56 protein-coding genes and 2 tRNA genes are annotated in these 57,671 nt (G+C 30.2%); 20 read left to right on the top strand and 38 right to left on the bottom strand.

Annotated features, from left to right (window positions below):
• Nucleotides 1-6: 6 nt before the first annotated feature.
• Entirely contained in the window at nt 7-1,779 is a 1,773-nt protein-coding gene (sppA, locus tag ACFO3U_RS03925; RefSeq protein WP_379738426.1) for a signal peptide peptidase SppA, read from the bottom strand.
• 118 nt (nt 1,780-1,897) lie between these two features.
• Here sppA and folK point away from each other — a divergent pair, with 118 nt between their 5' ends.
• Complete coding sequence (folK, locus tag ACFO3U_RS03920; protein ID WP_379738425.1) at nt 1,898-3,031, top strand: 2-amino-4-hydroxy-6-hydroxymethyldihydropteridine diphosphokinase; 1,134 nt, start codon at nt 1,898-1,900, stop codon at nt 3,029-3,031.
• A 1-nt stretch (nt 3,032) separates the two neighbouring features.
• On the opposite strand, the gene ACFO3U_RS03915 is transcribed toward folK, so the two are convergent.
• Nucleotides 3,033-3,206, bottom strand: coding sequence for a hypothetical protein (locus ACFO3U_RS03915; RefSeq protein WP_379738424.1), 174 nt, complete (start codon nt 3,204-3,206; stop codon nt 3,033-3,035).
• The gene (locus ACFO3U_RS03910) at nt 3,206-3,733 is read right to left on the bottom strand and encodes an RNA methyltransferase (RefSeq protein ID WP_379738423.1); all 528 of its coding nucleotides are present in this window, start codon (nt 3,731-3,733) and stop codon (nt 3,206-3,208) included. The genes ACFO3U_RS03915 and ACFO3U_RS03910 overlap by 1 nt, the downstream gene beginning before the upstream one ends.
• A 176-nt stretch (nt 3,734-3,909) precedes the next feature.
• Here ACFO3U_RS03910 and mutS point away from each other — a divergent pair, with 176 nt between their 5' ends.
• The 4 genes from mutS to ACFO3U_RS03890 all read left to right on the top strand — a co-directional run bounded on the left by mutS (nt 3,910) and on the right by ACFO3U_RS03890 (nt 7,351).
• A complete protein-coding gene (gene mutS, locus ACFO3U_RS03905) occupies nt 3,910-6,477 on the top strand; it encodes a DNA mismatch repair protein MutS (RefSeq protein ID WP_379738555.1) in 2,568 nt (855 codons plus the stop codon).
• A gap of 210 nt (nt 6,478-6,687) precedes the next feature.
• Nucleotides 6,688-6,760 (top strand) — tRNA-Gly (locus ACFO3U_RS03900).
• A gap of 35 nt (nt 6,761-6,795) precedes the next feature.
• A tRNA-Leu gene (locus ACFO3U_RS03895) sits at nt 6,796-6,881 on the top strand.
• Nucleotides 6,882-7,003: 122 nt separating this feature from the next.
• The gene (locus ACFO3U_RS03890) at nt 7,004-7,351 is read left to right on the top strand and encodes a DUF1508 domain-containing protein (protein ID WP_379738422.1); all 348 of its coding nucleotides are present in this window, start codon (nt 7,004-7,006) and stop codon (nt 7,349-7,351) included.
• Nucleotides 7,352-7,446: 95 nt separating this feature from the next.
• Here ACFO3U_RS03890 and ACFO3U_RS03885 read toward each other — a convergent pair whose 3' ends face one another.
• From ACFO3U_RS03885 to ACFO3U_RS03875, 3 genes are all read right to left on the bottom strand, one after another.
• The gene (locus ACFO3U_RS03885; RefSeq protein WP_379738421.1) at nt 7,447-7,671 is read right to left on the bottom strand and encodes a hypothetical protein; all 225 of its coding nucleotides are present in this window, start codon (nt 7,669-7,671) and stop codon (nt 7,447-7,449) included.
• Nucleotides 7,672-7,831: 160 nt separating this feature from the next.
• Nucleotides 7,832-9,961 (bottom strand): S46 family peptidase, encoded by a 2,130-nt coding sequence (locus tag ACFO3U_RS03880; protein WP_379738420.1) that lies wholly within the window; start codon nt 9,959-9,961, stop codon nt 7,832-7,834.
• A gap of 52 nt (nt 9,962-10,013) precedes the next feature.
• Complete coding sequence (locus tag ACFO3U_RS03875) at nt 10,014-11,279, bottom strand: 3-deoxy-D-manno-octulosonic acid transferase (RefSeq protein ID WP_379738419.1); 1,266 nt, start codon at nt 11,277-11,279, stop codon at nt 10,014-10,016.
• Between the two features lie 97 nt (nt 11,280-11,376).
• Between ACFO3U_RS03875 and ACFO3U_RS03870 the strand changes: the two genes are divergently transcribed.
• Together ACFO3U_RS03870 and galE are read left to right on the top strand one after the other, a co-directional pair.
• The gene (locus tag ACFO3U_RS03870) at nt 11,377-12,504 is read left to right on the top strand and encodes a DegT/DnrJ/EryC1/StrS family aminotransferase (RefSeq protein ID WP_379738418.1); all 1,128 of its coding nucleotides are present in this window, start codon (nt 11,377-11,379) and stop codon (nt 12,502-12,504) included.
• Nucleotides 12,505-12,570: 66 nt separating this feature from the next.
• Nucleotides 12,571-13,584: a UDP-glucose 4-epimerase GalE gene (gene galE, locus ACFO3U_RS03865; RefSeq protein ID WP_379738417.1), complete on the top strand. Its 1,014-nt coding sequence runs from the start codon at nt 12,571-12,573 to the stop codon at nt 13,582-13,584.
• Between the two features lie 72 nt (nt 13,585-13,656).
• Here the strand turns inward: galE and ACFO3U_RS03860 are convergent, their stop codons facing one another.
• The 11 genes from ACFO3U_RS03860 to ACFO3U_RS03810 form a co-directional block, all read right to left on the bottom strand.
• Nucleotides 13,657-13,875: a hypothetical protein gene (locus ACFO3U_RS03860; RefSeq protein ID WP_379738416.1), complete on the bottom strand. Its 219-nt coding sequence runs from the start codon at nt 13,873-13,875 to the stop codon at nt 13,657-13,659.
• Between the two features lie 50 nt (nt 13,876-13,925).
• Complete coding sequence (locus ACFO3U_RS03855; RefSeq protein WP_379738415.1) at nt 13,926-14,606, bottom strand: peptidoglycan DD-metalloendopeptidase family protein; 681 nt, start codon at nt 14,604-14,606, stop codon at nt 13,926-13,928.
• Nucleotides 14,607-14,610: 4 nt separating this feature from the next.
• Nucleotides 14,611-14,994, bottom strand: coding sequence for a DUF3037 domain-containing protein (locus ACFO3U_RS03850; RefSeq protein ID WP_379738414.1), 384 nt, complete (start codon nt 14,992-14,994; stop codon nt 14,611-14,613).
• Nucleotides 14,984-15,760, bottom strand: a complete 777-nt coding sequence (locus ACFO3U_RS03845) for a HipA family kinase (RefSeq protein WP_379738413.1) — start codon at nt 15,758-15,760, stop codon at nt 14,984-14,986. Before ACFO3U_RS03845 ends, ACFO3U_RS03850 begins: the two co-directional genes overlap by 11 nt.
• Before the next feature lie 78 nt (nt 15,761-15,838).
• A complete protein-coding gene (gene fabD / locus ACFO3U_RS03840; RefSeq protein ID WP_379738412.1) occupies nt 15,839-16,714 on the bottom strand; it encodes an ACP S-malonyltransferase in 876 nt (291 codons plus the stop codon).
• 136 nt (nt 16,715-16,850) lie between these two features.
• Nucleotides 16,851-17,381: a YceI family protein gene (locus tag ACFO3U_RS03835; RefSeq protein WP_379738411.1), complete on the bottom strand. Its 531-nt coding sequence runs from the start codon at nt 17,379-17,381 to the stop codon at nt 16,851-16,853.
• Nucleotides 17,382-17,465: 84 nt separating this feature from the next.
• Nucleotides 17,466-17,993, bottom strand: a complete 528-nt coding sequence (locus tag ACFO3U_RS03830) for an NADPH-dependent FMN reductase (RefSeq protein WP_379738410.1) — start codon at nt 17,991-17,993, stop codon at nt 17,466-17,468.
• Complete coding sequence (locus tag ACFO3U_RS03825; protein WP_379738409.1) at nt 17,994-18,218, bottom strand: (4Fe-4S)-binding protein; 225 nt, start codon at nt 18,216-18,218, stop codon at nt 17,994-17,996.
• 2 nt (nt 18,219-18,220) lie between these two features.
• Nucleotides 18,221-18,631, bottom strand: a complete 411-nt coding sequence (locus tag ACFO3U_RS03820) for an OsmC family protein (RefSeq protein ID WP_379738408.1) — start codon at nt 18,629-18,631, stop codon at nt 18,221-18,223.
• Entirely contained in the window at nt 18,631-18,915 is a 285-nt protein-coding gene (locus ACFO3U_RS03815; RefSeq protein ID WP_379738407.1) for a GNAT family N-acetyltransferase, read from the bottom strand. Before ACFO3U_RS03815 ends, ACFO3U_RS03820 begins: the two co-directional genes overlap by 1 nt.
• A 58-nt stretch (nt 18,916-18,973) precedes the next feature.
• The gene (locus ACFO3U_RS03810; RefSeq protein ID WP_379738406.1) at nt 18,974-19,690 is read right to left on the bottom strand and encodes a pirin family protein; all 717 of its coding nucleotides are present in this window, start codon (nt 19,688-19,690) and stop codon (nt 18,974-18,976) included.
• A 151-nt stretch (nt 19,691-19,841) separates the two neighbouring features.
• On the opposite strand from ACFO3U_RS03810, the gene ACFO3U_RS03805 reads away from it, so the two are divergent.
• Nucleotides 19,842-20,858 carry a T9SS type A sorting domain-containing protein gene (locus ACFO3U_RS03805; RefSeq protein ID WP_379738405.1) on the top strand — a complete coding sequence of 339 codons (1,017 nt, stop codon included), beginning with the start codon at nt 19,842-19,844 and terminating at the stop codon, nt 20,856-20,858.
• Nucleotides 20,859-20,907: 49 nt separating this feature from the next.
• Here ACFO3U_RS03805 and ACFO3U_RS03800 read toward each other — a convergent pair whose 3' ends face one another.
• The 4 genes from ACFO3U_RS03800 to ACFO3U_RS03785 are packed head-to-tail and all read right to left on the bottom strand — an operon-like array spanning nt 20,908 to nt 25,032.
• The gene (locus tag ACFO3U_RS03800) at nt 20,908-21,483 is read right to left on the bottom strand and encodes a Crp/Fnr family transcriptional regulator (RefSeq protein ID WP_379738404.1); all 576 of its coding nucleotides are present in this window, start codon (nt 21,481-21,483) and stop codon (nt 20,908-20,910) included.
• On the bottom strand, nt 21,484-22,650 hold the full coding sequence (gene purT, locus ACFO3U_RS03795) for a formate-dependent phosphoribosylglycinamide formyltransferase (RefSeq protein ID WP_379738403.1): 1,167 nt from the start codon (nt 22,648-22,650) through the stop codon (nt 21,484-21,486).
• Between the two features lie 45 nt (nt 22,651-22,695).
• Entirely contained in the window at nt 22,696-23,883 is a 1,188-nt protein-coding gene (locus ACFO3U_RS03790; RefSeq protein ID WP_379738402.1) for a pyridoxal phosphate-dependent aminotransferase, read from the bottom strand.
• A 54-nt stretch (nt 23,884-23,937) separates the two neighbouring features.
• Nucleotides 23,938-25,032, bottom strand: a complete 1,095-nt coding sequence (locus ACFO3U_RS03785; protein WP_379738401.1) for a fatty acid desaturase family protein — start codon at nt 25,030-25,032, stop codon at nt 23,938-23,940.
• A gap of 104 nt (nt 25,033-25,136) precedes the next feature.
• Between ACFO3U_RS03785 and rsmG the strand changes: the two genes are divergently transcribed.
• Complete coding sequence (gene rsmG / locus ACFO3U_RS03780; RefSeq protein ID WP_379738400.1) at nt 25,137-25,766, top strand: 16S rRNA (guanine(527)-N(7))-methyltransferase RsmG; 630 nt, start codon at nt 25,137-25,139, stop codon at nt 25,764-25,766.
• A 123-nt stretch (nt 25,767-25,889) separates the two neighbouring features.
• On the opposite strand, the gene pruA is transcribed toward rsmG, so the two are convergent.
• The 4 genes from pruA to ACFO3U_RS03760 form a co-directional block, all read right to left on the bottom strand.
• On the bottom strand, nt 25,890-27,518 hold the full coding sequence (pruA, locus tag ACFO3U_RS03775) for an L-glutamate gamma-semialdehyde dehydrogenase (protein ID WP_379738399.1): 1,629 nt from the start codon (nt 27,516-27,518) through the stop codon (nt 25,890-25,892).
• Nucleotides 27,519-27,636: 118 nt separating this feature from the next.
• Nucleotides 27,637-28,023, bottom strand: a complete 387-nt coding sequence (apaG, locus tag ACFO3U_RS03770) for a Co2+/Mg2+ efflux protein ApaG (RefSeq protein WP_379738398.1) — start codon at nt 28,021-28,023, stop codon at nt 27,637-27,639.
• A gap of 3 nt (nt 28,024-28,026) precedes the next feature.
• Nucleotides 28,027-29,115, bottom strand: coding sequence for a DUF3667 domain-containing protein (locus ACFO3U_RS03765; RefSeq protein ID WP_379738397.1), 1,089 nt, complete (start codon nt 29,113-29,115; stop codon nt 28,027-28,029).
• Complete coding sequence (locus ACFO3U_RS03760; RefSeq protein WP_379738396.1) at nt 29,115-30,368, bottom strand: type IX secretion system plug protein; 1,254 nt, start codon at nt 30,366-30,368, stop codon at nt 29,115-29,117. The genes ACFO3U_RS03765 and ACFO3U_RS03760 overlap by 1 nt, the downstream gene beginning before the upstream one ends.
• A 196-nt stretch (nt 30,369-30,564) precedes the next feature.
• On the opposite strand from ACFO3U_RS03760, the gene ACFO3U_RS03755 reads away from it, so the two are divergent.
• The 8 genes from ACFO3U_RS03755 (at nt 30,565) to ACFO3U_RS03720 (ending at nt 38,067) form a co-directional block, all read left to right on the top strand.
• Nucleotides 30,565-31,911, top strand: coding sequence for a Na(+)-translocating NADH-quinone reductase subunit A (locus ACFO3U_RS03755; protein ID WP_379738395.1), 1,347 nt, complete (start codon nt 30,565-30,567; stop codon nt 31,909-31,911).
• Nucleotides 31,912-31,934: 23 nt separating this feature from the next.
• Complete coding sequence (locus ACFO3U_RS03750; protein WP_379738394.1) at nt 31,935-33,152, top strand: NADH:ubiquinone reductase (Na(+)-transporting) subunit B; 1,218 nt, start codon at nt 31,935-31,937, stop codon at nt 33,150-33,152.
• 2 nt (nt 33,153-33,154) lie between these two features.
• The gene (nqrC, locus tag ACFO3U_RS03745; protein ID WP_379738393.1) at nt 33,155-33,877 is read left to right on the top strand and encodes an NADH:ubiquinone reductase (Na(+)-transporting) subunit C; all 723 of its coding nucleotides are present in this window, start codon (nt 33,155-33,157) and stop codon (nt 33,875-33,877) included.
• Nucleotides 33,878-33,879: 2 nt separating this feature from the next.
• Nucleotides 33,880-34,551: an NADH:ubiquinone reductase (Na(+)-transporting) subunit D gene (locus ACFO3U_RS03740; protein ID WP_379738392.1), complete on the top strand. Its 672-nt coding sequence runs from the start codon at nt 33,880-33,882 to the stop codon at nt 34,549-34,551.
• Nucleotides 34,552-34,554: 3 nt separating this feature from the next.
• Nucleotides 34,555-35,304, top strand: coding sequence for an NADH:ubiquinone reductase (Na(+)-transporting) subunit E (gene nqrE, locus ACFO3U_RS03735; RefSeq protein ID WP_379738391.1), 750 nt, complete (start codon nt 34,555-34,557; stop codon nt 35,302-35,304).
• Between the two features lie 5 nt (nt 35,305-35,309).
• The gene (gene nqrF / locus ACFO3U_RS03730) at nt 35,310-36,623 is read left to right on the top strand and encodes an NADH:ubiquinone reductase (Na(+)-transporting) subunit F (protein WP_379738390.1); all 1,314 of its coding nucleotides are present in this window, start codon (nt 35,310-35,312) and stop codon (nt 36,621-36,623) included.
• Nucleotides 36,624-36,716: 93 nt separating this feature from the next.
• Entirely contained in the window at nt 36,717-37,079 is a 363-nt protein-coding gene (locus tag ACFO3U_RS03725) for a Na(+)-translocating NADH-quinone reductase subunit F (protein WP_379738389.1), read from the top strand.
• Complete coding sequence (locus ACFO3U_RS03720) at nt 37,057-38,067, top strand: FAD:protein FMN transferase (protein ID WP_379738388.1); 1,011 nt, start codon at nt 37,057-37,059, stop codon at nt 38,065-38,067. The genes ACFO3U_RS03725 and ACFO3U_RS03720 overlap by 23 nt, the downstream gene beginning before the upstream one ends.
• Before the next feature lies 1 nt (nt 38,068).
• Here ACFO3U_RS03720 and ACFO3U_RS03715 read toward each other — a convergent pair whose 3' ends face one another.
• The 3 genes from ACFO3U_RS03715 to map are packed head-to-tail and all read right to left on the bottom strand — an operon-like array spanning nt 38,069 to nt 40,447.
• On the bottom strand, nt 38,069-38,839 hold the full coding sequence (locus ACFO3U_RS03715) for a class I SAM-dependent methyltransferase (protein WP_379738387.1): 771 nt from the start codon (nt 38,837-38,839) through the stop codon (nt 38,069-38,071).
• Nucleotides 38,836-39,624, bottom strand: a complete 789-nt coding sequence (locus tag ACFO3U_RS03710) for a DUF3667 domain-containing protein (RefSeq protein WP_379738386.1) — start codon at nt 39,622-39,624, stop codon at nt 38,836-38,838. Before ACFO3U_RS03710 ends, ACFO3U_RS03715 begins: the two co-directional genes overlap by 4 nt.
• Before the next feature lie 4 nt (nt 39,625-39,628).
• Nucleotides 39,629-40,447: a type I methionyl aminopeptidase gene (gene map, locus ACFO3U_RS03705; RefSeq protein ID WP_379738385.1), complete on the bottom strand. Its 819-nt coding sequence runs from the start codon at nt 40,445-40,447 to the stop codon at nt 39,629-39,631.
• Nucleotides 40,448-40,641: 194 nt separating this feature from the next.
• On the opposite strand from map, the gene ACFO3U_RS03700 reads away from it, so the two are divergent.
• The gene (locus ACFO3U_RS03700) at nt 40,642-41,916 is read left to right on the top strand and encodes an acetyl-CoA hydrolase/transferase family protein (protein WP_379738384.1); all 1,275 of its coding nucleotides are present in this window, start codon (nt 40,642-40,644) and stop codon (nt 41,914-41,916) included.
• Between the two features lie 117 nt (nt 41,917-42,033).
• Nucleotides 42,034-42,378, top strand: a complete 345-nt coding sequence (locus ACFO3U_RS03695) for an RNA recognition motif domain-containing protein (protein WP_379738383.1) — start codon at nt 42,034-42,036, stop codon at nt 42,376-42,378.
• Nucleotides 42,379-42,432: 54 nt separating this feature from the next.
• On the opposite strand, the gene ACFO3U_RS03690 is transcribed toward ACFO3U_RS03695, so the two are convergent.
• The 8 genes from ACFO3U_RS03690 to ACFO3U_RS03655 all read right to left on the bottom strand — a co-directional run bounded on the left by ACFO3U_RS03690 (nt 42,433) and on the right by ACFO3U_RS03655 (nt 54,570).
• A complete protein-coding gene (locus ACFO3U_RS03690) occupies nt 42,433-43,821 on the bottom strand; it encodes a TolC family protein (protein WP_379738382.1) in 1,389 nt (462 codons plus the stop codon).
• 2 nt (nt 43,822-43,823) lie between these two features.
• Nucleotides 43,824-45,170 (bottom strand): HlyD family secretion protein, encoded by a 1,347-nt coding sequence (locus ACFO3U_RS03685; RefSeq protein WP_379738381.1) that lies wholly within the window; start codon nt 45,168-45,170, stop codon nt 43,824-43,826.
• 6 nt (nt 45,171-45,176) lie between these two features.
• Nucleotides 45,177-46,832 carry a peptidase domain-containing ABC transporter gene (locus ACFO3U_RS03680; protein ID WP_379738380.1) on the bottom strand — a complete coding sequence of 552 codons (1,656 nt, stop codon included), beginning with the start codon at nt 46,830-46,832 and terminating at the stop codon, nt 45,177-45,179.
• Nucleotides 46,833-47,501, bottom strand: coding sequence for a TetR/AcrR family transcriptional regulator (locus ACFO3U_RS03675; RefSeq protein WP_379738379.1), 669 nt, complete (start codon nt 47,499-47,501; stop codon nt 46,833-46,835).
• Between the two features lie 125 nt (nt 47,502-47,626).
• Nucleotides 47,627-48,148: a thioredoxin family protein gene (locus ACFO3U_RS03670; RefSeq protein WP_379738378.1), complete on the bottom strand. Its 522-nt coding sequence runs from the start codon at nt 48,146-48,148 to the stop codon at nt 47,627-47,629.
• Nucleotides 48,148-49,665 carry a 2,3-bisphosphoglycerate-independent phosphoglycerate mutase gene (gpmI, locus tag ACFO3U_RS03665; RefSeq protein ID WP_379738377.1) on the bottom strand — a complete coding sequence of 506 codons (1,518 nt, stop codon included), beginning with the start codon at nt 49,663-49,665 and terminating at the stop codon, nt 48,148-48,150. Before gpmI ends, ACFO3U_RS03670 begins: the two co-directional genes overlap by 1 nt.
• A gap of 39 nt (nt 49,666-49,704) precedes the next feature.
• Complete coding sequence (locus ACFO3U_RS03660; RefSeq protein ID WP_379738376.1) at nt 49,705-52,116, bottom strand: DUF5916 domain-containing protein; 2,412 nt, start codon at nt 52,114-52,116, stop codon at nt 49,705-49,707.
• Between the two features lie 54 nt (nt 52,117-52,170).
• On the bottom strand, nt 52,171-54,570 hold the full coding sequence (locus ACFO3U_RS03655) for a DUF5916 domain-containing protein (protein WP_379738375.1): 2,400 nt from the start codon (nt 54,568-54,570) through the stop codon (nt 52,171-52,173).
• A gap of 199 nt (nt 54,571-54,769) precedes the next feature.
• Between ACFO3U_RS03655 and ACFO3U_RS03650 the strand changes: the two genes are divergently transcribed.
• Nucleotides 54,770-55,486, top strand: a complete 717-nt coding sequence (locus ACFO3U_RS03650; RefSeq protein ID WP_379738374.1) for a murein L,D-transpeptidase catalytic domain family protein — start codon at nt 54,770-54,772, stop codon at nt 55,484-55,486.
• Here ACFO3U_RS03650 and ACFO3U_RS03645 read toward each other — a convergent pair.
• Nucleotides 55,457-57,016 (bottom strand): L,D-transpeptidase family protein, encoded by a 1,560-nt coding sequence (locus tag ACFO3U_RS03645; RefSeq protein WP_379738373.1) that lies wholly within the window; start codon nt 57,014-57,016, stop codon nt 55,457-55,459. The two genes, ACFO3U_RS03650 and ACFO3U_RS03645, sit on opposite strands and share 30 nt — an antisense overlap.
• 78 nt (nt 57,017-57,094) lie before the next feature.
• On the bottom strand, nt 57,095-57,538 hold the full coding sequence (locus tag ACFO3U_RS03640) for a GNAT family N-acetyltransferase (protein WP_379738372.1): 444 nt from the start codon (nt 57,536-57,538) through the stop codon (nt 57,095-57,097).
• Nucleotides 57,539-57,671: the final 133 nt, after the last annotated feature.

The following is a 57,671-nucleotide window of genomic DNA, read 5'->3' as shown; positions in this document are numbered from 1 at the left end:
TAAAGACTATTTAATATCTAATTCAAAAGGCATCATGGCTTGAACACCTTTGATGTTTTGAGCTCTTTTGATTTTTTCTAAAAGTAAATAACCCTCAGTTCCTAATTGTTCTTTTAATAAATCTTCTTTAGTTTTAAAAATTGAAATTCCTGTCATTCCAGCTAATAAATCTTCAAAATTAGTTTCATATTCTGGGTAATTTTCAGTTCTAAAATCTTTTACTTTTGCTAAAGTTACAGCATATTTAATAGCATCATTTAAACCTCCAATTTTATCTACTAAACCATTTTTTATGGCATCAGTTCCAGTCCAAATTCTTCCTTGTGCAATTGCATCTACTTGTTCAGTTGTCATTTTTCTGCCATCAGCTACTCTTTTTAAGAAAGTGCCATACACATCTTCAATGCTTTCTAAAACAACAGCTTTATATTCTTCATCTAAAGGTTCAAAAACACTATAACCACTTGCATTTTTATGCGTTTTAACTTGTTCAGCATTTATTCCAATATTTTTACTCAATTCAGTCATATTTGGTAGCATTCCAAAAACACCAATTGAACCTGTAATTGTACTTGGTTCTGCAAAAATATAATCAGAATTACAAGAAATATAATAACCACCTGAAGCAGCTAAATTACCCATTGATACAACTACTGGTTTAACTTTTTTAGTCAATTCAATTTCTCTCCAAATTAATTCAGAGGTTAAAGCACTTCCACCTGGACTATCTACTCTAAGTACAATAGCTTTTACGTCATCGTCTTCACGAGCCTCTTTCAAAGAACGATTTATAGAACCTTCTCCAATTACATTTACGCTTCCCTCACCACCTTGAATTTCTCCTTGTGCATATATAACAGCAATTGTATTATCAGCTGTAAAATTAGTGGAAGGTGAATCAGCTAAATCTGCATAATCAGAAATAGAAATTGTATTGTATTCTTCATCGTCTTTCACTTTTAATTTTTTACGAATCAAATCGTGATACTCATCTTCATAACCAATTTTGTCAATCATTTTGGCAGCTAAAGCCATTTGAGGAGTTCTTGCTCCCAAATTATCTGCAATGTTGTTTAAAGTAGATACATCAATTTTTCTACTTGTAGCAATATCTGTAACTATGGTTTCCCAAATTGACTGTAATAAAACGGTCATTTGTTCTCTATTTTCTGGACTCATTTCTTGAGCTAAGAAAGGTTCTACTGCACTTTTGTATTTTCCATGACGAATAACTTCAAATTTTACACCTGATTTTTCTTGTAAATCTTTCAAGTAAAGTACTTCTGAAGACAAACCTTTAAAATCTAATTCTCCTACAGGATTTAAATAAATTTGGTCAGCGACAGAATTCATGTAGTAATCTTTTTGGCTTAAAACATCAGAATAGGCATAAATGAATTTTCCTGATTTTTTAAATTCTTCAAGTTTGTTTCTAATGGCTTTTGATTGAGCTAATCCTAAAGATGATTCGTTTTTTAAAATTGAAATTCCTTCAATGTCTTTATCTTTCTTAGCAGCTTCAATGGCATCAATAACTTCACTAACACTTGCTTTACTTTTTTGATCCAATAAAGCCTCAAAAGGACTTGGTTCAAATTTTCCATTGTAATCCAAACTGATTTCAGATAAATCTAACTCGATAACTGAGTTTTTCTTTAATTTAGGTTTTCCATCACCACTTCCAGCCAAAGCTCCAATAATCAGGATGAAAAAGAAAAATATAAAACAGAATAAAAATATTCCGACTATAGTTGATAAAACGTTACTTAAGAATCTCATTTTTAATTATGTATTTAATGTGCTTATAAGTATGGTTTTTGGTAATAATGTTACAGCTTTTAAAAAAAATTAATTTCTTCTGAGATAAGCCGAAAATTGTTTGTTATTTTGCCATTGTATGAAATCACAAAATCAAATAATTTTATCATTAGGAAGTAATATTGGCAATAGGTTAGAAGCTATTGAATTATGTATTGCCACGATTCATAATGAAATTGCAACGGTTGTTAAGGTTTCAAAGATTTATGAAACTCCAGCTTGGGGTTTTGAAAGTGATCCTTTTTATAATTGTGCTATTGTAATTCATACGTCAAAATCAGCGCAAAAAATTCTTTCGCAGGTTTTAAAATTAGAAAAACAATTAGGTAGAACTCGTTCCAATGAAAAAGGATATCAAGCTAGAACTATTGATATAGATATTATTTCTTATAATGAAGATATTCTTGAATCTGAAAATTTGGAAATTCCTCACAAACAAATGCAAGATAGAAAGTTTGTTTTGTTGCCAATGAATGATTTGAATTTGGATTGGATACATCCTATATTAAAAAAATCAGTTTCAGAATTATTGCAAATCTGTGAAGATGAAAGTGATTGTAAAGTTGTTGAGAAATTAACATCCCCAATCGAAAAATTAAAGTTACAAGATTTCAATTACATTGCAATTGAAGGAAATATTGGTGCCGGAAAAACTACTTTAGCTACAAAAATTGCAGAAGATTGTAATGCAAAATTAGTTTTAGAACGATTTGCCGATAATCCGTTTTTGCCTAAATTCTATAAAGATCAAAATCGATATGCTTTTCCGTTAGAAATGTCTTTTTTAGCCGATAGATATCAGCAATTAACAGATGATTTAGCACAATTTGATTTGTTTAAAGATTTTATAGTAGCAGATTATCATATTTTTAAATCGTTGATTTTTGCAAAAGTAACGTTGCATGAAGATGAATTTCGTTTGTATAAAACCATGTTTGATATCATTCGAAAAGAAATGCCAAAACCTGATTTATATGTGTATTTGTATCAAAATACTGAACGACTTTTAAAAAACATTAAAAAAAGGGGAAGAAGTTACGAACAGGAAATTCCAGCAGAATATTTAGAAAAAATAAATCGAGGCTATTTAGATTATATCAAAACCCAAACCGATTTGAATGTTTTAGTAATTGATATTTCAGATTTAGATTTTATAAAAAACCAGAATGATTACGTCTATTTGTTGAATGAGATAAATGCTAAAGTAATTTAGTTTAGTCTTTTTTTCTTTTATTTTTTAGAATAATTCTCCCAATAAGCATAAATTGTAAAGCAGCAAGAAGTTTATAATCGCTTAAAGGATTATTGTCAATCCAATCTAAAGTCGTTACCAACATAACCGCAAAAGAAACAAGTAAAATAGTTATTGATAAAGGTCCTATTTTCATTAGTTTAGTTTTTGAAACAAATCCCAAATAACAATTCCAGCACTTACAGAGATATTTAAAGAATGTTTGCTTCCTAGTTGCGGGATTTCAATTACACCATCACTTAAATTGATAGCTTCTTGTTGAACACCTTTAACTTCATTTCCAAAAATTAAAGCATATTTTTTATCATTTTCAGGTTGAAAATCATTCAACATAATCGAATTTTCAACTTGTTCAATTGAATAAATGGCAACATTTTCAGCTTTCAGTTTTTCAATAACTTCTAAAACATCTTTTGCATATTCCCAACTCACTGTTTCAGTTGCACCTAAAGCTGTTTTGTGAATTTCTTTGTTTGGAGGAACAGCAGTTATGCCACACAAATATATTTTTTCAATTAAAAAAGCATCAGAAGTTCTAAAAACAGAACCAATATTGTGTAAACTTCGAATGTCATCTAAAATAATAATGATTGGAGTTTTTTCAGCATCTTTGAATTCTTCTTTGCTGATTCTATTTAATGCTTCGTTGGCTAATTTTTTCATTTGACAAAGATATTTTATTGGTTCCAAGTTTCAAAGTTTATAAAATTGTATTTTGCTATTGAAATTGAAATTGTCATTGATTTTTGTAACTTCGCAAGCATTACCTAAAAAATATTATTGTGGCTAAGAAATCAGCAAAAGAATCTAAACCAAAAGAAGTTAAAGAAACTCCTTTAATGAAGCAATACAACGGAATAAAAGCAAAATATCCTGATGCTTGTTTGTTGTTTAGAGTTGGAGATTTTTACGAAACTTTTGGAGAAGATGCTATTCGTGCTGCAGGAATTTTAGGAATTACTTTAACTAAACGTGGAGCTGGTTCTGAAACCGAAACGGCTTTAGCTGGTTTCCCACATCATTCCATAAATACCTATTTACCAAAATTAGTTAAAGCTGGACTTCGTGTTGCAATTTGCGACCAATTAGAAGATCCAAAAATGACTAAAACAATCGTTAAACGCGGTGTGACCGAATTAATCACACCAGGAGTTTCAATGAATGATGAGGTTTTGCAATCAAAATCAAACAACTTTTTAGCTGCTTTACATTTTGGAAAAATTTCAATTGGTATTTCGTTTTTGGATGTTTCTACTGGTGAATTTTTAACCGCTCAAGGAAATGAAGAATACATTGATAAATTATTGCAAAATTTTCAACCTAGTGAAGTATTAATCCCGAAGCAATTCAAATTAAAGTTTAAAGAAGTTTTTGGAGAAGATTATCACACTTTCTTTTTGGAAGATTGGATTTTTAAACAAGATTATGCATTTGAAAGCTTAACGAATCATTTTCAAACCAATTCACTAAAAGGTTTTGGAATTGAAGAATTGCATGAAGGAATTATTTCTTCTGGAGCAATTTTATATTATTTATCAGAAACCCAACATAATAAAATCCAACATATAACTTCTATTCAAAGAATTGCGGAAGATGCTTACGTTTGGATGGATAGATTTACAATTAGAAATCTAGAATTGTATCATTCTACGAATCAAAATGCAGTTACACTTTTAGATGTGATTGACAAAACGTTGTCACCAATGGGTTCGCGTTTGCTGAAACGTTGGTTGGCTTTACCTTTAAAAGATGCTGTTAAGATTAAAAGCCGTCACGAAGTTGTTGCTTATTTGAAAGACAATCAAGAAGTTTTACAAAAGATTCAAAACCAAATTAAGCAAATTTCTGATTTAGAACGATTAATTTCTAAAGTGGCTACTGGAAAAATTTCACCTAGAGAAGTTATCTATTTGAAAGATTCTTTAGATGCTATAATTCCGATAAAAGAATTAGCCCTTTCTTCTAAAAATGAATCCCTAAAAGTTATTGGAGATAGTTTGCATGCTTGCGAATTACTTCGAGAAAAAATAAAAACTACTTTAAATCAAGAAGCACCTGTAGCTATCAATAAAGGAAATGCAATTGCTTCAGGAGTAAATGAAGAATTAGATGAATTAAGAGCTATTTCTTCCAAAGGAAAAGGTTTTTTAGAAGATTTAGAACTTCGTGAAAGTGAAAAAACCGGAATTACTTCGCTAAAAGTTTCTTTCAATAATGTTTTTGGATATTATATTGAAGTCAGAAATACACACAAAGATAAAGTACCTGGAGATTGGATTAGAAAGCAAACTTTGGTAAGTGCAGAACGCTATATTACTGAAGAATTAAAAGAATATGAAGCTAAAATTTTAGGAGCTGAAGAAAAAATTCAGGTTTTAGAAAATCAATTATTTGAGCAATTAATTCAATGGATGGCAACTTACATAAAACCAGTTCAGTTGAATGCTAATTTGGTGGCTCAATTGGATTGTTTGAATTCGTTTACTCAAATAGCTATTGATCAAAAATTTGTACAACCTCAAATTGATGAAAGTTTTGATTTGGAAATTACTGAAGGTCGTCATCCTGTAATTGAAAGACAATTGCCTGTTAGTGTGCCTTATATTTCAAACAATGTCTTTTTAGATAATGAAAGCCAACAAATCATTATGATTACTGGTCCAAATATGTCTGGTAAATCTGCTATTTTGCGTCAAACAGCTTTGATTGTACTCTTGGCTCAAATGGGAAGTTTTGTTCCGGCTGAAGCTGTTAGAATGGGAATTGTAGATAAAATTTTCACTAGAGTAGGAGCAAGCGATAATATTTCCATGGGAGAATCTACTTTTATGGTAGAAATGAATGAAACAGCTTCTATTTTGAATAACCTTTCAGAAAGAAGTTTGATTTTGTTAGATGAAATTGGTAGAGGAACATCAACTTATGACGGAATTTCGATTGCTTGGGCTATTGCTGAATATTTACATGAACATCCCAATAAACCTAAAACTTTATTTGCAACTCATTATCATGAATTAAATGAAATGGAAGTTACATTTGATAGAATTCAAAACTTTAATGTTTCAGTAAAAGAATTAAAAGATACCGTATTATTTATTCGTAAATTAGTAAAAGGGGGAAGTGCTCATAGTTTTGGTATTCACGTAGCAAAAATGGCAGGAATGCCTCAAATAGTAATTCAGAAGGCTCAAAAGTTATTAAAACAATTAGAGAAAAAACATTCTTCTAATGAATTAATGGACATTAAGGCTGCAAATGATGAGTTACAATTGAGTTTTTTCAATTTAGATGACCCACTTTTAGAAGAAATTAAAGAAGAAATTGTTAATTTAGATATCAACACACTAACTCCTATGGAAGCTTTAATGAAGTTGAATGAAATAAAGAGAATGTTAGTTAAAAAGTAATCTGAAAATAATTATTTAGTTATCAAAAGGTTATGAAAAAGTTTTGTTTTTTTTGTCAAAAGTGCTTGTGAGAATAAAAATATGTTCTATATTTGCACTCGCAATACGGAAGTAGTATAGCAAGTTCTTGAAAATATAAAGTGAAAATAGGCTCATTTAGAGTGTGATTCTGTTCTACTTAATCTAGTCTTTTTTGAGTTTATCATAAACGCGAAAATAGCTCAGCTGGTAGAGCGCGACCTTGCCAAGGTCGAGGTCGCGGGTTCGAACCCCGTTTTTCGCTCAATAATATACCAATGGTTTTTTATTAAACCAAATGCTTGAGTGGTGGAATTGGTAGACACGCTGGACTTAAAATCCAGTGGGTAGTAATGCCCGTGCGGGTTCAAGTCCCGCCTCGAGTACTAAAAGCTTCAAACTAATGTTTGGAGCTTTTTTTGTTTATAACCTCTTCATTATTTTTTTAAAATCTTTATTTTTCTTGTTTTAAAAATTGTAGATTGCTATTTCATTTCTAAAAACAACTATGGGAACATTCGTCATTACAAAGAGAATAAGTGATATGTACAAATATGAATTTGTATCAAGAAAAGGAAAACCTATTTTTATAAGTAAAGATTTTGAACTACGATTTGAATGTGAAAATGAGATTGAAAATTTAAAGACAAAACTAGAAGATTGTTTTTTTATGCAATTTAAATCTACAAAAGGGAAATTTTATTTTAAAATTGTGTTGCAAGAAAAAGAAATTGCCATAAGCCGAAAATTTTCTACACAATTAATGATGCAAAAAAGTATTAATGAAATTATTAAATATGGAAATTTATCTGAAATTTTAGATTTCTCTGTAGAATTAGATGTTTTTAAAGATTAGTCTTTTTTATTTGTAAGTATAGTCTTTCTTAAAAAAGATAAATATAAAAAAAAGCCCCACATTGTGGAGCTTTATTTTTTTTGCTTTAGCGCTAATTATTTAGCAGCTTCTTCAACTTTAGCAGCAGCTTCAGTTCCAGCAGCTTCAACAGCAGCAGTAGCAGAGTCAGCAGCAACTTCAACAGTTTCAACAGCCTCTTCAGCAGTAGCTTCAACAGCTTCTACTGCGTCAGTAGTAGCTTCTTCAGTGTTAGCTTCAGTTTCTTTACAAGATACGAACATCATAGCAACTAATGCTAAGCTTAATACAACTTTTTTCATCTTTTTTATTATAAAAGGTTAATTATTAATTCGGAGCAAAGATATAAAATTTTTGACATGACAAAATATTTTTTCATTTTTTTTTCAAAATATTTTTACCCTTGAATTCCGCATGGTTTATTTACAATTTCCATGCCAAAATAAATTTCAATAAAATTTATTATTTCCTGATAGTTAATTCGTTAATGATGTTTTTGGCTCCAGCATATTTGTCAATAATAAATAATACATATCTAATATCAACCATAATATTTCTACAGATATCAGGACTATAATATATGTCACTCATTGTTCCTTCCCAAACACGGTCAAAGTTTAACCCAATAAGGTTTCCTTTTGCATCAATTGCAGGACTTCCAGAGTTTCCTCCTGTAGTGTGATTAGTAGCAATAAAACAAACTGGTAACTTTCCATTTTGGGCATAAGTACCATAATCTTTTTTGTTGTATAAGTCAATTAACTTTTGAGGTACATCAAATTCATAATCATTAGGAACATATTTTTCCATTACACCTTCTAAATAAGTCACAGGCTCATAATAAACGGCATCTTGTGGAGCGTAACCTTTTACTTGTCCATATGTAACACGAAGAGTACTGTTTGCATCAGGGAAAATTCTATCGTTAGGAAACAATTCTACAATTGCTTTCATGTAAGTTCTTTGCAAAGCCGAATTTTTTAAATCAAGTTCATTATATGTTGGTGCAATTTTTTCAAAATAAGCATCAGCTAATGATTTTACCAATTGAAATCCTTTGTCGTTATTCATTTTTTCAATTACAGATTTTGCATCACCACTTAATAACTCTTGTAATTTTGCATAACTTGTTAAGCTTGAAGTTGAATAAATTTCTTTAGCTAATGAACTAGCATTGATGTTTTCTAATGAACTTGGTAAAAACTGCTTAGGAGATTTTGTTGCATATAATTGAATTAATTGTTCAAAAACTTTTTCATCTACTTGTGCATTAAAATCTTTATAAGAATCTTCAAAACTTGCAATTAAGTTGTTTTTTCTATCATTAAATGATTGCTCTCCTTTTGAGTTATAAACTTGTTCTAACTGATACAATTTAAATCCAAAACTCAATAATTCTGTATTTCTTAAAACAACTTCACTAAAATAATCTCTTGCAACAGCATAATCTTTAATTGCAGCATAATTTTTTTCAAACTCTGAAAGTAAATTTCCATATTCTGCTTGTTTTCCTGCTTTTGCAACTCTTTTCATAAAATCAGCTTCAAATTTTTGTTTGATAGCTACTGCATTTGATTTTTTTAAACCTTTACTTTCACCAATCCATTTTTTCCAATAATTAGCAACACTTGCATATTTGGAAGCATATTGAATTTTAATGGCTTGATCTTTTCGCATAAAACCATCTTGCACTTTCAGAGCAGCATCTCTAATTTCAATTTTTGCTGGATTTAAATCATTTACTATTTGTTCTACTGCAAATGAAGGTAAATATTCTTGTGTTCTTCCAGGATAACCCATAACCATTGTGAAATCATTTTCTTTGATTCCTTTCGTTGAAATAGGTAAGAAGTGTTTTGGTTTGTATGGTACATTGTCTTTAGAATATTCTGCCGGACGATTGTTTTTATCAGCATAAATTCTGAATAATGAAAAATCTCCTGTATGTCTTGGCCAAACCCAGTTATCAGTATCTGAACCAAATTTACCAATTGAACTTGGTGGAGCACCAACTAAACGAACATCTTTATAAGTCTCTGTTACAAATAATAGATACTGATTTCCGTCAAAAAATGTTCTGATTTTATTTTCTTGCCAAGATTCTTTTGGTAATTTTTCGCTATAAAGTTGAATATTTTCTTGAATTTTCTTTTGTTTTTGCGCTTCGTCATTTAAAGCATCAACACCTTCCATGATTTTAGATGTTACATCTTCAATGCGAACTACAAATGTTACAACCATACCTTTATTAGGTAATTCGTCTTCCATTTTATAGGCCCAAAAACCATCTTGAAGATAATCGTGTTCCACAGTTGAGTGATTTTGAATCGCTCCATAACCACAATGGTGATTGGTTAAAATTAGTCCTTGTGGAGAAATAACTTCAGAAGTACATCCACCATTAAAATGAGGAACAGCATCTTTCAAACTAGAATTGTTGGCATCATAAATGTCTTTGGCTGAAATTTTCATGCCAAGCGATTTCATCTCACTTTCATTCATTCCGTTCAATAGAGAAGGAACCCACATTCCACCTTGTTGGGCTTGTGTTGAAATAACGAAAAGTAATAGTAGTAATTTAATATGTTTCATAAGTTTTGTTTTGATAAGTTTTGCAAGTTACGATTTTTGATTTTTTTTGAAATTAATTTAATGTTTCATTAAGAATGTGATTCATTATTATTGAAGTTGCTCCCTTATTCATTTGAACAAAAGTGCTACAAATATGACCTTTTTCGAATCTTTCATCTTCATTTTGAAGTAACAAATTGAAAGTTTCGTCTAATTGAATTTGATTTTGAATAGAAATACATCCATCCATATTAACCAAAGCAGTGGCTTCAGCAAAATGAGAATAATTTGGACCAATCACCATTGGAATTCCAAAAGTTGCTGGTTCTAAAATATTATGAATACCAGGATTGCCAAAGCCACCACCAACATAAGCAATATCAGCGTAAGAATAGATTTTAGTTAAAATTCCGATAGTGTCGATTATGAAAACATTGAAATCAGCTAACTTGTCATGCTGAACTCGTTTCAGCATCTCATCTTTTTCAGAAAACAAAATTGTTTTTTTCTTGATTGAATTTTTTAATTCTAGAATTTGCTCTTGTTTGATATTGTGAGGTGCTATAATGAATTTTACGTTTTCAGAAGAATTATTAATGTATTTAACTAATAATTCTTCATCCTTTGGCCAAGAACTTCCAATGACGATTGTTGTTTTATTATCCTTAAATTCTTCAATAAAATCTAATGAATTATCTCTTTCTAAAATAGAAACCACTCGGTCAAATCTTGTGTCTCCAGAAATTTTTACATTATTGAATCCAATGCTTTGTAATAACTTTTTAGAATTTTCATTTTGAACAAAAAAGTAGTCAAATGTTTTTAAAGCATTTCTATAAAAACCACCATACCATTTAAAAAACGCTTGATTTTCTCGTAAAATTCCAGAAATTAAATAGGTTTTGATGTTACGTTTCTTTAATTCTTTCAAATAATTAGGCCAATATTCATATTTGATAAAAAGCACCAGTTCTGGATGCACTAAATCTAAAAATTGTTTGGTATTTGATTTTGTGTCCAAAGGCAAATAAACGGTTACATCTGCAACTGTATTGTTTTTTCGAACTTCATAACCAGAAGGAGAAAAGAAAGTAACAACGATTTTATGAAAAGGAAATTTTTCTTTAATTTTTTCAATCACAGGTAAGCCTTGTTCATATTCACCTAAAGAAGCAGCATGAAACCAAATGGTTTTATCATTAGCATTAATTTTACTTTGCAATGTAGAAAAAACTGTTTTTCTTCCATCAACAAATAACTTCATTTTTGGACTAAAAAGGGCTAAAATTTTAACTACTTGCGATGCTAAAAACGTAATGAAATTATAAATAAAATACATTCTATCTTTTTTGATGGGCTAAAAATACGTTTCTTTTGTGATACTTTAAATTGTAAGGCAGAATTTCTTACTTTTGTATCACTTAATTTTATTTCCAATGAGAAAACTACAAATGGTTGACCTTAAAAGTCAATACGAAAAAATAAAAGATGAAGTTAACGCTTCAATTCAGGAAGTTTTAGATACAAATACATACATAAATGGACCTTTGGTTCACCAATTTCAAGCTGATTTAGAAAAATATTTAGGAGTTAAACATGTAATTCCTTGTGCTAATGGAACAGACGCTTTGCAAATAGCCATGATGGGATTGGATTTAAAACCAGGTGATGAAGTTATCACAGCTGATTTTACTTTTGCCGCCACAGTTGAAGTGATTGCATTGTTACAACTTACACCAGTTTTAGTAGATGTAGATATGAATAATATGAACATATCTCTTGAAGCAATTAAAAAAGCTATAACACCAAAAACAAAAGCCATTGTTCCGGTTCATTTATTTGGACGTGCAGCCAATATGGATGCCATTATGGAAATTGCAAACGAACATAATTTATATGTAATTGAAGACAATGCTCAAGCAATTGGTGCTGATTACACTTCAAAAGATGGTTCAAAAACTAAAGTTGGAACGATTGGTCATGTAGGTGCAACTTCATTCTTTCCCTCAAAAAACTTAGGATGTTACGGTGATGGTGGTGCGATTTTTACAAATGATGATAAATTAGCGCATACATTAAGAGGAATCGTAAATCATGGAATGTATGAAAGATATCATCATGATGTGGTTGGTGTAAATTCGCGTTTAGATAGTATGCAAGCTGGAGTTTTGAAAGCAAAATTACCACATTTAGATATTTACAATAAAGCTCGTCAAGATGCTGCCAGAAAATATTCAGCTGCATTGAGTGTTAATCCAAACATTTGGGCTCCAACTATCTGCGAAACTTGTGATTGCCATGTGTTTCATCAATATGTTATCCGAATCAAAAATGGAAAACGAGATGGTTTATTAGCACATTTACAAAGTAAAGAAATTCCATGTGCGATTTATTATCCAATTCCATTGCATAGTCAAAAAGCATATGCAGACTCACGTTACAAAGAAGAAGATTTTCCAGTAACCAATCAATTATGTAAAGAAGTTATAGCTTTACCAATGCATACTGAACTAGATGACGAACAAATTAAATTTATCACAGATTCTGTTTTAGAATACGTTTAATAAATAATAGTTTATGATTTTTGTTTTTAACTATAAACAACAAACCATAAACAACAAACATTAAAAATGAAAATAGTAGTAACAGGAGGATTAGGTTTTATTGGATCTCATACCGTAGTTGAATTACAAAATGAAGGTTTTGAAGTTGTAGCCATCGATAATTTATCGAATTCTTCAGAAAGTGTTTTAGAGGGAATTTTCAATATTACTGGTAAAAAACCCATTTTTGAAAAGTTAGATTTGCGAGAAAAATTAGCAGTTCAAGATTTTTTTAAAAAGCACAATGATGTAGTTGGAGTTATTCACTTTGCAGCTTCAAAAGCAGTTGGTGAAAGTGTTGAAAATCCATTGTTGTATTATGAAAACAACATTAATGCTTTGGTGTACGTTTTGCAAGAATTGACAAAATTAAATAAAGCAAATTTTATTTTTAGTTCTTCATGCACGGTTTATGGTCAAGCCGAAAAAATGCCAATTACCGAAAATGCACCCGTTCAATCAGCTATGTCTCCTTATGGAAATACAAAACAAATTGGTGAAGAAATAATTACAGACACTGCAAAAGTGACCAACTTAAATTCAATTTTGTTGCGTTATTTTAATCCAATTGGAGCTCATTCATCTGCTGAAATTGGTGAATTGCCACTTGGTGTTCCACAAAATTTAGTGCCATTTATCACACAAACAGCAATAGGATTACGTGAAAAATTATCGGTTTTTGGAGATGATTATCCAACTTCTGATGGAACAGCTGTTCGTGATTATATTCATGTTGTGGATTTAGCAAAAGCACATGTTGTGGCTTTGAAACGTTTATTGGACAATAAAAATTTAGAAAAAGTAGAAACGTTTAATTTAGGTACAGGAACAGGAAGTTCAGTTTTAGAAGTAATTAATGCTTTTGAAAAAGTTTCGAATCAAAAATTAAATTACCAAATAGTAGGTAGAAGAGAAGGTGATATCACTGAAGCTTATGCTAATACAGATAAAGCAAACAATGTTTTAGGATGGAAAGCACAGTTTTCTCTTGAAGAAGCTCTAGCCAGTGCTTGGAAATGGGAGCAGAAAATTAGAGGTTAAAAACAATAAAAAACCCAAATGAAATCCATTTGGGTTTTGTTTTTTTAAAAATTGGAAATGTTACTTCGTAACTTAGTCCATTTTATCATCCATTTTTTCTACACCAGCTTCAATGTCGTTTCCAACTTCAGTTGCTGTAGAATCTATAGCGTCAACTGTATTTTCTGCAGCTGTTTCAATGTCGTTTCCAACTGCTTCTGTTGCATCTTCTACTTTGTCTTGTGTAGTTTCTTTACAAGATACAAATGCTAGTGTTGATACAAATGCTAATGTCAAAATTGCTTTTTTCATAAATAAAATAATTTGAATTAATAATTTTTTATACTCAAATATATAAAAAACTATTTAATGTTTAAAAGTAAATTAGGATCTGGACAATTTGTTGAATAAAACTCAATTTCTCTTTGACTACAAACTCCCGGATAATCACCTGTTTTATTTTCTAAATTTTTTATAATTTGAAAATGTAAATGAGGAGCATAATCTCCGTTAATTGGTGGAGCTCCAAGTTTTGCAATGACTTCTCCTTTTTTTACAATTTGTCCGACTTCTTTACCAACTAAACTGTTTAAATCTAAATGACCATATAAAGTATAAAAAGTAATTTTGTCAATTGAATGTTCTAAAATTATCGTTGGTCCATAATCACCAAAAGCAGTATTATTCTGAAAACTGTGAATTTTTCCGTCTAATGCTGCCAAAACTGTTGTTCCAGCTTTTATCCATAAATCCAAACCAATATGAATGTTGCGTTCATCAGTAATTTCATTTTTGAAAACTGTACTTCTTCTGTATAAATTTCGTTTTTCTAAATAACCTCCAAAAGCTACTTTTGCCTTGTTATTTGATAAGTGATTTTCAATGAATTCTTCAAAAACAGTTACGTTAGTTAAATCTAAACCTAATTCATCAGTATGATTTGCTGATAAATCTAAAGCAACATAATCTGTATAATCAATTGATGCATCAATGACTTTTACATTTTTTTGTTCTCCAAGTAACTGTTCTAATTTTTTGTACATGTTTTTATTCTACTAATTCGCTGTATAATTTTTCAAAGGTTGCATCTAAATCATTACTAAAACCAGAATGTGGTCTTGAAGTTTGAATGCTTGAGCTTTTTATGGCACTAATCCATCTAAAGCGTTCATCTTTTTCAAATTGAGCAATGGGTCCACCTTCTTTTTTTCCTTCGCAAATATTTACTAAAGCATCAAGATTAATTTTAAGCAAATCCAAATCAAATTCTGAGCAAAAAGCTTTTATTTTTTTAGAGGGAATATGGTATTTAATTCGCAAATATTTTTGACGCTTTGAGTAAAGCATCAAACCAACATTGATAAATTCTTCGCGTTCTACTTTCGGTACGACACGAATTACAGCATATTCATATAAGTGTTTATCGTGCATCTTGAGCTTGTTTTAAAAATAATTCAGCGTTTTGTAATCTGATTGAAAGAAATTGAAAGTACACTTCCTTAATTTCTGAAGGAGAAATGTTCTGTTCTTCCCAAATTAACCAATCTTCCGGAATTTGATTGACTATTTCTTTCAGAATGATATCATTTAATTTGGAAGTAAATTCTTGATGAGCTTCAACTAATTTACTTGCTTTTGGCAATAAAACATGATCTTTAATTAATGCAAATGGTGTTTTTGCAGTTGCTTCCCAATTCGTCCAAGAATGATGAAAATAAAAAGATGCACCATGGTCTATTAGCCAAAGTTCTTTTTTCCAAATCAATAAATTGGTGTTTTTGAAAGTTCGGTCAACATTAGTGATAAAAGCATCTAACCAAACTATTTTTGAAGCCAACAAAGCATCACAATCATTGGCAGCAGCATCATAAGTTAAAGCTCCAGATAAAAAGTGTAAGCCCAAATTTAAACCTTGACTAAACTTCAATAAATCCTGAATCTCTTCATCGGCTTCTGTTCTTCCAAAGGCTTCATCCAAATTAGCGAAAACTAACTCAGGAACTGGTAATTCAAGGTATTTTGCAATTTGTCCACCTAAAAACTCTGCGATTAGTGCTTTTACTCCATGACCAGCTCCTCTAAATTTCAAAACGTATTTAAAATCATCATCTGCTTCCGCTAAGGCTGGTAAAGAACCACCTTCTCGTAATGGAGTTATATATCTTGTGACATTTACAGTTCGTAAATCTAAATTCATAAATAGAGCCTTCTTTTTTACAAAGATAGCCAAAAAAAAACTCCGATGTTTTAATCGGAGTTTTGAAGTTTTTTTAATTTATGCAGAATGAGTTTCTACATCACGGTTAATTTTATTCACTAATCCAACCAATACTTTTCCTGGACCAACTTCTGTAAAACTTTTTGCTCCATCAGCAATCATTTGATTAACCGATTGTGTCCATTTTACAGGTGCAGTCAATTGAATGATTAAGTTTTTCTTAATCTCTTCGGCATCTGAAACAGCATTTGCAGTAACGTTTTGATACACTGGACAAATAGGAGTAGAGAAAGTAGTGGCTTCAATAGCTGCAGCCAACTCTTCTCTCGCTGGTTCCATCATTGGAGAATGAAATGCACCGCCAACTGGTAAAATTAAAGCACGTTTGGCTCCAGCTTCTTTCATTTTTTCACAAGCTTCTTCAACAGCTTTATATTCTCCAGAAATTACCAATTGACCTGGGCAATTATAATTAGCTGCTACAACGATTCCATCAATAGAAGCGCAAATGTCTTCTACAATTTTATCGTCTAAATTTAAAACTGCTGCCATTGTAGAAGGTTTAATTTCACAGGCTTTTTGCATAGCTAAGGCTCTTTGTGAAACTAATTTTAACCCATCTTCAAAAGATAGTGCACCGTTAGCAACTAAAGCAGAAAACTCTCCTAATGAGTGACCAGCAACCATTTCAGGTTTAAAATCTATTCCTAATGTTTTTGCTAAAATTACTGAATGTAAAAAAACCGCTGGCTGGGTTACTTTAGTTTCTTTTAGTTCTTCAGCAGTTCCTTCAAACATAATGTCTGTGATTCTGAATCCTAAAATTTCATTGGCTTTTTCAAATAGTTCTTTGGCTAATGCCGAATTTTCATATAAGTCTTTACCCATTCCTGTGAATTGAGCTCCTTGACCTGGAAATACGTATGCTTTCATATTTTGAATTTAAAAGTTTAAAAGGTTATGAGTTTAAAAGTTGAAATCAAAACCTATGCAAAATTAAACTTTTTCGACATAAAAAAACCTTACAAATCCTAAAATGTGTAAGGTTGTATATTTTTGAATGTTAAGATTATGCTTTAACTAATTGTAAATCAATAACAAGTTTTACATCTTCACCTACTAAAACACCACCAGTTTCTAAAGCTGAATTCCAGTTTAAACCCCAATCTTTACGGTTGATTTTGCTTTCGATATTCATTCCTACTTTGGTATTTCCCCAAGGATCTTGCATCAAACCACTAAATTCTACAGGAAGTTTTACTTCTTTTGAATTTCCTTTCATAGCTAAATCACCAATTAATTCATATTGATTTTCATTTATTTTATTAAATGATTTTCCTTCAAAAGTTAATTTTGGATGGTTTTCAGCATCAAAAAAATCACCACTTTTTAAGTGATTGTCTCTGTCTGTATTTCTTGTATCAATTGAATTTATATCAGCTTCAAAAGAAATTTTAGCTGTTGTAAAATCGTTTTCTTCTGTTTCAACAGTTCCATCGTATTTGTCAAATTTACCTGAAACATTTGTGAACATCATGTGTTTTACTTTAAAACCAATTTCTGAATGTGTAGGGTCAATTGCCCATTTTGTAGTTGCCATAGTATATGTTTTTTAATTAATTTATAATTACATTACAAATTTACAACCAGTTGTTTAGCTTATCACTTAACCTAGATTAAGAAATTATAAATCTATTTCTTTGACGATTTCTAATAACTCATTTTTCAGATCTACATTGATAATTCCGTTTGCATTATCAAAATTTTCATAAAAACTAGGAAGAGAAAAAGTTCCGACTAAGTTAGCATCATGTCTTGGGAATCTATCTTTTGATATGTCTAAAACCGATTTTCCACCACGAGCACCAGGAGAAGTTGCCATCAAAAGCATTCTCTTTCCTTGAAAAACTTTCCCGTTTATTCTTGAAGTCCAATCTAATATGTTTTTAAAAGCAGCTGTATAATTGCCGTTATGTTCTGCCATAGAAACAACTAATAAATCTGCTTCTGCTATTTTATCTAAAAAAGCTTGAGCTTCTTTGGGAAAACCATTTGCTTCTTTATCTACTGAAAAAACAGACATTTCATAATCATTCAAATCTAAAATTTCAACTTTAGCATTTTCAAATAAATTTGCTGTATAAGTTGCTAGTTTTTTGTTGATTGAATTTTTACTAGATGAAGCACCAAAAGCAATAATTTTTTTATCCATTTATTTGTTTTTATAATAAGTTAATGCTCCTGAAGGACATTTTTCAATAGTTGAAATTATTTTTTCTGTGGTAGAATTCTCTGGAGTAATCCATGGTTTTTCTTTAGGTTTAAAAACATCAGGATTATTTCTAACACAATTTCCTGAATGAATGCATTTTCCTGATTGCCAAACAATGGTTACTTCACCATTTGTGTATTCTTTAGTGATGTCTTTTGGATCCATAATTATATAGTTGTATTAATTATTATTTGATTTTTTAATATTTTAGAAACAGGACATTTTTCAGCAATAATTAACAACCTGTTTTTTATATTACCTTCAATGGTTTTTGGGAAACTGATACTTCGAGTAATTGTTGTTATTATTTCTGTATCCGTTTTTTGAGATAAATTTAGTGAAATATTTATTTCTGGAATATCCCAACCTTTTCTGTCGATGTACATACGTAAAGTTGATAAAGTACAACCAGCCAAAGAAGCCAAAAGAGTAGAGTGAGGATCTGGTCCTAAATCTCTACCACCAATACTTTCAGGTTCGTCCATTATCAAATTACCATTTCTCCAAGTAATGGTACAATGATATTTTTGAATACCAATTTGTCCAATAATGTCATTTTCTAAAAGTGTAGTTTCCATTATAAAATATCTTGAAATTCAGGTGTTTTATCAATTACGCTTTTTGTAAAAGGACAAAGAGGAATAATCTTAATTTCTTTTTCTCTAGCAAATTCAACGGCTTTCTCAACCATCATTTTGCCAAAGCCTTTTCCTTCAAATGCATCATTCACTTCAGTGTGATCAACGATAATTTTATCAGTTCCTGCGAAAACGAAAGTCATTTTAGCGACAATTTTACCATCTATTTCAATGTAGAAAAAACCATTTTTATTATTTACTTCTATCTTTACTTCTTGTTTCATAGTATAAAATTAGGGAAACCTTTTCCTAATTCATAAATTAAGAAAAGGTTTTGGTTAATTAGTGCTCCATTGGGATTTCCATTACTAAAAATTTTGAAGCTGTGTTTGCTTTTATTTCTAGTTCAGTTGTTTCCCAAATTCCGATTGCATCTCTTTTTTCTAATTTTTCACCATTTACTTCTATTTCTCCTTCAATGTTCATGATATAAAATCCGTTTCCTTCTTTTTTAAGGGAAAGTTTTTTAGAAAAATCGGCATCAAAATCACTTAAATAAAACCAAGCATCTTGATGAATCCAAACACCTTCATCATCTTCATTTGGAGATAAAATTTGCGCAAAATCATTTTTTTGTAACGATTTATCTAAAGTAATTTGTTGATATCTAGGTGTTACATTTCTAGTTTTAGGAAATAACCAAATTTGGAATAATTTTGTTTGTAAATCTGGATTTGGATTGAATTCACTGTGTTGAATTCCAGTTCCAGCACTCATTACTTGCACATCACCTGTTTTAATCGTAGCTGCATTTCCCATACTGTCTTTATGAGCCAAATCACCTTCTAATGGAATTGTAATGATTTCCATATTGTCATGAGGATGTGTTCCAAAACCCATTCCTGCAGCAATTGTATCATCGTTTAAAACTCTTAATGTTCCAAATTGTACTCTTTCTGGATTATACCAGCTTCCAAAACTGAAACTGTGAAAAGCATTCAACCAACCATGATTGGCATTTCCTCTTGTATTTGCTTTGTGTAAAACTGTATTTTTCATAATGTTATAAATTTAGTAATTTTATAATACAAATTTACAATCGACAACAACCAAAGACACTTAATCTAGATTAATAAATATTTATATAATTTTTTATTAAAATAAATGTTATATTTACTTATCTATAAATCAATAACTTAAAATTAAATATATGAAAACAAAATTACTTAATGAGAATGAAAAAATTGCTGTTTCGAAAATTAATAATTGGTTTGAAACTGTAGATTTTACAGTGACTAATAAATTATGGTTATTAGTAATTGGAATTATTTTTTCCAATTCTTCTTTAATTGCTCAGCAAAATAATGGAATTTCACCTTTTACAATATTTGAACAGGTTGTGCCAAATGCTTACGCAAACACAAGTGCAGGTTCTAGTTTTACGGGACCATTTGCAAATTCTCCACGAACATATCAGATTTTAATTGCTGCAAGTGAACTAACAAGTTTGACAGGAAAGCATTTAGTTTCTATATCCTTTAGAAATTCAGGAACAATAACTACTGATTGGCCAGCTTCTAATACAACTTATAACAATTATGATATCTATTTAAGTGGTTCTGTAAATCCAGCTGATCGAAGTTTTACTTTTGCTCAAAATGTTGTGGGCACTCAAACACTAGTAAGATCTGGTAGTTTAACAGTTCCAGCTGGTGCACTAACTATTGGGTCAAATCCTAATAATTTTAGTTATGATATTGTTTTCACTACACCATGGTTTTATGCTGGTGGAAATTTATTAGTAGAAATTAGGCATGATGGTTCGTCAGGAACTTCAAGAAGTGTAGATGCTGCAGGGACTTCTTCTCCAGGTTATGCTTCTTTATATAGTGCTTGTTGGGAAAGTGGTTACACACCAACCTCTACAACTAAACAAGGAAATTTTGTGTCAGTAAATTTTAAAGCGGATGATGCTTTGAAAGTTGAAGAGTTTAATAAAAATGAATTATCAGTTTTTCCCAATCCAACATCAGAAAAATTGTATATTGAATCTGAAATTCCAGTTTCAAACATAAAATTATTCAATATGCTTGGACAAATTGTTTTAAATCAAGATTTTAATGTGCAGAAAGGAGAAATTTCTTTAAGCCAATTAAGTATAGGAACTTACTTGTTACATGTTGAAAGTGAATTTGGAACTGAAATAAGAAAGATTATAAAAAAATAATAAAAGTATCCATTTAAATAAAACTGCTTGAATTGTATTTCGAGCAGTTTTATTTTTTTAACATCTTAGCTTTCATCTTACTAAAAAATTCAGGTGTAACACCAATATAAGAAGCGATTTGTTTTTGAGGTACTTTTTGAATTAAAGTTGGGTATTTGGAACAAAATTTTTCAAAACGTTCTTCAGCAGATAAACTCAAATTATCCATTAATCGTTCTTGATGAGCTACTAATGAGTTTTCGGTTAAAATTCTAAAAAAACGTTCTAATTTTGGAATCTGATGGTATAATTCTTCTTGATTTTCTTTGGAAAGTAAAGCAACTTCTGCATCTTCATTCACTTCTATGAATAAATTACCTGGTTTTTGAGAAATTAAGCTATACATGTCTCCAATCCACCAGTCTTCACAAGCAAATTGGAGAACATGTTCAACTATATTGTCATTAATATTAAAACTTCTTAAAATACCAGATTTTACAAAATAAGAATGTTTACAAATTTCTCCAGCATGCAGTATTACAGTTTTTGCTTTGTATTTTTTTAATTCAATTTTAGACAGAATTAATTCTTTCTCTTCATCAGTAAGAGAAAGAATTTTTTCTATATTTTGAATTATTAAAGCCATTTATGCATTAACTTTTATTAAAGAAGCCGTTGATTTTGCTCTTTCCACAATTTCTTCGATTGGAGTTTCTAGAGAATCATAAGATAAAACAACTCCCATTCTTCTGTAAGGTCTAGAAGTTGGTTTTCCAAATAATCTAAAATCAGTTTTTGGTAAATTAGCTACATTTTCAACACCAGTAAATGTTGGGTTATTTGAATTTTCTGAAGCTAAAATTACAGCACTTGAGCCATTCTTTTCTAATGTAATTTCGAAAATTGGTAAGCTTAAAATAGCACGAAGATGTAATTCAAACTCATTGAAGTTTTGTGTATTTGCTAAAGTTACCATTCCAGTATCATGAGGTCTAGGAGATAATTCAGAAAAATAAACACCTTCATCAGTCAAGAAAAATTCAACACCAAAAAGGCCAGCACCACCTAAGGCTTCCGTTACTTTTTTTGCCATATCTTGAGCTTCTTCTAAATCCTTATTTGAAACTCTTGCAGGTTGCCAACTTTCTTGATAATCACCACGTTCTTGTCTGTGACCAATTGGAGCACAAAATAGAGTAGGATTGTTGTTCTGAGTTACGGTTAATAAAGTAATTTCTGAATGAAAATTCACAAAAGCTTCAACAATTACTTCCACAACATCACCACGAGAACCTTCCACAGCATAATTCCATGCTTTTGCGATATCTTCATTGGTTTTAATGGTAGATTGTCCTTTTCCAGAAGAACTCATTAATGGTTTTACAACACAAGGCATTCCAACTTCTTGAACCGCTTTTTGTAATTCTTCAGCAGTTGTTGCATATCTATAATTTGCTGTTCTTAAACCTAAATCTTTAGCCGCTAAATCACGAATAGCTTTTCGATTCATGGTGAAATTTGCTGCTTTGGCAGAAGGAACAACAGTAATTCCTTGTTTTTCATACTCATAAAAACGTTCTGTACGAATAGCTTCAATTTCTGGAACAATAAAATCAGGTTGGTGTTTCGCTACAATTTTGTCTAATGTATCTCCATCTAACATGTTTATAACTTCAAAGCCATGAGCTACTTGCATTGCTGGTGCGTTTTTATAACTATCAACTGCAATAACTGTTTGACCAATTCGTTGTGCAGCAATGACGAATTCTTTTCCTAGTTCACCTGAACCTAATAGTAGTATTTTATTATTCATTTTTGTTGTAATAAAAAGCCCCAAGTTTCCTTGAGGCAAATATGTTTATGCTAATGCTTTTTTAATTCTTCGTAATGCTTCTGTTAGTTGTTCCTCGCTTGTAGCATAAGAAAAACGGATGCAGTTTGGGTTCCCAAAAGCTTCACCTGTAACTGTTGCAACGTTTGCTTCAGAAAGTAAATACATAGCAAAATCGTTAGCATCTTTAATTTCAGTTCCTTTTAATGTTTTTCCAAAATATTCAGATACATCTGGGAAAACATAAAAAGCTCCTTCAGGTGAATTGATTTTTAACCCTGGAATTTCTTGAATTAATCCAACCACTAAATCTCTTCTGCTTTTGAAAGCGGCAACCATTTCGTTTAATACTTTTGGATCAGCATCAACAGCTGCAATGGTAGCTCTTTGTGCAATTGAATTAGCTCCAGAAGTCACTTGGCCTTGCATTTTTGTACAAGCTTTTGCAATAAATTCTGGTGCTCCTATATATCCAATTCTCCAGCCAGTCATGGCAAATGCTTTGGCAACACCATTAACTGTAATGGTTCTTTCAAACATGCCTGGAATGGATGCTATACTACAAAATGTTCCTGAAAAGTTGATGTGTTCATAGATTTCATCAGAAACTACAAATATATTTGGATATTTTTCTAATACTTTTGCTAAAGCAGTTAATTCTTCACGGTTGTAAACAGAACCACTTGGGTTACATGGACAACTATACCAAACCATTTTTGTTTTTGGAGTAATTGCTTTTTCTAATTGTTCAGGTGTGATTTTAAAATCACTTTCAATTGTTGTTGGCACTTCTACAGGAATTCCTCCAGCCATTTTTACAATTTCGAAATAAGAAACCCAATAAGGTGCTGGTAAAATTACTTCGTCACCATCATTAATCATACATTGAGCAATATTGTATAATGATTGTTTTGCACCAGTTGATACAACAACATTTGCAGGTTTGTAATCTAAGTCATTATCTCTTTTGAATTTTCTACAGATAGCTTCTTTTAAATCTGCGTAACCATCAACTGGAGAATAAGTTGAATAATTTTCATCAATAGCTTTTTTTGCAGCTTCTTTGATAAAATCAGGTGTATTGAAATCAGGTTCACCTAAACTTAAACTGATAATGTCTTTTCCTTGAGATTTTAATTCTCTTGCTAAAGCTGCCATAGCTAAAGTTTGAGAAGTTGATAATTGGTTAATTCTGTCTGATAATAAATGATTCATTGTAGAGATAAATGAGATTAAATAAAGAGACGCGAAGTTAATCGCGTCTTAATTTTATACTAATTGTGGTTTCTGTCCAAGTTCTTTTAAGTGCTTAAAATGCGAATATAAAGCACTTCTAAAAGTTCTGAATTCGTAATAAGGTAACTCAAATTCTTGAGCTGTTTCTTTTACAATTTTAGCTATTTTATCATAATGAATATGACTGATATTTGGGAAAATGTGGTGTTCAATTTGGTGATTTAATCCACCTGTGTAATAATTTACTAACCAGTTTTTAGGTGCAAAATTGGCTGTTGTAAATAATTGGTGAATGGCCCAAGTGTTTTCCATTGACATATCTTCACTAGGAGAAGGAGTAACAGTATCTTCTACAATATGTGCTAATTGGAAAACAACACTTAAGATAACTCCAGCAGTATAATGCATTACTACAAAGCCTAATAAAACTTTCCACCAAGTAATTCCAATAACCATAGGAATCACTAACCAAATTGAGAAATAAATTACTTTTGTAATCACTAAAGTTGTCCATCTTACAGAAGGTTTTTTCCATTCTCCATACGATAATTTTCTTTTTAAATAACGTTTCATTTGAAGAAAATCTGTAGTGATTGCCCAATTGAATGTTAATAATCCATATAAAAATACAGAATAAATATGTTGGAATTTATGAAAGTATTTCCAATCGGCTTGTTTGGTAAAACGCATTACTCTTCCTGCATCTAAGTCTTCATCATGACCGTGAATGTTGGTGTAAGTGTGATGTAAAACATTATGTTGCACTTGCCAGTTGTACACATTTCCAGCTAAAATATAGATGCTTCCACCCATAATTTTGTTTAACCAGCTTTTAGAAGAATATGAACCGTGATTTCCGTCGTGCATTACGTTCATTCCAACACCAGCCATTCCTATTCCTATTACAACATTAAGAAGTAAATAAGTCCAAAAAGGCATGTCCATTGCTAATAGGAAAAAATAAGGTGTCAAAAAAATAGCAAACATAATTACAGTTTTTAAATGTAACTTCCAGTTTCCTGTTTTTTGTATTTTATTTTCTTTGAAATATTCGTTAACTCTCTTATTTAGAGTTCGAAAGAATTTCATAGAATCATTATTTGAAAATGTAGGTGAATTTGAATTCATAATAATATAATTAAGCGTCAAAGATAAATATTATAATTTTTTCAAATATGATATTAGTCATTTTTTATTGGTTAAAAACACTATTTTTGTAAAAAATTAACTTTATGGAAGAAATTTTAAGACAATTTCCCAATTTAACTCCAATACAAATTGAACAGTTTGAAAAATTACAAGCTTTATATGAAGATTGGAATTCGAAAATAAATGTCATTTCTAGAAAAGATATTGATGAATTATATACAAGACACGTTTTACATTCTCTTGGAATTGCAAAAGTGCAACCTTTTGAAAAAGGAACTTATATTTTAGATGTTGGAACTGGTGGAGGTTTTCCTGGAATTCCATTAGCAATTTTGTTTCCAGAAACGCGTTTTTATTTGATTGATGTGATTGCCAAAAAGATTAGAGTTGTTAATGAATTGGCAAACGCTTTAGATTTAAAAAATGTCAAAGCCGAACAAATGCGTGCTGAAAACGTTAAAGGAGATTTTGACTTTATAGTAAGTAGAGCCGTAACCAATATGCCAGATTTTGTGAGTTGGATTAAAGATAAAATTAAAAAACAAAATAAACACGAACTTAAAAACGGAATTTTATATTTAAAAGGTGGTGATTTAACCGAAGAATTAAAAGATTTTCCAAAAGCAACAGAATACAATTTATCCGAGTATTTTAAGGAAGATTTTTTTGAAACTAAAAAAGTAGTGCATTTGCCTTTGAAGTTTAAAGCTTAGAAAGTACGAAATACGAAGTTTGAAGTACAAAATAGTCAAGTTAAATATAAAAAAAGGGTTAAGAAAAACATTCTCAACCCTTTTTTATTACGTATTTTATACTTCAAACCTCGTACCTCAAAATTATTCTCCTAAAAACGGATATCTATAATCTTCTGGTGTAACGAAAGTTTCTTTGATTGTTCTTGGAGAAACCCAACGCAATAAATTTTGCATAGAACCAGCTTTGTCATTTGTTCCTGAAGCTCTCGCTCCTCCAAATGGTTGCATTCCTACAACTGCTCCTGTTGGTTTGTCGTTGATATAGAAGTTTCCAGCTGCATTTTGTAATGCTTTTGTTGCTTCAACAATTGCATATCTATCTTGACTAAAAATAGCTCCAGTTAAAGCATATTCTGAAGTTTCATCAACTAATTTTAAAGTCTCTACCCATTTTGCATCTTCATATACATAAACCGTAATTACAGGTCCAAAAAGTTCTGTTTCCATTGTAGTGTATTTTGGATTTGTAGTCACGATAACCGTTGGTTCAATAAAATATCCTTTCGATTTATCGTAATTTCCACCTACTAAAATTTCAGCATCACTATCTTTTTTCGCTTGATCAATGTAACTAGCTAATTTGTCAAAAGAACCTTCATGAATTACTGCTGTGATGAAATTTGAAAAATCTTCTGGAGAACCCATTTTCATAGATTTTACGTCAGTAACCAATTGCTCTTTAACAGCTGACCACATACTTTGTGGAATGTAAGCTCTAGAAGCTGCACTACATTTTTGTCCTTGAAATTCAAAAGCACCACGAACAATTCCTGTAACTACTTGTTTTACATTTGCTGATGGATGAGCTACGATGAAATCTTTTCCACCTGTTTCACCAACAATTCTTGGGTATGTTTTGTAAGTATGAATGTTGTTTCCAATTTTTTTGAAAATTTCTTTAAAAACATAAGTCGAACCTGTATAATGAACACCAGCAAAATCAGGATGATCAAAAATAGTATCAGAAATCATTACAGGATCACCAAATACTACGTTGATAACTCCATCAGGAACACCAGCTTCTTTGAAAACATCAATAATGATTTTTGCAGAAAAAACTTGACTATCACTTGGTTTCCAAACCACTGTATTTCCCATTAAAGCAGCACTTGCTGGTAAATTAGCAGCAATTGCTGTAAAGTTAAAAGGAGTAATTGCATAAATAAATCCTTCTAATGGACGATATTCAACTTTATTCCAAACATCAGAATTTGAAGTTGGTTGGTCATTATAAATTTGAGTCATGAATTCTACATTGTAACGTAAAAAGTCAATCAACTCACAAGAAGCATCTATTTCTGCTTGAAAAATATTTTTGGATTGTGCAATCATGGTTGCAGCATTAATTCTAGCTCTATATGGACCAGCAATTAATTCGGCAGCTTTTAAAAAGATGGATGCTCTGTGTTCCCAAGGCATTTGTGACCATTCTTTTCTAGCTTCTAAAGCAGCAGCAATGGCATTGTCAACATGAGATTTTTCAGCTAAATGATATTTTCCTACGATGTGTTGGTGATCGTGAGGAGCTGACATTGTTTTTGTATTGTTAGTTCGCACTTCTTCAGAACCAATATACATAGGAACGTCTATAGTTTCATTCCACATTTTCTTATAAGCTGCTAAAACGGCTGCTTTTTCTGGAGAATTTGGAGCGTAAGATTTTACGGGTTCGTTAACCGCTTTTGGGACATGAAAGAATCCTTTTGGCATAATGTGAATTATTAGATTATTAAACTTTTATGAAATTTGGCTACTTTTTTTGTAGAAAATTTAATTGAATGCAAAAATACAAATGATTTTCCAAAAAGTATGTTAGAAAAGATACAAATTAATTTAAAGCAAAAGTTGCACTTAATTTGAAAGTCGGAATTTCAACTTTGAAACTCTTGGTTGAGGTAAAGTTGATCATGTTAAAATGTCCTTTCATAGCTCCAATTGGAGAAGCTAATAAGCATCCTGAAGAATAAACGTGAGATTCACCAGGTTTTAAAACAGGTTTTTTGCCAACAACACCTTCACCATCCACAATTTCTTTGGAATTTAAAGAGTCGTAAATTTCCCAATGACGTGAATTTAATTGAACAGAATCTTTGCTTTGATTCTCAATAGTAATCTGATACGTAAAGGCAAAATGAATCTTGTAGTTCTTGAAGTAAGTGCCTTCAAAACTAGTCAAAACAGAAATTTTAATACCTCTTGTTATTTGAGTTACCATTTTTTAGAATAAAATAATTCCTATAAACATCATTATTATTGCAGAAATAAATAAAAATAATCCGAATAATGGATTCAAAATTACGAATTTTAAAATGGTTTTCCAACGACCTTGTTGGTAAAAATTTCTTAAAGATTTGTATAAATAGATTGGAAATAAAATTAAGAAACTAAAACCTGAAACAATGTTTGATAATTCTTGATTTATAAAATCTAGCAAATTAAACAAAATCATACAAATAAACATAAAAGTAAAATAGGTGTAAGCGAAGACGAGATGTTCTGTATAATTTATTTTTTTAGAATAGAAAACTAACCAAAAGATTATGGTTAAAATAGGTAATGATAGAAAAATAAAAAAAGGGAGTTTTTCATAAAAGAAATCAAAAACTTCTCTTTCAATGTCATTGGTTTTAAAAAATTTTGATTTGTTGTAGAGTGTTTTGTAAAAAAAGTTAGTTTCAAAGCCTAATTCTTTGAGAGCTTCTATTTCGGTTTTTTGAGGATGTTTTTTGTGGAAATTTTTAAATGATAAAGCGATATAAACAAGTGGTTTTGTACCAGATGAGATGTTTTTTTCTATAAATTCTTTAGTGTAAATAGAATCTCTGCTGTACTCGACTTTATTTTTTTTAATATTGTCTGTAAGTTTGCTTTTAATTTCGCTTTCGGGCAGTGAACTTATAATACTATCCTGTTTTTTTTCATTTTCTAGTTCTTCGTTAATTGTTATGTTTGTTTGTTCTTCTTGGTTTGTACTACCATCACCTTCTGTTAGATTAAAAGTTATAAAAAGAACTATTGAAACACTCAAAAACAAACGAAAAGGATTTGCGTATTTTTGACGTTTTCCTTCATTGAATTCTCTTGCCAAAACTCCAGGTTTTGTGAAAATTGAGACAACTGAATTTCTTAAACGCGAATCATAAGCATAGAAATTAGAAAGAAATTCTTCAAAAAAATCGGCAATAGTTAGTTTTTTGGTTGAATTAAGTTGCCCACATTGATGACAATATTTTTCGCTAATGTCTAATGCAGTTTCGCAGTTTAAACACCTCGTTCCTCTAAATTGTCTAGATTTTCTTTTGGACATTAATTTTTTATGATTTTAGAAGATGTTGTTCCGTAACCAATTACTCGGTCATATCTATCGTTATTCCCTCTGTAATAAACTATAATGTTATATGTGTTTTCTGTCTGAAAAAAGTTTCCGTCAATAGCGTTTTTGCTATCAACATTTCCTTTTTTGTCAGTTAAAGTATATTCAAAATTAACAAAACCTTGTTTCATTAAAATGGCTTTTTCATAAAAACCACTTTCTTTGTTGTATTCCATTTTGTATTCATCGGTTTTGGCATAATTATTAAACATTCCACCAACATAAATATTGTTGTTTGTAAAAGTTGTAGCTGCATCTAAAGTAAAATAAACCCAAGTATAGTCAGCTTGAATTGCTGAATTTTCGGCTCCTCTATTATAGACTAAAAATCTTCCATTGATATCTGGAAAAAAGGTGTAAATTTTATTTTTTCTTTCGTGATTTACATATAAATGGGTGTTGTAGATATCACCAGCAGTGTATTTTAAAACAGTGTTACTTGTAGCTCTAATTGTGCTATTCTCAAAATTCCAAAATTCATTGCCTGCCCAAAACTGGGTTTCATCATTGTATCTGTAGACCAATTCGTTACCAATGGTGTATTGCGGAGCAATATTATGTTTTGCAGTGTCAAAACGAGCATTTTGAAAAATACTAACTTTTACATTTTGTTTTGGGTTTTGATAAGTAGTTTCACCTAAATTAATAGTGAAATCTAAATTCTGTTTTTCTTGAATTGTTTCTATGTTTCTAGATTTTCTTACAACAGCTGGAACATTAACAATATCTTCATAAATGATAAATTTTCTTGAAAAAACAATTTCGCGTTCGTCATTAAAAACTTTGATGATATAATTTCCGCTTTTTGTTATTTGATTAAAACGATTTGGAAATTTCTGAACATAATGAGAATATAATTGTAATGTGTTGAATGAATTTTCGTAAGTTATTATTCTTTGATTGTCCATTCCTTGTAAGTATTCAACTTTTGCTAAACCTGTTGGTTTCCAATCGTAAGTATACTGAGTAATGGTATAATAATAATCAGCTTCATTGCCAAAAAGATCATCAAACTGAAGTTCAAAACCATCACCTAATCTAAAAAAAGGAATAGCAACTGAGTCTCTTTGATGAAAAGAAACTGTCTTTATATTGTATGGAGGATTGATTTCTTGTTCAATTGTTGATTGTCCAAAAATGTTAGCAAAGCCAACAATAGTAAGTATAAAAGCGTATAATTTTGTCATAAAATCATGTATAGTAGAGTGTAAATTTAGTAAATCTAAAAATAACTTTACAATAATTATGCTTGAAACCTAAAAAACAATTATTTAGAATTATTTTAAATAGCAAAATCACATGGTTAAATATTTGGTAAGCACATTGGTAAATGATTAAATTTGCACGTTTTATAAAATAGTACTAACCATATCTTCAATAAACATGTCAAAAGACATTCGAATTAAAAAAGGTTTAGACCTTAAATTGAAGGGTGAAGCAGAAAAAAATCTTTCTGTTGTTTCCCGCTCGAAAGTCTATGCTATTAGCCCTTCTGATTTTCACGGAATGACTCCAAAAATGGTGGTTAAAGAAGGAGCAAAAGTTAAAGCAGGTGAAGTGATTTTCTACTCTAAAAATGATGAGTCAGTAAAATTTGTTTCTCCAGTTAGTGGAACAATCCAAGAGATTATTCGCGGTGATAAAAGAGTTATTTTACAAATTCTTATTGCTGCTGATTCTCAAGATGTACACGTAGAGCATAGCAAAAAAAATCCAAAAGATTTATCGTCTCAAGAAGTAAAAGAACATTTGTTAGCTTCAGGTTGTTGGCCATTTATCAATCAACGTCCTTATGATGTGATTGCTAATTCTGCTGATTCACCAAAAGCAATTTTTGTTTCTGGAATTAATTCTGCTCCATTGGCTTCAGATTTGAATTTCACTTTAGAAGGTAAAAAAGAGTTTTTAAAAGCTGGTTTTGAAGCTTTAGCTAAATTGACTTCTGGTAAAGTTCATGTAACAACTAGATCAAATGCTACTTTTATGCCAGAAACTGATGCTATTGTTCTTCATAAAGGAGAAGGAGTTCATCCTATTGGATTAGTTTCAACTCAAATAGCCAAAATTGATCCTATTAATAAAGGTGAAAAAGTTTGGACTGTTCAAATGGAAGATGTTGCTATTATTGGTGAATTATTCTTAACAGGAAAAATAAATCTTCAAAGAACAGTTGCTTTAACAGGAACAGGTTTTGATAAGCCTTCTTACGTAAATGTGATTGCTGGTGCTCAAATGGCTGACGTTGTTGCTTCTAATTTGAAAGAAGGAAATTATAGAATCATCAGTGGAAACGTATTAACAGGTGATAAAAAATCTAAAGAAAATGGTTTAGGTTATTATCACAATCAAGTTACTGTAATTCCAGAAGGTGATGATTATGATTTCTTTGGTTGGAATTTACCAAGACCTAATAAGTTTAGTATTTATAGAGCAGGAATGTTTTCATTCTTAACTCCAAATAAAAAATACGATTTAAATACAAATACAAACGGAGAACATAGAGGATTTGTTTTAACAGGTAAATATGAAAAAGTATTTCCTTTAGATATTTATCCTATGGAATTATTAAAATCTATTTTAGTGAAAGACATTGATCAAATGGAGGCTTTAGGAATCTATGAAGTAGCTCCAGAAGATTTTGCTTTAACAGAATATGTTGACGTTTCTAAACAAGATCATCAAAAAATTATCCGTGCTGGTTTAGATTTGATGATTAAAGAAGTGGGTTAATTTCAAAATAAAGAAAAAAGAAAATGGGATTAAAACAAAATTTACATAATTTAAAAGAAAAGTACAAGGGTACAAAGATGGAACAAACGTTCAACGCTTTGCATACTTTTCTATATTTACCAAATATTACTACACATTCAGGAGCACATGTAAGAGATGCTGCTGATTTAAAACGTGTAATGAACACAGTAATCATGTCATTGATTCCTGCATTGATTTTTGGTATGTTCAATGCTGGTTATCAGTATTATGGTCAGATAAACGGTTTTCCTCAAGACGGAATGGCTTTTTTATCTACAAACTTTTGGAACTTAGATAATTTATTGGTTGGAGCTTCAAAGATCCTTCCAATGCTTATTGTTTCTTATGGAGTAGGTTTAGGAGTTGAGTTTATTTTCGCTACAGTTAAAAAACATGAAGTTGAAGAAGGATACTTAGTAACAGGAATGCTTGTTCCTTTAATTATGCCAATTGATTTGCCTCTTTGGATGTTAGCAGTAGCTGTTGTCTTTGGAGTTGTGATTGGGAAAGAATTATTTGGTGGAACAGGAATGAACGTGTTGAATCCAGCTTTAACAATTCGTGCTTTCTTATTCTTTAACTGGGCAGCTTGGATGTCTGGAGATAAAGTTTGGGTTCATGGAGCAAAAGAAGGTATGATGAATGCTGCTGGTACTGATGCAATTTCTGGTGAAACTATTTTAGGAACACTTGCTGCAAATAAACCTTTATTACATTCAGCTCAAGATATGTTCTTTGGATTTATTCCAGGTTCTGTTGGTGAAACTTCTACATTAATGATATTATTAGGAGCAGCTTTCTTAATTTTTACTGGGATTGGAAGTGCAAGAATCATGATTTCTTCAGTAGTAGGAGCAATTGTAATGGGACTTATATTTAATGGTCTAGTTGATTCAGGTGTAATAGTAGAAGGAAGCAAGTTTTATAGTTTAATGAACTTCCCATTCTGGCAACATTTATTAGTTGGTGGTATTGCTTTTGGTATTGTCTTTATGGCAACTGATCCAGTATCAGCATCTCAAACCGCTACAGGAAAAATTATTTATGGTTTCTTTATTGGATTCTTTAGTATATTAATACGTGTTTTCAATCCAGCATATCCAGAAGGTGTAATGATGGCAATTCTATTAATGAATGTTTTTGCACCAACAATTGACCATTATGTAGTTCAGGCAAACATAAAGAGAAGAATGAAACGTTTAAAAGTTAAAACTGCATAATTATGTCAAAACGTACAGATTCAAACGGATATACTATTATTTTTTCAATTGTGATGGTAATAGTAGTAGGAGCTTTATTAGCTTTCTTCGCTAATTTCACAAAAGCAGATAGAGTTAAAAATGATCAAGTAAAAGCACAAATAGATATTTTAAATGCTATCGGTGTTGAAGCAACTAGATCAAATGCAACTGAAATGTTTAACCAATATATTAAAGAGCAAAAAGTTATAGAAGCTGAAAAAGTTTCAGATGATGATAAAGCTTATTTAATAGATGTTAAAAAAGAATTAGATAACGCAAAAAATGGTAAAGTTCAAAAATTACCGTTATTTATTGCTGAAAAAGACGGAAAGAAAATATACATTTTACCAGTAAGAGGTAATGGTTTATGGGATGCAATTTGGGGTTATATTGCCTTAAATGAAGATTTAAAAACTGTTAATGGTGTTTATTTTGATCATAAAGGTGAAACACCAGGTTTAGGAGCTAATATTACTGAAAAATTCTTTACAGATGATTTTAAAGGAGAAAGCCTTTATAACAGTGCTGGAGATTTTAAAGGTATTGAGATTTCTAAATCAAACGGTGATCCAAACAATACTGATAAAACAGACAATCAAGTGGATGCAATATCAGGTGCAACAATTACAGGTAATGGAGTAGGTGCTATGATTAACTCTGGAATCCGTTCCTATTTACCTTATTTTTCAACATTAAAAAAATAAAAATGGCAGAAAATAAAACACAAAGCGAACCATTGTTTTCAAAGAAAAACATGGCTCTATTAAAAGATCCTTTAACAGATAGTAACCCAGTTACAGTTCAGGTATTAGGAATTTGTTCTGCATTAGCAATTACAGCTGAATTAAAAGCTTCTTTGATTATGGGACTTTCTGTAATATTCGTATTAGGAGCTGGTAATGTTGTTATCTCTTTAATGAGAAATATTATTCCTTCAGCAATTCGTATTATTGCACAACTTGTTGTAGTTGCGGCTTTAGTAATTATTGTTGACTTAACACTAAAAGCCTATGTTCCAGATTTAGCGAAGAAATTATCAGTATTCGTTGGATTGATTATTACAAACTGTATTATTATGGGACGTTTTGAAGCTTTTGCTCTAGGAAATGGTCCTTGGAAATCGTTTTTAGATGGTGTTGGTAATGCATCTGGATATGCTTTAATTCTTTTAATAGTAGGTTTCTTTAGAGAATTACTAGGTTCAGGAAAATTATTTGGTTTCCCAATACTTGGAGATGCTGTTGAAAAAACAGGTCTTTATGCTACAGGTTACGAAAATAACGGATTTATGTTGTTGGCTCCAATGGCCTTAATTACTTTAGGGTTAATTATTGGCTTTCAACGTTCAAGAAATAAAAGTCTAATAGAAACAAACTAAGAAATGGAATTATTACAATTATTTTTAAAGTCAATTTTTATTGATAATATGGTATTCGCAACATTCCTTGGAATGTGTTCGTACTTAGCAGTTTCTAAAAAAGTTTCAACGGCAGTTGGACTTGGTGCAGCAGTAATTTTCGTAATGTTTGTTACAGTACCATTAAACTACTTATTAGATCAATATATCCTTAGACCAGGTGCTTTAGTTTGGTTAGGAGAAGAATATGCTGATTATGATTTAAGTTTCTTAACTTTTATTTTATTTATTGCAACCATTGCTACAATGGTACAATTAGTAGAAATGATTGTTGAAAAATTTGCTCCAGCTTTGTATACCTCATTAGGTATATTTTTACCTCTTATCGCTGTAAACTGTGCTATTTTAGGAGGTTCATTATTTATGCAACAAAAAGAATTTAATAATTTAACGGAAGCAACTGTTTATGGTGTGGGTTCTGGAATTGGATGGTTCTTAGCAATTGTTGCTATTGGTGCAATTAGAGAAAAAATTAGATATTCAAATGTGCCTGATGCCTTTAGAGGTTTAGGAATGACATTTATATTAACAGGATTAATGGCAATTGGTTTCATGTCTTTTGGAGGTATGTTAACTGGTGGTGATGAACCTGCAAAGAAAGAGGTTGTAGAGAATGTTGATTCAACTGAAGTTATAATGGAAGTGGAAGAAACTGTAAAAGATTCAACAGCTTTAGAAATAGTAACTGATTCATTAACTAAAATAGCTCAATAAAAAGTATGATAGTTCTAGAAGTAACAACTGGTGGTTTAATCAGTACGACAGTAATAGCATTTTTAGTATTGTTATTGGTTTTAGTGGGAGTAATTTTGTTTGCAAAATCTAAATTAGTTTCATCTGGTCCAGTATCAATTAAGATTAATGGAGAAAGTGAAATTGAAGTAAATTCAGGAAACACATTATTATCTACTTTAGGTAATTCAAAAATTTTCTTACCATCTGCTTGTGGTGGTGGTGGAACATGTGTTCAGTGTAAATGTATCGTTAAAGAAGGTGGTGGAGAAGCATTACCAACTGAAACACCTCATTTCTCAAGAAGAGAGTTAGCAGAAGGATGGAGATTGGGTTGTCAAGTTAAAGTTAAAAATGATATGGTTATCGAAGTTCCAGAAGAAGTATTTGGAATTAAAAAATTCGAAGCTAAAGTATATTCAAACTATAACGTAGCCTCTTTTATTAAAGAATTCATCGTTGAATTGCCAGAAGATATGCATTATGAAGCTGGTGGTTATATCCAAATTGAAATCCCAGAATGTGAAATCAAATATGCTGATATAGATATTACGGCTCACCCAGAAGAACATCCAGGTGAACCAGAAAAATTCAAAGCTGAATGGGATAAATTTAATTTATGGCCATTAGTAATGAAAAATGATTCTTTAGTTGAAAGAGCTTATTCAATGGCTTCTTACCCTGCTGAAGGAAGAAAAATTATGTTAAACGTTCGTGTTGCTACTCCACCATGGGATAGAAACATTAACGGTTGGGCAAAAGTAAATCCAGGAATTGCATCATCTTATATTTTCTCAAGAAAAGCTGGAGATCCAGTTGTAGTTTCAGGACCTTATGGAGAATTCTTCATCAATGAGTCTGAAGCAGAAATGTTATATGTTGGTGGTGGTGCTGGTATGGCTCCAATGCGTTCTCACTTATATCACCTTTTCCGTACTATCAAAACAGGAAGAAAAGTAACTTATTGGTATGGTGGACGTTCAAAAAGAGAGTTGTTCTATACAGAGCATTTTAGAGCATTAGAGAAAGATTTCCCTAACTTTAAATTCTATTTAGCACTTTCTGAACCACAACCAGAAGATAACTGGAAAATTAAAGAAGATATCAATGCAGAAGGAGATGGATTTGTAGGATTCATTCATAATGTTGTAATTGATAATTATTTATCTAAACATGAAGAACCAGAAGATATTGAATTGTATTTCTGTGGACCACCAATGATGAACAACGCTGTTCAAAAAATGGGTGAAGACTTTGGTTTAGATCCAGAAAATATTAGATTTGATGACTTTGGAGGATAATCTAAATACACATAACCGATTCAGAAATGAGTCGGTTTTTTATTTTATTTAATGTTCTAAATTTTTCATTTTCTATTTTAGTATCTTTGCTTTATGGAAGAACTTTCAGAACAAGAATTGCATCAAATTGCTATGAATCATGTGGGAAAAGACCTTGAGAAAAAAGGTTTTGAATTCATAGCTATCAATAGTCAGCTTAAGAAACATCCTCAGTTTGTTTGTGTGGATACTCAAAATACCTTACATTTTGTAATGGTTCAAGCTGTTCCTTATCCCATAAACCCTGATGAGCCAAATGTACTTTTTTTAGAAACATTTCTCAATCATGCTAGGAAAAAAAATGCCAAAGTTCTATTTGCAGGAGTTGGAATAGCCAATGCAGAAGACTTTGAAAAACCAGTTTATACATCATCAGATTACATCATCAATTATAATGGATATAAAGAAATTATTTAGTTTTTTAGGTTTAGCTTTAATGTTTATTTCTTGCCAAAAAGAGGAAGGATTTCAAATTATTCAAGGAGAAGCACAAGGGAGCACTTATAGTATTAAATATATTGCAAATGAAGAAATAGTTTCTAAAAGACAAATTGATTCTTTATTACTCGCTTTTGACATGTCTTTGTCTACTTATCGTGAAGATTCTAAAATTTCAAAAATCAATGCTGGAGATTCAACTATTGTAGTTGATGATTTTTTTGAGGAAACTTTCAAAGCTTCTAACCAAATTTTTAAGGAAACAAATGGCCTTTTTGATCCAACAATAGGTGTTTTAGTAAATGCTTATGGTTTTGGTCCAAAACATGAAAGAGTAGTATTAAATCAAAAACAAATTGATAGTTTATTAAATTTTGTAGGTTTTGATAAAGTCAAATTGAATGCAAACATAACTATTTCCAAAGTTCACAAAGAAACTTATTTCGATTTCAATGCCATTGCTCAAGGATATTCAGTAGATGTTGTGGTAGATTTCATGAAGTCAAAAGGAATTGAAAATGGTATTGTTGAAATTGGTGGAGAATTAATAGGCTTTGGAAAAAATACTATCGATGATAAAAATTGGATAATCGGAATTGATGATCCACTTCAAAAACCTGAAGAACGCACTTTAATTGCAAAAATTAAAGTAGAAAATCTAGGAATGGCAACTTCAGGAAATTATAGAAAAATAGTAACGGATTCAATTACAGGAGAAAAATTCGTACACACCATAAACCCAAAAATTGGTAAACCTCAAAAAGGAAATGTTTTAAGTGCAACTGTTTTAGCTCCAACTTGTATAATGGCTGATGGATATGCTACAGCTTTTATGGTTATGGATATTAAAAACGGAATTGAATTTGCGAATAACCATCCTGATTTATTCGTGCTCTTAATTTATAGAGATGAAAATAATAAAGTGCAACAGTTTAAAACAGGTAATTTCAAAGATTTAATTCAATAAATTACTTGTAACAAACCGGAATAATTTCTCCTTTTGCTAAACAATATTTTTCGACTAATTCAGGGCTGATTTTAGACGTATAATCTTCTTCAATAACTTTGAAGCCAATGCTTCTTAATTTGTCAAAATAATCTCGTCCATATACTCTTACATGATCATATTGTCCAAATATTTTAGCACGCTCTTTTTCATCAGTAATAGAATCATCAGAAAAAGTGACTTCACGAAATAAATCTTGAGGAATTTGAAATATGCCCATTCCACCTGGTTTTAAAACACGATATAATTCTTGCATAGCTTTAGTGTCATCAGGAATGTGTTCCAAAACATGGTTGCATAAAATAATATCATATTGGCTGTCTTCAAAAGGTAAATTGCAAATATCTGCTTTTACATCAGCTAAAGGTGAAAATAAATCAGTTGTAGTATAATCTAAGTTTTTTTGATTTCTAAATCGTTTGTAAAACGCTTGTTCAGGAGCAAAATGCAAAACCTTTAGTTTACTTTCAGAAGTGAAAAAATTAGTTTCATTTTGCAGATATAACCACAACAAACGGTGCCTCTCTAACGAAAGTGTACTTGGTGATAAAACATTATTTCTTTGCGTTCCATAACCATAAGGTAAAAACATTTTAAAGCTTTTTCCATCTATTGGATCAGTAAATTTAGTTCCTTTAAGTAGTAAAGCTAAAACAGGTCGAGCCACATAACTCAATCGAATTAATATAGGTCTTGGAATTGTGTTGAGGATTAGTTTAAATAATTTTTTCATAATAGCATAGAAAGTAACATTATTATTCCGAAAATTATTGAAAAAATAACAATTACTCCCATATATAAAAGTAAGAATAATAAGAGATATTTTATGGCAGAAAAAATGCTTTGTTTTAAATTTTGACTGTAAAGTTTTTTAAATACATATATAGTAAAAATAACCATAATTGACATAAAAAGAACAGAATAAGACATAAATGATATTCCGATGATGTTTACTAAAAGCAATTGCAAAATCAAAGTAACAAAACCAAGATTAGTTTGTATATAGCTATTGAAAACTAAGTGTTCGAAAAAATTATGTCCTCTTTTTCTATAAATAATATAACTAGTAAGGGCATAAATAGGTAAAAGCATTAAAACAATGAAGTTATAATAGTTCATGAAAGAGTTCATGTATTCTTTCATGTCAAATTTTGGCACTTCAACTGATGAGTTACTTGTTTTAAAACCCTTATTGAAACCTTCAGAATAATCATTTAGACTATCCATTGGAAAAAATTTATAAAAAAATACAGCTATAGTAGCAAATAGAATTATATAAGAAAAAGGTTGAAAATATTTTTTTCTTGCACCACTGATATAAGCTTCTAATACATCTTTAGGATTGGTAAATAACCCTAAAAATGTTCTCCAAAAATTATTGTCCCAACTAAAAAACGGACCAACAAATTCTTCCCAAGTTCCTTTCAAAGAAAGTCTATCATGAACAATTTTTGAACCGCAATTGGAGCAATATTTGTTGTTTTCATTGATTTCGAATGTACAAGACTTGCAAATCATAAATTTATAACACTAGTGCTTTTTGACGTAATCCGTCTTCTTCATTACTTACAATTCCTAAAGCTTCATAAATATAAGCAAAAGTGGAAAGCAATTCTGGTTTTCCATCAACTATCGCAACATCATGTTCAAAATGAGCACTTGGTTTGTTGTCAGCCGTTGTAATCGTCCAACCATCTTTGTGTTGTTTGATGTTTTTAGTTCCTAGATTTATCATAGGCTCAATCGCAACTACCATTCCATCAAGTAATTTCTTCCCACGACCACGTTTTCCGTAATTAGCTACTTCAGGGTCTTCGTGCATTTTTCTTCCAATTCCATGTCCACATAATTCACGAACAACACCATATCCATGAGCTTCGCAGTAAGTTTGAATAGCATTTCCTATATCTTCCACACGATTACCTACTTTTGTGGCTCTAATTCCTTCATACAAAGATTCTTTAGTAACTTTTAAAAGTTTCTTAGTAGCTTCTTCTACTTCCCCAACTTCAAAAGTATAAGCATGATCACCATAAAAACCATTTTTCAAAGCACCACAATCAACTGAGATAATATCACCATCAACTAATGGAATATCATTTGGAATACCATGAACCACTTGTGTGTTTGGACTCATACATAAAGAATTTGGAAAACCATACATGCCTAAAAAAGCAGGTTCAGCTCCATGATCACGAATGAATTCTTCGGCTAACTTATCCAAATATAAAGTCGTAACACCTGGTTTAATTTCTTTAGCAATCATACCAAGAGTTTTCGAAACGATTAATGCACTTTCACGCATCAATTCAATTTCTTCTAGGGTTTTAATAATAATCATATCCAAATTTTCTGAACAGCAAAAGTACAATTTTTATACAATAAGAATAACAATTTCAAAATCAAGTTCAATTTCTTAGTAATTATGATTTTCTCACTTCATACTTTGCACTTCTAATTTTGTACTTTGAAAGATGAGATAAATCATGTTTTAAGTAAATTTTCAATTTTAACTTTGCATAAAAATTCATAGGTATGAGTAAATATGTTTCCGCAGCAGAAGCTGTACAAGTTGTTAAATCAGGAGATAGGGTGTATTTACAAGCTGCAGCAGCTGCACCAACTATTTTAGCAAATGCATTAACAGAAAGAGCATCAGAATTAAGAAATGTTGAAATTTGTCACTTACATATTGAAGGAGAAGCTCGTTATGCCAATCCAGAATTGGTGGATAGTTTTCATGTCAATTCATTTTTCCTAGGTGCCAATGTTCGTCACACATTAAAAGCAGGAAATGGTTCATATACTCCTGTTTTTCTTAGTGAATTGCCTCGATTATTTAGAAAAAATGTTTTGCCTTTAGATGTAGCTTTCATTCATGTGTCTCCTCCAGATAGTCATGGGTATTGTTCGTTAGGGGTCTCTGTTGAAGCTACAATAGCAGCCATCGAAAACGCAAAAATTGTTATTGCACAAGTTAATCCCCAAATGCCAAGAACTTTTGGAGATGGAATTTTGCACGAATCTGAGATTGATTACTTGGTTGATGTTAACGTGCCTATTTATAGTCATGATGTTGTGCCTTTCTCACCAGAAGAAGAAAAAATTGGTTCTTATATTGCTTCATTAATTGAGGATAGAAGTACGCTTCAAATGGGAATTGGTTCCATTCCAAATGCTGCTTTGAGTAAATTGATTAATCATAAAGATTTAGGATTACACACCGAAATGTTTTCTGATGGAGTTATTGATTTAATTGAGAAAGATGTTATCAATTGCAATTATAAAGGCACTTTAAGAGGAAGAGCTTTAGCGACATTTTTAATGGGTTCCAAAAGATTATATGATTTTGTGAATGATAATCCTTTTTTAGAAATGAAAGAATCCTCTTTTGTAAACGACACAGCTAAAATTAGAAAAAATCCTAAAATGGTTGCTATTAATTCTGCTATTGAAGTTGATTTAACTGGACAAGTTTGTGCCGATTCAATAGGTAGTAGAATGTATTCAGGTGTGGGTGGTCAAATGGATTTTATTCGTGGTGCTTCTTTGAGTGAAGGTGGAAAGGCTATCATTGCTTTACCTTCAATTACAAAAAATGGTGAAAGTAGAATTGTTCCGTTTCTAAAACAAGGAGCAGGTGTGGTTACTACTCGTTCTCATGTGCAATATATTATTACCGAAAATGGTATTGCCGATTTGTATGGTAAAACATTAAAACAAAGAATTAAAGAGTTAGTTCAAATAGCACATCCTAGCCATCAAGAGCGAATTGAAAAAGAATATTTTGAAATGCTAACTTGTATGTAATTCAATTTGTTGAGATGATTTTAAGTTTATGTTTCTGTAAATATTTGAAAATAAACGAAATAAAAAGTTTTTGTATTGTTTAAAAGATTACCTTTGGCTCAATAAAAAAAATTTTAGATGAACATTTTCGTAGGAAGTCTTCCATTCAGTATTGAGGAAGCAGATTTAAGAGGTTATTTTGAAGAGTATGGTACTGTTGATTCAGTAAAAATCATTTCTGATAAATTCACAGGTAGAAGTAAAGGATTTGGTTTCGTAGAGATGCCAAGTGATGAAGAGGCTCAAAAAGCTATTGATGAGTTAAATGGAGGTTCAATTGATGGAAGAACTATTGTAGTTAATAAATCTGAGCCAAAACCAGAAGGAGAAAGAAGAAGCTTTAACAATAACCGCGGTGGAAACGGTGGTGGAAGAGGTGGTTATAACGACAGAGACAACAACAGAGGTGGAGGTCGTTTTTAATATTTCTTTTAAAAACAAAAAAAAATCCCGATGTATTTCGGGATTTTTTTTGCTTTATAAATTAGGGTTAGCTATTGTTTTGTATAAACCAATTATTGAATTATAAAATTCATTTTCTAATTTTAGCACATTAATTTTAGAACTAACCAAACTGTTCTCTCTAGAATTGATTAGAAAAATTGAACTTTCTCCCAATGTAAATAAGCGTTCTTCTCCAGAAAGCATTACATTATAACTCTCAACTAATTCTTCATTTATAGTAATTTGTTTTTCTAAAGAAGCAATTTCGACTTGTTGAGACTCAATTTTATTTTTTAAACTTACTCTTTCGGATGCAAGCGAAAATTCGGTATCCTGAACTTTTAGTTTAGATAATTTTAGTTTGGCTCTTTCTTTTCTCAAAAAAATAGGAAAGGAAAAATTCACTCCAACTTTATAATCTTCAAAACGATAATCATCAAAAGTACTTGGTTCGGAAATATAATTGTAACTCAAATCTATTTTTGGTAGCAACATATTAGCACTAAGACCTTGTTCAATCTTTAACATGTCAACTTTTGTGTTTAATGCATTAATTTTAGGATGATTGTTGATATCAAAATCCATTAAATTATTTAATTCCAAAGTGTTTTTAATGGTCTGAGACAAATTTTCTTCTGGAAAAAGATTTTCATCTAATTCAACAGGAATATTGTTTTCTAGCCACAAATAATTGGATAATTCTAATCTGGATTTTTGAAGTTTCAATTTTGCATTCTCTAAATTTAACCTTCTTGATTTTATAGTGATTCCTGATTCGGTACTATCAATTGCGGGTTTATCTCCTTGTTCAATGAGTTTTAAAACTCCATTATATCTTTTTTTAGCATTTTCTAGATAATCTTCATAAAGAACAACTTCACTAAAATTTTTTTTCCATTCGAAATAAGCAACAGATGCTTGGTGCAATATTTCAACAGCTTCTAAGTTTCTTTCAAATTCACTAAGTTGTTGTTGTAATTTAGCATTTCTAATATCAGCCATTCGTTGATTAATGAATAAACCTTGTCCAATAGGAACAGTAATTCCCAAAGAAGTTAATCCAGCATTTGGTAAAGTGTTCTGTGGATTGATGTAGATTCCTTCGTTGTTATCAAAAGCAGCTTTTATTTCAATTCCATACCATGTTGGGATTTTGAAACTTCCATTAAAAATAGAATAATAATTCTTGTCAGCAAATTGTTTTTCATTGTATTCAGCTTCTAATTTTGGATCAAAAGCACCTCGAGCTTGCATTAGTAAAGCTTGAGCTTCATTCAATTTTAAATTAGCTTGCTTAACCAAAGGATGAAATTTTTTTACATATCCTAAGTATTCATTATATGTAAACTCTTTTAAGTTCTTTTCTTGAGCTATAATAATTGAACAGAAGAACAAGAAAAGGAAAATAATATTTTTCTTCATTTTTATTTTTTTTCAGTATCTGATTTTTCTGTAGTATAATAATTAGGAGGAAAACCATTTAATGTTCTCCAAATTTCAAACCAAATAGGAACAGTATCTAACAATGCAATAGTTTGAGTTCCTGCTCCAATGCTAAGTTTTTTTGGCCATTCTTTTTCAGTATTATCTGGAGCAATAAGTACTCTATATTTTCCATTTTCGCTGATAAAATTCTCTTTAGCAACAATTACACCTCCAAAAGTTCCATAGGAAGCTCCTGGCCAACCACTAAAAACAATTGAAGGCCAACCATCAAACCAAACTCTAACTTTTTCTCCTTTGTTTATCAATGGAAAATCAACTGGTGAAATATATGTTTCTACAGCAATATCAAAATTAGAAGGCATGATACTTACAATTGGAGTTCCTTCTTTAAGAGTTTCTCCTAAACCAGATTGCAAAGCTCTATTGATGTATCCGTTTTGTGGTGCTAAAATGTAATACATTCCATTTCTAATTTGGTAGTTTGTGTATTGATTTTTTAGCTTGTTAACTTGTGCTTCGGTATCAAATTGCGAACTTAAAGCGGTTTGCTTATCACTTTGAGCTTTAGCTGTTTTTTCAGAATATTCAGCTAAAATTCTATTTAATTCCATTCTAGCATTAAGAACTTCGTTTTGAGAAGCTATATACTTGTTTTCTTGAGTAATAATTTTTGCTTCTGTATCTTGAAGTTTAACACGCTTTTCTTCAACATCTGTTAGAGGTTTTAAACCTTCTTTATTTAGATTAACAGCACGATTGAATTGAGTTTTGGCAATTGTCAATTGGGTTTTTACAGCTTCTAAATCAATACTGTCACTTTGCACTTTTAAATGAGCTTGTTTTAATTTGTTTTGAGCTTGTTTGTATTTTAAAGCTCTTTCATTGCTAATAGCTCCAATTTGACTTTCAAGTGCTTTTACTTTTGAAGCATATGAATTTGCAGCACCTTCTTTTGCTATAACTTGATTTCCTGTGTTTTCAACTAAATTTGGATCTAAATACCCTTCTTTAATTTCAGAAATAAATAAAATTGTATCCCCTTTTTTTACAAAATCCCCTTCATTAACATACCATTTTTCAATTCTACCTGCTATGCTTGTATGAATAGTTTGCGGTCTTTGATTGGGTTTTAAGGTTGTTACTTTTCCTGTTCCTGATACATTTTGTGTCCAAGGAAGAAAAAGAAAAATAACTAAACAAATAACACAAGCCCAAAGGGTTCTTTTGATCATTAAATATCCTTTGTTGTCTTCAAGTACTTTGGTTGACTTATATTTTTTTATTTCAACCCATTGGTCTATTCTGTTCTTCGTAATATTTAACATAATAAATTATTTAATGGATTTTATTTGACCTTTTTCTAATGTTATAATTTGGTTGCATTTTTCTTTCCAATATTTGCTTTTTGAAACTACAACTAATGTCCATGGATTTGATTTGTCTGTTAGCATATCAATAACTCTTCCAGCTGTATATTTGTCAAGTTTGTCAACGGGTTCTTCTAAAAATAAAATCTTAGGTTTAGTAATAAGAACTCTTGCTAACAATATTTTTTGAACAGCAGAAGAGTTGACTTGCTTGCCTTCAGAAAGTAAAGGAGTTTCTAAACCTAATGGTAATGATTTTATCAATGTGGTTAGTTCTAATTTTTCTAAAACTTCATTTACATCAGTCATTGAAACAGTTGGGCAACTACATGTTATGTTTTCATAGATTGTGCCTTCAAATGTGGAATCGCTTAATGTAATAACACCTATTTTAGATCGGTATTCTTCAAATGAAAATTTCTTATAATTGGTGTTGTTAATGAAAATTGTACCTGCTGAAGGTTCGATTAATCTAGATAATAACCTAATTAAAGTTGTTTTTCCAGAACCATTTTCACCTTGTATTAAGATTCTATCACCTGAATTGATGGATAAATTTACATCTTTAATCACTGGTAAATCTGCATCAGGAAATTGAAAAGTTAATTGCTCAGTAGTTAAGTTGATTTCTTCATTTTCCAATGAGTAATTAGTAATTGTTTTTTCTTTTTCTAAATCTAAATCAACAACAGTACCTAGTTTTTCTAAAGATGTAATAACATCATAAAAAAGTTCTAATCCATAGAAAAGTTTTTCAACAGCAGCGATGATTGTGATAATAACAATTTCAGCAGCAACAAATTGACCTATATTCATTTGCTGACCTAAAACCAGCATTCCTCCAATGATTAGTAATCCTGCAGAAATTAACACTTTAAAACCTGTTAACTGTATAAATTGTCTTCTTAATACTTTAAAATGGCTTTCTCTATATTGAAGATATTCATTTACTAAATAATCATTTTTGTTTAGAGAGAAATTAAATAATTTATCATTCTTAAAACTCAAATTATTTCTAGCAATTTCTTGCAACCAGTGAGCAACTTTGTACTTGTATTTTGATTCTTTTAAACTCGTTTTTAAACCTGAATCGAAATTTATTTTAAATATCAAATAAAGTAGTATTAATAAAATAATTCCAAAAAAGATAAAAAAAGAATGGTATAAAGACAGTAATAAAATACCAAATACAATTTGTAAAGCAGCTGTTGAAACCTCTAAAATTAATTTAGAAAATCCTTTTTGAACAGTTAATGTATCAAAAAAACGGTTTGCTAATTCTGGTGGTGAAAAATTATATAGTTGCTCAAATTTTATTTTTGGAAAACGATAAGCAAATTCAAAAGAGGAACGCACAAATATTTTTTGTTGAAGATTTTCTGTAATTCTAAACTGCATTATTTTTAATATTCCAACAAAAGCTACACCAGTAACAACTATTATTACTAATACAATCCAAGAAGTGCTTATTTTGCCAGCTTGGATAAAATTAATAATTGCTTGTATTCCTAAAGGAATGGATAAACTTATTAATCCACCAATAATTGAGTATATAAATAGCTGATAGATATCTCTTTTGTCAGCTTTTATTAAGTTTTTAAATCTTTCAATGGGTTTCATTTATAGTACTTTTTTTATGATGTCTAAATAGAATTCGGTAATGGAATTATCGTCAGATAAATTAGTGATGTTTTTAAAATGATCTTTCAAATAATTTTGATGTAAAGTTCCTTCTACAATTGAAGAAGCTAAACTTTTTGCATAAGGATAATTAGGATTTGCTTCTTCAATCATTTCTATAATTCTACAAATTACCCTTTTGTAAACTGAGAAAAAGCCTTCTTTGTTTTCTTCATCCACTTCTTTTGTTAAAAGCGTTTTAGTAAACTCTGAAATAATAATTCTATTTAAAATTGATTCATCAATATGTGGAGTTTTTTGATCGTCTTCAATTTTTTGAGTAACAATTTTTATTCCTTTGACTAATTTCTCAACAGGATTTGAAATGTTATTTGTTTCAAAAACTAAATTGTATTCTATCCATGACCAATACCAAGAAGATAAATAAACTAATAATTTATGTTTATTTGTAAAATACCTGTAAATCGAACTTTCATTAGACTGAATTTTTACTCCTAATTTTTTAAAAGTGAAAGATTCAAATCCAATTTCATCAATTAAAATGATACTGTTTTGAATAATTTTTTTGCCTAATTCTGAAGTTTCAGGGTCTTTGACATACAATTTGTCATTGATTGTTATTTTGAAACTTGTAAATAAGTTTTGCATAATCATAAGTTTTACTTTGCAAATATAATAGTATTACTATCAATTTGTAACAGTTTAACTTTTGATTAAGATTTGTTCAAAAAAAATCCCGAAGTAAATCGGGAAGTTTTTGTTTTATATGGTTGTTAATTTGAATAGTTAGGTTTGTAATCTTTGCCAGAAAGAATGTCTAACATGTCTTGTTCTAAACTAATTATAGGAGATTCTACAATTCGATTAATCTCAACTCCTTTTTCATAAAAAATGAATGTAGGAACATTTGTAACATTTAATCCAGCTTCTAAATTTGAAGGTGTTGTTTTGTTCTTATCCATAGCTATTAAAGTAATTCCTCTATCTTTAAATTGGCATTCTTGTAATACTTTATAAAAATCAGGCACTTGATTATGGCTGTCTTCGCACCAAGTTCCCATGAAAATGGTTACGGTAATATTAGTTACCTTATCTTTTAATTGATTTGTAATTTCTTGATTAGGTTGATACTCATTAAAACCCGAAATAAACCAAGAGTCAAAAGGAGCTTTTTCTAAATCAGATTTTGAGGCTTTTCCTATCATAATTTTTTCGTTGTTTGAAGTAATTATTTTTCCTGTTGGACTACAATTTAAAAACATAAAAGGTAGTAATATTAATAATATTTTTTTCATTATAATAAAGATTTACATGTCATGGCTTCAGGTTTTTGAACACCCATTAATTCTAAAATAGTTGGAGCTAAATCTCCCAAAACACCATTATTAATATTTTTTAATTCTTTATCTACTAAAATTATTGGTACTGGATTAGTAGTATGAGCTGTATTTGGACTTCCATCAGGATTAATCATAGTTTCACAATTTCCGTGATCTGCGATTATAATAGTTGTATAATGGTTTTCTAAAGCTGTTTCAACAACTTCTTTGACACAAATATCAACGGCTTCACATGCTTTTATGGCTGCTTCCATTACTCCAGTGTGACCAACCATGTCTCCATTGGCAAAATTTAAACACACAAAATCTACTTCTCCTTTTTGAAGTTCTGGAATTAAAGCATCTTTTAATTCAAAAGCACTCATTTCAGGTTGTAAATCGTAAGTAGCTACTTTTGGTGAGTTTTTTAAAATTCTGCTTTCACCAATAAAAGGCTCTTCACGACCACCAGAAAAGAAGAAAGTAACGTGTGGGTATTTTTCTGTTTCAGCAATTCGAATTTGTTTTTTGTTTGCTTTTTCTAAAACCTCTCCAAGTGTTTCGGTAATATTGTCTTTGTCATAAATTACGTGAACATTTGAATACGTGTCGTCATAATTGGTCATAGTCACATAATACAAATTCAACTTATGCATGTTTTGTTCATGAAAATCCGTTTGTGATAAGGTTTCGGTTAATTCTCTACCTCTGTCTGTTCTGAAATTAAAGAAAATAACAACATCATCGTCTTTAATTGTTGATAATGGATTTTGATTTTCATCAGTAACAACTAATGGTTTGATGAATTCATCGGTTACATCATTGGCATAACTTTCATGAATATTTTTTACTGGATTTGTTGTTTTTGTTCCTATTCCATTTACTACTAAATCGTATGCTAACTTAACTCTTTCCCAACGTTTATCTCGGTCCATTGCATAATAACGACCAATGACTGAGGCTAATTTTGCGTTGGTGTTTTGTAAGTAGTTTTCTAAGTCTAAAATATAATTAGCTCCAGATTTTGGATCAACATCACGTCCATCAGTAAAAGCATGAACAAACATGTTTTTAACACCTTCAGCTTGTGCAACGTCAATTAAACCTCTCAAATGAGAAGTGTGACTATGAACTCCACCATCAGAAACTAAACCTAAAAAATGAACAGTCTTATTGTTTTTCTTAGCATAATCAAAAGCATCCATCAACGGTTTTTCTTGATTCATGGTTTTATTAGCTACAGCCAAATTTATTTTAGCTAAATCTTGATATACAATTCGTCCAGCTCCAAGATTCATGTGTCCTACTTCAGAATTTCCCATTTGACCTTCTGGTAAGCCAACATTTAGACCATCAGTTCTTAAAAGTGCATTTGGATATTTGGTATATAAACTATCTATAAAAGGTGTATTTGCATTATCAATTGCAGAAACTTTTGGGTCAGGAGATTTTCCCCAACCATCTAAAATCATTAAGATTACTTTCTTGTGCATTGGATTTGTTTTTCAATTAACAAATCCAAAGGTATTAAATTACAACCAATTTTTAGCTTGATTGTAGTCAATAAAATAACGAATACTAACAGAAAAAGTGTGATTTAAATTATCCGCAAATACATTATTTAGATTACTACCATAACTTTTATTAATTACTCTGTTAAAATCAGAAGCATTATTGCGATAAAGAACAGTTGCTTGACTTCCTGGAGCAAACCACCAAGAATAAGATAAATCTAAGTTCCAAGTATTAAAATTGGAATTTTTATTAGCATTGTAAGCTAAATTTTCTAGCAACCTACCATTTTCTTGTAAAGTGAAGAATTTATTGTTCTCAGCATAAGATAAATAATGACGAACAGACAGGCTAAAATTCATTTGACTACTAATAGAATATTTACCGGTTAATGTGTTGTTAATAGTGTTTCTATCTCTTCGTGCCATTATAATTTCGTCTGAAGATGATAAATAATCAACCCAACCAATATTATTTTTTTGGATGTTAGGACTGATTGAATAGATTAACGAAAGTTTGTCACTAAATCGGTATCTTGGACTAACAAATAAACTATAGTCTTCTCTACCTGGTTCATTTAATTTTGTGTAATCAATGTTGACATCCAAGGCAAATTTATAGTTGTAGTTTGTTGAAACGCTAAACCAACTTCCGTAGTATTCAGGTAATATTAAATAGCGATCATTTATACGTGCTTCATAGTAATCATAACTTTCAAAAGGTCTTGCATTAAAACCTAATCCAAAATAATGATTCTTTTTTGTGTTTGAATTGATATTAATATTGAAATTATTATCTTGAATGTAATTTGAAGTGTTGTTGAACTCCATATAACTATTCAAGTTTACTCTAAAGGTGTTAAAATATTTTGTTGGATTTAAAATACGATAACTTGCACTTGAAAAAATGTCATAATAATTGGTTAAAAAATTAATACCTAAATCATTATTATCAAAATCTTTTGAAACATAATCAGCTCCTAAACTATATCTGATTTTTCCTGAAGTTTCTGCTAAATAAATGGATGAGTTAATTCCGCTTTTATTTTCGATATCGTATACACTACTTGCAGTAATTTTCCCTGATAAATTATAAGTATTCGCTTTGGTGTTCAAATCAAAAAGCAACCCTGAAACATTTGCATCTCTAAAACTTCCATCTCTAGTAACATTTGTGTTAATAAAAGTAACAGAAGAATTTTGATTAAAACGTTGGTCAAAAACAGTAACATTATAATTTGTCAATGGAGATACAACTGCTTCACGCGAAGTTCCATCATCAGTATTTCTAATATTCACTGTTGTTTTTTTGGTAATTGCATTTAAAAAACCAATTCCAAGACCTTCATTATTTCTCCCAGATATTTTTATGGCATTTAGTAAATTAACAGTACTAGGAAATTTATCTATTATTTCATTGTCTGCCAAGTTAGGATAAAACTCTGGACCAGCTCCAATTCTACGAGAATACAATAAATTTCCCTTATTGAATAAATCTGTTCCTTCTGTGAAAAAAGGTCTGTTTTCATTAAATTGTTGTTCAAAAGGACCAAGGTTTAAAACCACATTGTCAAATTTTGTTTGTCCAAAATCAGGAACCAAAATTGCATCTAACGTAAACGCATCATTTATTCCATATTTAATATCTAAACCTCCTTTTTGAGTAAAAGTAGTTTCTTCTTTATTTGAATTTAAATAGGAAGATGCATATGGAATTAAAAACAATCGAGTAGGAGGTGTTATTTTTTTAATACCAGTTAAAATTCCAGCTTGTTGCGAAAAAGCACCAATTTTATTGTCGATGTAGTTCCAAGTATATTTTTGTCTGTTCCTTCGTACTTCTCTAAAAAAATTAATTCCCCATGTTTGAATGTCTGTACTTGGAAATCTCAAAGCAGCATAAGGAATTTTCATTTCTACAACCCAACCATAATCGGTAATTTTGACTTTACTATTCCAAATAGCATTCCAAGAGTAATCTTCACCATCTTGGGAAGTAAAGTTACAATCAGCTTGACCATTTGCAGCTGTTACATAAAACATAAAATCTTGTTGACCATCATTGTAACCATTTATAAAAACACCAAACAAATCGCTTGTTCCAAAGTTGTCTCTTTCTGTAATTTCTTTTAAAATTTTTGAAGGTTCATTGTCATAAAGGATAGCTCCAATATAAACAGCATCGTTATCATAAGCTACTTTGATTTCGGATCTTAATTCTTCTGGAATTGGTGTTCCGTTTTTGGGTTCAAAAGAAGTAAAATCTTTTGCAACTTGAGCTGTTTCCCAGATAGATTCATTTAATTCTCCATCAATAGTTATAGTTTCTGAAGCAAATTTAGCATCCAGTATTTTTTTTGAAATAGTGATTTCTTGACTGTAGATTGAAACAGAAAAAAGTAGAACAAAAAAAGCTTTAAAATTAAAAGACATTTAGTTTTTTTAATTTTGTCTTAGATATATAGAAAACAATTGAGATAAAATTACTTAAAAAATATTTTTAGCCTGATTGTAATCAATATAATATCTAAAACTGATTGAAATAGTATTGTTTGGGTTATTAGACAAAACATTTTTCAAATTGTTACTAAAGTTGGTGTTAAAATTTCTTTCTGCTAAACTAGCATTATTTCTATATAACACAGAAACTAAACTTCCGGGAGCGAACCACCAAGTATATGATAAATCAAAATTCCAGATATTTTGATTTATATTTTTGTTTAAATTATAAGTTGTGTTGTCATCAAAATAACCGTCTTCTCTTAAAGTTAGAAATTTGTTATTAATTGCATTGGCCCAATAATATCTGACTTTTAAATTAAAATTCATGACATTATTAATGGAGTATTTGCTTGTTATTTGATGTTCCAATGTGTTAATATCTCTTCTAGCATAGATGATGTTGTTATTGTTGTAATCTACTAAACCAATGTCGTTTCTATCTTTGATTCCTCTTACTCCATAGCGTACAAAAAACTTATCACTGAATCGATATTCTTGACCTAAACTAATGGTGTAGCTTTTGCGACCAGGTTGATCATGTTTAACAAAATTACCTGTTAAATCAAAAGAGTATCTCCTGTTTCTGTTAGATGAAATTACAGAAGTTAAATCAAAATATTTTGGATTGTAATTGTATCTTCCATCAATTCCTGGAAAATAAAAATCAAATGTTTCAAAAGGACTTAATGTTGCGTTTAATTTTAAAGCATCATTCTTCAAACTAAAAAAATCTCCAGTGAAAGAAATAGTTCCTAATTGTAATTTGTTAGTACTGTTTTCAAATTCAGTATTAATATCAGATTGTAATTTGATGTTGTTAAAATGTGATGTCTTTTTTAAAGTTCTATAACTTCCGTTTGTGTTGAATGAATAATAATTGTTTCTAAATATAATTCCTAAATCATTGTGATCATAGTTTTTTGAAATGTACCCAGAACCAAAACCATATTGGTATTTTCCTTTTGTGTCACCAAAAAATAAAGATGAATTTGTTCCTCTTTTGATGGTTCCAAAATCATTTATGTAGCTAAATTTAGAGTCACCTGATAATTTATAAGTGTTGGCTCTAGTATTTAAATCAAAGATTAATCCTGAAACATTTGCGTCTCTTGGAGAGCCATTTCTTATTACACTAGTATTTATAAATGAAACAGAAGAATTTTTTCTGAAACGCTGATCTAAAACAAAAATATTAAAGTTAGTAAAAGGTTCAATTAATTCTTTTCGGGTTTGATTAGTGGTTGTATTTGAAATTTCAGCATAAGTGTCTTCCGTAATAGCATTTAAGAATCCAATTCCCAATCCTTTTGAGGTTCTTCCAGAAATTTTTACTGCATTTAATAAGTTTGTTGTGTTTGGGTTTTCTGTAATTTCTTCATCAGCACTTAAAATGGGTTCCAATATAGGTGCTCCACCAATTCGTCTCGAATAAAATAAATTTCCTTTGTTAAATAAATCGGTTCCTTCCGTAAAGAAAGGTCTGTTTTCGTTAAATTGTTGCTCAAAAGGGCCTAAAACCAAATTAACATTATCAAAAGTAGTTTGTCCAAAATCAGGAACTAAAATTGCATCTAAAGTAAATGAATCGTTAATTCCATACTTAATGTCCATTCCAATTTTGAATTTATTGTCAGAACCATTGTCATTATTATTGTGGTAATAAGAAGTGTATGGAATAAAAAATAAACGCGTTGGAGGTTTTATGTTTTCAATTCCTTCTAGTATTCCAGCTTGAACTACTTCGTTGTTTAGATTACTGTCGATAAAATTCCAACAATAACTAGTATTATCTTTTTTGATTTCTCTATACATATTTAAACCCCAAATTTGCTTTTCATTTTCAGAAAAACGCAATGCAGCATAAGGAATTTTAAATTCGGCAACCCAACTATTCTCAGTAATTTTTACTTTACAATCCCAAATGGCATCCCAAGTGTAATCTTCACCAGCAGAAGTTGCAATAGCATCTAATTGAACACCAGCAGCACTAATGAAAAAACGATATTCTAATTGGTTGTCATTAAATCCGTTGAAGAAAACACCAAAATGGTCGGAAGTTCCAAATTGATCTCTGAGTTTAATTTCTTTTAAAATGTTTTCGGGATTATCATACATTGTAGCTCCAACATATATTGCATCATCATCATATAGAATTTTAACTTCTGTTTTTTTATCTGGATTTTCTTCTTTCCCGTTATCTGGATAAAACATTATGAAGTCTTTTAATGGCAAAGCATTGTTCCATTCTTCTTCATTTAATTTTCCATCAACAGCAATATGATTACTAACCCGATGTGCTTGGGCAACTTTTTTATTAGAGGTTTGAGAATTTACTGCATATGTACTTAATGTAAGAACATACAAATAAAGAAGTCTTTTGAGCATTAGTTAATAAATGTTGGGTATGCAAGTATAAATAAAACATTATTTAATTATACTAAAGTAAAAAAATATTCGTTATAATAACTCGTTTTACCGATTAAGTGAAAATAATTTTTCAATAATTTAATCCGTAAAATTTGGATTATTTAAAATAATTTCTACATTTGCCATCCCCGAGACAAATATTAATAACTAGTTATCAATGATTTATAAAATTTATTTTATTGTTTTTTTAAGTTTTTTTACAACAAAACCTACAAAAGAAAATACAGTAAACAAAACAAAACAAGAGGTTTCTCTTCATTTAGCAGCTAATAATACAGTTTCAAAAACAGAACAAAAATTTTCTTTAATTGAAGAAAATTCTACAACCGTTCCTTCTTTAGAGAGTTTTGAAGAAGCTTTTAAAGGATACGAAAATTTAAAATCTCAAAATAAATTAGAAAATAATATTTTAACTATCGTTGATTTTAGTTTGTCTTCCAATCAAAAAAGATTGTGGGTTATTGACATGGAATCTAATGAAGTTTTATATCATACTCTTGTTGCTCATGGAAGAAATTCAGGAGAAGAATTTGCTACAAGTTTTTCAAATAAACCAGAGTCTTATAAAAGTAGCTTAGGTTTTTATTTAACAGCTGAAATTTATACAGGCAAACACGGTTCTTCATTAAAATTAGATGGAATTGAAAAAGGTGTTAATGATAATGCTCGTGAAAGAGCAATTGTGATTCATGGTGCAGATTATGTAAATGAATCATTTGCAAAAAATAACGGAAGATTAGGAAGAAGTCTAGGATGTCCGGCTTTACCAGTAAATGTTTCAAATAAAATTATTACTAAAATAAAAAATAAATCCCTTTTATTTATTTATCATCCTTCAAGAAAATCAACTCTTATCAAAGGATTTGTTTCTTAGTTTTTCGTACAATTCATCATCTAATTTGTAGATATCAGGACAAAACATAATTTGAGATTTTTCAACCCAACTGGTGTAGTATAACTGAAATACTTTTACATTAATTTTAATTGGAACAACTTTTGTTTTTGCTTTTTTAATTATGGTATCTATTTCAGATTCTTTCCAAAACTCTTCATCATCTTTCATCAATATTGTTTTTGCGAAAGGCAAGGGTTCTTCAATTCGAACACAACCAGAACTCAAAGCTCTGTAAGAACGTGTAAAATAATCTCTATGATTGGTATCATGAAGATAAACCATGTATTTATTAGGAAAATTGAATTTCACTAAACCTAGTGAATTATTGTAGCCAGGACTTTGAACATATCTATAACTTTTATAATTTTTTGAATCCCAATCTTTAGGTTTAATGGTGTCTTTTTTACTATTTAAAATCGTAATTCGATTTCGTGTAAAATAACTAATGTTTTTTGAAGCCGAAGGTACCAAATCTTCTTTTAAAATAGTTGGAGGTACTGTCCAAGTAGGATTAAAAACTAAATTATTTATTTTTGAAGTCAAAATAGGTGTTTTCCTAGAAGGTTTTCCTACTACAATTCTTTTGCTTTCTACAGTGTCATTTTCAAAAACAAAATGTAATTTATATTCTGGAATGTTTATAAAAATATAATTTTCTCCAAAATCTTCAGGAAACCATTTCCAGCGTTCTAAATTGACTTTTAATTGTTCAATACGTTTTTCTTTAGAATAATTCAAAGCGTCAACCGTTCCTTTTCCAATAACACCATCAGGTGACAATCCATTTCGTTTTTGAAATTTTTTTATCGCTTTTATGGTTTCTTTATCGTAAACTAATGTTCCGTCATTCTCATTTAAATCATTCCAATACACTAATTTTTGTTTAATGACTTGTATTGTTTTTGAAGAATCATTGGCTACAATTTTAGTGTCAACTACTGTTTTTGGGAAATTATAATCAGATTTTTTTAAAATGGATTTTAAACCTTCTTTTAAGTCTGTATATAATTTATTTTTTACAGAAACATCAATAAGTAAGTCGTTAATTTCATTGTTTTGAATGGCTTCGATTATTTTTTCAATTTTAATGGGACTTTTATAAGGTAAATCCCAGTCATTATATAAATCTCTTGGATTTAATTTCCCTTTATGAAGGTCATCGGCCAAATTTTTAAAACCATTTGAAAGTAATAAATCAAAAGTTTGAAAATCACTGTAATTAATTTTTGTTCTGTTTCTTTCAAAAGAGTCAATTTCTTTTAAATGATAATCTTCTGGAAATAAACCATCTTCTTCGCTTTTTTTTATGAAATCAATTAATGTTTTTCGGTTTTTGTCATTGTTCCAAATAATTTTATTGTCAAATGAAGCATACAATTCTTTAATGCCGTCATTTTCTTTTTCTAAAAATTCAGGTTTTATAATTTGATCAATAGAATCTTGGTCTACAAAGAAATTTGAAACTTTTGTAGGAGCAACTTTTTCTTTACAGCTATGTAAAAAAAACATTGTAATAAACAATAAAAGAAAGTAGTTTTTTCTATTCATATGTATCAAATATAGCTAATTTTTAAAGATTAAAAAACACTATTTCAATTTCTTAAACATAATGTAATGTAATCCTACGTTTTCTATATCAAAAGGTTTGCCATTAATTTTATAATTTAAATTTTCATAAAATTTTTTAGCACTTTCTCTAGCATTAAACCAAATTAAATCTGCTTTTTGTTTTGAACAATCAGCTTCAGCTTTTTCAATTAATAGTTTTCCAAATCCTTTTTTTTGAAATTCTTCCAAAATAGCCATTCCTCTTATCTGAAATTGTTCTTTCTCTTCAAATGAATCACAATTTTTTTTGTAAACAGAAACAACACCAACTACTTTATTTTCTAAGATTAGTCCAAAATGTTTGGTTTTTTCATCATGATCTCCCTCGAAAAATGTTGTTTCAAATGGTTTTCCTTTTCTTAAAACCTCATGTCGAATAGGGTAGATTGCTTCTGGCTTTAGTTCTTTTATTGTTGTTTTCATTTATAATGAATTGTAATATAATTGATTATGATTCTAAAAATTTGTCAAGTAAATTTACAATAAAACCGCGAAAAAAATTTTTCAAAAAAAGTTGCAATTAAAAAAACTTTTGAAGTATATTTGCACCTCATTA

The organism is Flavobacterium ponti, assembly GCF_042652765.1.
GTDB lineage: Bacteria > Bacteroidota > Bacteroidia > Flavobacteriales > Flavobacteriaceae > Flavobacterium > Flavobacterium ponti.
Note: the sequence above shows the minus strand (reverse complement) of the source record. Positions and strands in the feature narration are given on the sequence as shown.

Coding starts and splice junctions, on each gene's coding strand:
- ACFO3U_RS03800 (WP_379738404.1), bottom strand. CDS start 21,483: ATGGCTTTAATAATTCAAAATATAGAAAAAATTCTTTCTCTTACTGAT.
- ACFO3U_RS03710 (WP_379738386.1), bottom strand. CDS start 39,624: ATGATTTGCAAGTCTTGTACATTCGAAATCAATGAAAACAACAAATAT.
- ACFO3U_RS03825 (WP_379738409.1), bottom strand. CDS start 18,218: ATGGATCCAAAAGACATCACTAAAGAATACACAAATGGTGAAGTAACC.
- ACFO3U_RS03885 (WP_379738421.1), bottom strand. CDS start 7,671: ATGAAAAAAGTTGTATTAAGCTTAGCATTAGTTGCTATGATGTTCGTA.
- mutS (WP_379738555.1), top strand. CDS start 3,910: ATGAAGCAATACAACGGAATAAAAGCAAAATATCCTGATGCTTGTTTG.
- ACFO3U_RS03715 (WP_379738387.1), bottom strand. CDS start 38,839: ATGAAAAAATTATTTAAACTAATCCTCAACACAATTCCAAGACCTATA.
- fabD (WP_379738412.1), bottom strand. CDS start 16,714: ATGAAAGCATACGTATTTCCAGGTCAAGGAGCTCAATTCACAGGAATG.
- ACFO3U_RS03695 (WP_379738383.1), top strand. CDS start 42,034: ATGAACATTTTCGTAGGAAGTCTTCCATTCAGTATTGAGGAAGCAGAT.
- ACFO3U_RS03740 (WP_379738392.1), top strand. CDS start 33,880: ATGGCAGAAAATAAAACACAAAGCGAACCATTGTTTTCAAAGAAAAAC.
- ACFO3U_RS03890 (WP_379738422.1), top strand. CDS start 7,004: ATGGGAACATTCGTCATTACAAAGAGAATAAGTGATATGTACAAATAT.
- ACFO3U_RS03835 (WP_379738411.1), bottom strand. CDS start 17,381: ATGGCAACTACAAAATGGGCAATTGACCCTACACATTCAGAAATTGGT.
- ACFO3U_RS03855 (WP_379738415.1), bottom strand. CDS start 14,606: ATGTACAAAAAATTAGAACAGTTACTTGGAGAACAAAAAAATGTAAAA.
- ACFO3U_RS03880 (WP_379738420.1), bottom strand. CDS start 9,961: ATGAAACATATTAAATTACTACTATTACTTTTCGTTATTTCAACACAA.
- ACFO3U_RS03760 (WP_379738396.1), bottom strand. CDS start 30,368: ATGACAAAATTATACGCTTTTATACTTACTATTGTTGGCTTTGCTAAC.
- ACFO3U_RS03860 (WP_379738416.1), bottom strand. CDS start 13,875: ATGAAAAAAGCAATTTTGACATTAGCATTTGTATCAACACTAGCATTT.
- ACFO3U_RS03645 (WP_379738373.1), bottom strand. CDS start 57,016: ATGTTTTTTTTACATAGCTGTAAAGAAAAAGTTGCTCCTACAAAAGTT.
- ACFO3U_RS03785 (WP_379738401.1), bottom strand. CDS start 25,032: ATGAATTCAAATTCACCTACATTTTCAAATAATGATTCTATGAAATTC.
- ACFO3U_RS03750 (WP_379738394.1), top strand. CDS start 31,935: ATGGGATTAAAACAAAATTTACATAATTTAAAAGAAAAGTACAAGGGT.
- ACFO3U_RS03700 (WP_379738384.1), top strand. CDS start 40,642: ATGAGTAAATATGTTTCCGCAGCAGAAGCTGTACAAGTTGTTAAATCA.
- ACFO3U_RS03650 (WP_379738374.1), top strand. CDS start 54,770: ATGATTTATAAAATTTATTTTATTGTTTTTTTAAGTTTTTTTACAACA.
- pruA (WP_379738399.1), bottom strand. CDS start 27,518: ATGCCAAAAGGATTCTTTCATGTCCCAAAAGCGGTTAACGAACCCGTA.
- ACFO3U_RS03790 (WP_379738402.1), bottom strand. CDS start 23,883: ATGAATCATTTATTATCAGACAGAATTAACCAATTATCAACTTCTCAA.
- ACFO3U_RS03850 (WP_379738414.1), bottom strand. CDS start 14,994: ATGCACGATAAACACTTATATGAATATGCTGTAATTCGTGTCGTACCG.
- nqrE (WP_379738391.1), top strand. CDS start 34,555: ATGGAATTATTACAATTATTTTTAAAGTCAATTTTTATTGATAATATG.
- rsmG (WP_379738400.1), top strand. CDS start 25,137: ATGGAAGAAATTTTAAGACAATTTCCCAATTTAACTCCAATACAAATT.
- ACFO3U_RS03670 (WP_379738378.1), bottom strand. CDS start 48,148: ATGAAAAAAATATTATTAATATTACTACCTTTTATGTTTTTAAATTGT.
- ACFO3U_RS03845 (WP_379738413.1), bottom strand. CDS start 15,760: ATGAATTTAGATTTACGAACTGTAAATGTCACAAGATATATAACTCCA.
- ACFO3U_RS03675 (WP_379738379.1), bottom strand. CDS start 47,501: ATGCAAAACTTATTTACAAGTTTCAAAATAACAATCAATGACAAATTG.
- ACFO3U_RS03815 (WP_379738407.1), bottom strand. CDS start 18,915: ATGAAACAAGAAGTAAAGATAGAAGTAAATAATAAAAATGGTTTTTTC.
- ACFO3U_RS03640 (WP_379738372.1), bottom strand. CDS start 57,538: ATGAAAACAACAATAAAAGAACTAAAGCCAGAAGCAATCTACCCTATT.
- ACFO3U_RS03915 (WP_379738424.1), bottom strand. CDS start 3,206: ATGAAAATAGGACCTTTATCAATAACTATTTTACTTGTTTCTTTTGCG.
- ACFO3U_RS03830 (WP_379738410.1), bottom strand. CDS start 17,993: ATGGATAAAAAAATTATTGCTTTTGGTGCTTCATCTAGTAAAAATTCA.
- ACFO3U_RS03870 (WP_379738418.1), top strand. CDS start 11,377: ATGAGAAAACTACAAATGGTTGACCTTAAAAGTCAATACGAAAAAATA.
- purT (WP_379738403.1), bottom strand. CDS start 22,650: ATGAATAATAAAATACTACTATTAGGTTCAGGTGAACTAGGAAAAGAA.
- ACFO3U_RS03725 (WP_379738389.1), top strand. CDS start 36,717: ATGGAAGAACTTTCAGAACAAGAATTGCATCAAATTGCTATGAATCAT.
- nqrC (WP_379738393.1), top strand. CDS start 33,155: ATGTCAAAACGTACAGATTCAAACGGATATACTATTATTTTTTCAATT.
- ACFO3U_RS03720 (WP_379738388.1), top strand. CDS start 37,057: ATGGATATAAAGAAATTATTTAGTTTTTTAGGTTTAGCTTTAATGTTT.
- ACFO3U_RS03755 (WP_379738395.1), top strand. CDS start 30,565: ATGTCAAAAGACATTCGAATTAAAAAAGGTTTAGACCTTAAATTGAAG.
- apaG (WP_379738398.1), bottom strand. CDS start 28,023: ATGGTAACTCAAATAACAAGAGGTATTAAAATTTCTGTTTTGACTAGT.
- ACFO3U_RS03810 (WP_379738406.1), bottom strand. CDS start 19,690: ATGAAAAATACAGTTTTACACAAAGCAAATACAAGAGGAAATGCCAAT.
- ACFO3U_RS03660 (WP_379738376.1), bottom strand. CDS start 52,116: ATGTCTTTTAATTTTAAAGCTTTTTTTGTTCTACTTTTTTCTGTTTCA.
- ACFO3U_RS03910 (WP_379738423.1), bottom strand. CDS start 3,733: ATGAAAAAATTAGCCAACGAAGCATTAAATAGAATCAGCAAAGAAGAA.
- ACFO3U_RS03875 (WP_379738419.1), bottom strand. CDS start 11,279: ATGTATTTTATTTATAATTTCATTACGTTTTTAGCATCGCAAGTAGTT.
- ACFO3U_RS03685 (WP_379738381.1), bottom strand. CDS start 45,170: ATGTTAAATATTACGAAGAACAGAATAGACCAATGGGTTGAAATAAAA.
- ACFO3U_RS03690 (WP_379738382.1), bottom strand. CDS start 43,821: ATGAAGAAAAATATTATTTTCCTTTTCTTGTTCTTCTGTTCAATTATT.
- ACFO3U_RS03805 (WP_379738405.1), top strand. CDS start 19,842: ATGAAAACAAAATTACTTAATGAGAATGAAAAAATTGCTGTTTCGAAA.
- ACFO3U_RS03655 (WP_379738375.1), bottom strand. CDS start 54,570: ATGCTCAAAAGACTTCTTTATTTGTATGTTCTTACATTAAGTACATAT.
- ACFO3U_RS03765 (WP_379738397.1), bottom strand. CDS start 29,115: ATGTCCAAAAGAAAATCTAGACAATTTAGAGGAACGAGGTGTTTAAAC.
- folK (WP_379738425.1), top strand. CDS start 1,898: ATGAAATCACAAAATCAAATAATTTTATCATTAGGAAGTAATATTGGC.
- map (WP_379738385.1), bottom strand. CDS start 40,447: ATGATTATTATTAAAACCCTAGAAGAAATTGAATTGATGCGTGAAAGT.
- nqrF (WP_379738390.1), top strand. CDS start 35,310: ATGATAGTTCTAGAAGTAACAACTGGTGGTTTAATCAGTACGACAGTA.
- ACFO3U_RS03820 (WP_379738408.1), bottom strand. CDS start 18,631: ATGGAAACTACACTTTTAGAAAATGACATTATTGGACAAATTGGTATT.
- galE (WP_379738417.1), top strand. CDS start 12,571: ATGAAAATAGTAGTAACAGGAGGATTAGGTTTTATTGGATCTCATACC.
- gpmI (WP_379738377.1), bottom strand. CDS start 49,665: ATGCACAAGAAAGTAATCTTAATGATTTTAGATGGTTGGGGAAAATCT.
- ACFO3U_RS03680 (WP_379738380.1), bottom strand. CDS start 46,832: ATGAAACCCATTGAAAGATTTAAAAACTTAATAAAAGCTGACAAAAGA.
- sppA (WP_379738426.1), bottom strand. CDS start 1,779: ATGAGATTCTTAAGTAACGTTTTATCAACTATAGTCGGAATATTTTTA.